Source organism: Paenibacillus sp. FSL H8-0537, assembly GCF_038051995.1.
GTDB lineage: Bacteria > Bacillota > Bacilli > Paenibacillales > Paenibacillaceae > Pristimantibacillus.
Genome location: NZ_CP150290.1, coordinates 6290001 through 6345257, shown reverse-complemented (window position 1 = coordinate 6345257; position 55257 = coordinate 6290001). Strand labels below are relative to the sequence as shown.

Here is a 55257-nt window from a genome sequence, read left to right as displayed (position 1 = left end):
TCAGCGATGACTTCATCCAGCTGGATATTCAGCAGATTGCACATCGCGGTCATGTAGAACAGGTTGCGTCCAAGATCGGCCTTAAGCACATCGCGGCAGTGCTCGCATAGCTCGCCAGAAAGGTGGCTTTGCAGTGTTTCTTTCGCGCTCTTCAGGTTCGGTTCATCGGAATAGTGCTGCTTGCGGGCCGCAAGCTCAATGCAGCCGCAGTCGGTCACAGCTTTCGTTACCGCACGATTGACGGACGTTCCAGCCTGCCCAAACTTTGACATTACATCCAGCAGGCTCCGATGCCTTAGCAGTAACTCGGATACTTGCTGTTGAAATTGATCCAATGTTGGTGCGCTCATCGGTTACACCTCTTTCATCAACTTTAGCAACTTCTGATCTTGTTTCCATTATAAGCTTACTTGGTCCGCATTTCAAAATGAAAAATCATTCACCTTTGACGGTTAGAGTGTTCCCAATTGGAACATAATTGTAATGGAGGTGGATGAATATGGTAAGACGTATCATTCAATTAATTGGAATAATGTTAGGTGCAATGGCAGGACGCGAGCTTCACAGCATGACCAGTTTATCGGGATTATGGGCTGAGCCATCTATTGGGATGCTTGAGCATTCCGGCACTTATTACATGAATGTCGGAATCGGCGCATTGTGCGGGGTCATTCTCGCGACCTTGGCAGCAAATCCGCTCATTCGTTTAATGCAGCGTGGGGCTGAGCAGACTTCGGCCATGCCGGTCAAGGATTTGCTTGCTGGTGCAGCAGGATTGTTCGTAGGGCTGCTGCTGTCGGTGCTGCTGTATCCGGCGGTGTCGGACATTGGAGGCATAGGTGTGATGCTGCCGGCCATTATGGCACTGTTCTTTGGCTATCTGGGCGTGCGGATTTCCTGGAACAAGCGGGATGAGCTGACAGAAAAGCTCATTGAGTTGTGGAACCAGCGCAAAGCGGCTCCCGCAATTGATGAGACGAGCGGCTTCGAGGAGCATAAGATTTTGGATACGAGCGTTATTATTGATGGGCGGATCGCCGACATTTGCAAAACCGGCTTTATCGAGGGAACGCTGGTCATTCCCGAATTCGTGCTGGAGGAGCTGCAGCATATTGCCGATTCTTCGGACTTGCTCAAGCGCAACCGCGGCCGCCGGGGGCTGGATATTTTGAACAAAATCCAGAAAGAGCTTGATGTGCGTGTGCTTATCTATGAAGGAGATTTTGAGGAAATCAGCGAGGTGGACAGCAAGCTGGTGAAGCTGGCTAAGGCACTGCATGGCAAAGTGGTGACGAATGATTTTAACCTGAACAAGGTGTGCGAGCTGCAAGGTGTGTCCGTCTTGAACATTAATGATTTGGCGAATGCCGTGAAGCCCGTAGTTTTGCCAGGTGAAGAAATTATTGTGCAGGTCATTAAAGACGGCAAGGAGCATGGACAAGGTGTCGCTTATCTCGATGATGGCACGATGATCGTTGTGGAGGGTGGACGCGAATACATCGGCACGACGATGGAAGTGCTTGTAACGAGCGTGCTGCAAACGTCTGCGGGACGGATGATTTTCGCCAAGCCGAAGCTGTTGGAAAAAGCACAGTAAAAAAGGTATGATAGAGGGGATACAATACCGGCACAGAGATTTGAGGGGAATACGACATGGGGGCAAAATGGGGAGTTGTCGTCGTCGCGGCAGGACGCGGTTCGCGAATGGGGACAAAAGAAAGCAAGCAGTACCTGGAAATGCAGGGCAAGCCGATTGTTGTACATACGCTTGAGCTGTTCGCTTCGCTCGATAACCTTGTAGAAATAATCGTCGTTGTCGGCGCTGATGATGTGGGGCGAGTAGAAGAGCTGGTCAGCCGCTATGGCATCGCCAAGGTGAAGGCGGTTGTCGCAGGCGGCAGCGAAAGGCAGCATTCGGTTTACAGCGGCATTCAGGCGCTTTCGCCTGCTATAGAGTGGGTCATGGTGCATGATGGCGTGCGGCCGCTAGTGACGGCAGCTGCGGTCGGCACCTGCTGCTCCGTGGCGGAGCGTGTGGGTGCAGCCGTGCTGGCCGTGCCTGTGAAGGATACGATTAAACAGGTGGGCGATAACGGCTTGATCGTTTCGACGCCTGACCGCCGAAGCTTGTGGGCGATTCAAACGCCGCAGGCTTTTCGTCGTGAACTGCTTGTGCGTGCGCATGAGCAGGCCCAAGAAGAGGGGTTTCTGGGGACGGACGACGCGATGGTTGTCGAGCGAATGGGTGTACCGGTTGCCGTAGCGGAAGGCGATTATACAAATATAAAAATTACGACGCCTGAGGATTTGCCATGGGCGGAGTTTTTGCTCGCGAAGCGGGAGAGAGGGGAAGGCTGACTATGATTCGTGTAGGACAAGGCTTTGACGTTCACCAACTGGTAGAAGGCAGGCCGTGCATTATCGGCGGTGTAACTATTCCATATGAAAAAGGGCTGCTAGGGCATTCCGATGCTGACGTGCTGCTGCATGCGATTAGCGATGCGATATTGGGCGCATTGGCGCTTGGCGATATTGGGAAGCATTTTCCCGATACGGACCCTGAGTTCAAGGATGCTGACAGCTTGAAGCTGCTTGTACATATTTGGGGACTCGTCAAGGAGCGCGGCTATAAGCTCGGCAATATTGACTCGACGATAATTGCACAGCGTCCCAAGATGCTGCCATATATTCCGCAGATGGCGGAAATTATCGCAGAAGCCTTGGAGGCGGATGTGTCCCAGGTGAATGTGAAGGCAACGACGACGGAGCAGCTCGGCTTCACTGGGCGCGGCGAAGGAATCGCGGCGCAATCCGTTGTTTGCTTGATTAAAGATGTGATATAATCGCAGTAATTTTTGGGCGCTGGGATGGGAAAAAGACTTCTTCACGTTGTTGGTTTATCTAGGGTGTGTATGCAAACTAGAATCCGGATACTCATGCATAGGTAGCTTTGCCTTCAGAGGCTGGCGACAGCCGTTACGCTTGAAATACAGGAAAGTATATGATTTCGCCATACTTTCTCTATATTTCTCGGAATGAAACGCGCCACGCCGCAAAATGACAGCGAGAGCCGTTTCACCTTGAGGACGGAGGTTCCGTTATTCTGGCTTTTGAGAGGATTTGAGGTCTTGGGCGGACAGGAAATCCGTTATGTCCTTGATTTTCCCGTCAAAATAACGATCGGAAGCACATTAGCGTCTTCTGAGTCCGCGTCCTCTGCCATAACCCGTGTTTCGGCTGTAATAGCGGCAGCTGTGTCCGCCTAAAGCCTATTCATGAAGCTGACTTTCGATACGCAGGCTCCTGCTCATATTTGATGCTATAATCAATCAAGATTATAATGTGGCTTGCCTACGTTTGCATTTATGTCCAAAATAATTTTGCTAAAGATATAGCAAAATTATTTTGTTTAAGGTAACGCGAGGGTTATATTTTAGAAACGTAGCTGTTTTTTTGAAGGAAAGCTTAGCGATAGCTGATTTACTGCACTGATGTAAGAAGTATGGTGAAAAAGTCGTAGTGGAGAGAAAAGGGGTTGCTGGAGAAGCGGAAGCGTTCGCTTTTAGCCCTGAGTTTTAACGGCTCAGCCGTCTTATTCAAGGAAACTCAGGGGTAATGGCGATCGGAAGCAAGCTCTTTTCGCGCAGCGCAGACTCTTTTTCACCTTACTTCTTTATGAATCAGGCTGTACAAAAGCGCAAGGCTGCAAGCGACTAGGGAGGGGCAAGAAAACAATGACACAAGAAATTCGCGTGCGTTATGCACCATCGCCGACGGGGCATCTGCATATTGGCAATGCAAGAACGGCCTTATTCAATTATTTGTATGCCCGCAATTTGGGTGGAAAGTTTATTATCCGCATCGAAGATACGGATGTGAAGCGCAATATTGCCGGCGGAGAAGAAAGCCAGCTCACATATTTGAAATGGCTCGGCATTGACTGGGATGAAAGCATTGACGTTGGCGGCGACTACGGTCCATACCGTCAGACGGAGCGTCTTGATATTTATGAAAAGTATTGGCAGGACCTGCTGGATCGCGGCCTCGCTTACCGCTGCTACTGCACCGAGGAGGAGCTGGAGCGTGAGCGCGAGGAGCAGACGGCTCGGGGCGAAACACCGCGTTATTCCGGACTGCACCGCAATCTGACGGATGAGCAGCGCACAGTATTCGAGGCGGAAGGCCGGGTGCCAAGCATACGTTTCCGCGTGCCGGAAGGCCGCACCTATAAATTTGATGATGTCGTAAAAGGTGAAATCAGCTTTGATACGGCGGAGACGGGCGATTTTGTTATTGTGAAAAAAGATGGCATCCCGACCTACAACTTTGCCGTTGCGCTGGATGACCACCTAATGAAAATTAGCCACGTCCTGCGGGGCGAGGACCATATTTCCAATACGCCGCGTCAATTGATGATTTATGAAGCATTTGGCTGGGAGCCGCCTCGCTTTGGCCATATGACGCTGATCGTTAACGAAAACCGCAAAAAGCTCAGCAAGCGCGATGAGTCGATCATCCAGTTTATTGAGCAATACGATTCGCTAGGTTATTTGCCAGAGGCGATGTTCAATTTTATTACGCTGCTCGGCTGGTCGCCGGAAGGCGAGCAAGAGATCTTTACGCGTGAGCAATTGGTGGAAGTATTCAATGCTGAGCGTCTCAGCAAAAGCCCTGCCGTATTCGATACGCAGAAGCTGAGCTGGATGAACAATGAATATTTGAAAAAAACAGATCTGGCGCGTGTCGTCGAGATGTGTCTGCCACATTTGGTTAAGGCTGGCCGCGTGTCTGAGCAACTGGATGAAGCTGGCCGCGCATGGGTGAGCAATCTCGTTGCCTTGTATCAGGACAAGCTGCGTTATGCAGCGGAAATCGTGCCGCATACGGAGCTGTTCTTCCAAGAGGCTGCCCAGGATGAAGAAGAAGCGACGACGGTTCTTGCAGAAGAGCAGGTGCCGGTCGTGCTTGCTGCCTTCCTCGCACAAGTTGAAGCAACGCCAGCAGAGGCATTTGATGAAGGAAGCGTGAAGGCTTCCATTAAAACGGTGCAAAAAGATACCGGCTTCAAAGGCAAACAGCTGTTTATGCCAATCCGCGCCGCTTTGACCGGCCAGACACATGGCCCGGACTTGAATCAATCCATCGTGCTGCTTGGTCAAGCGAAAGTCATCGCCAGGCTGAACGAGCGATTGGGCCGCTAGGCTGGCTGTACGGGGAGCTTGCCTTGGCGCGAGTATTCGCGCTGGGCGTACTCTTTTTCACCATATGGTTACGCCCGGAAACAATGCCTCTTGTCACATAAGGGTGGATTGGGTATACTAGGGCTACTATTAGGAAGTTTACAGTTAACAAGCTATGAACAGGAAAAGTACGTTTTGCTGGATTTGCAGAGAGGACAACCGTCATTGCATCCAGGCCGGGTTACCCGCGGCTATTGGACAATGTAGCTGCAAGTTGTCTAATTCGGCGGGCGGAAAATTGCACCTGGGAGCTTTGTTCCGAGCCGTAAGGCCGAGCAGCTGTGTTTTTGAATCGAAGGAGGCTTCGTTCGAGGGCAGCAGGTGAGGCGCTTGTGGGGTAGGCGGCAACGTAGGCCTGCGTTAAAGGCTTTGAGATGGATAGCAACTGAGCTATCTGGCAGCCATAGGTTGAAGCGGGCGAAGGCAGACATGCCGAAGCTTGCTGCGAGCGGCGCAGATAGGTGTTCAGGCTGTTCAAGCAGAGTGGGACCGCGATTGAACACACGCCTCTGCAGCATGCAAATGCTGTGGGGGCTTTTTTATATGGACATTCGGCAGCCAGCAAGGCAGGACTAAGAGGGGCAGCGGCCTGCTGGCTTGAGAGGAGAGAAGCTGATGTTTCGCCATATTCGTTCAGATATTGAAGCGGTGTTTGAAAATGATCCGGCCGCCAGAAGCCGTTTTGAGGTCGTCTTCACTTATTCCGGCCTACATGCGATTTGGGCGCATCGGGCGGCGCATTATTTTTTTCGTAACAAATGGTTTACGGTTGCGCGTATCATATCCCAATTCAGTCGTTTTATGACGGGCATCGAAATTCACCCTGGGGCCACTATCGGCGAGCGGCTGTTTATTGACCATGGCATGGGCATTGTCATCGGAGAAACATGCGAGATTGGCAATGATGTCGTCATTTATCAGGGGGTTACGCTTGGCGGTACAGGCAAGGAGAAGGGCAAGCGCCATCCGACCATCGGCAATAATGTTGTCATTGGCTCGGGCTCGAAGGTGCTGGGATCGTTCAAAATTGGCGATAATTCAAATGTAGGCTCGAATGCGGTCGTGCTGCGCGAGGTGCCGGATAATTGTACCGTCGTTGGCAACCCCGGCAGAGTGGTGAAACGGAACGGTGAGCGGGTGAAGGACAGACTGGAGCACAACCAGCTGCCTGACCCAGTCATTGAAATGCTGCGGGATATGCAAAATGAAATTGATCGTTTGAAAACAGAGTTGAAAGAGCTCAGGGAGCCTGTAACTGGAGGGGAATATCGAAAATGACGTTACATCTATATAATACGTTGACCCGCAAGAAGGAAGCTTTTGAATCGCAGGAGCTGGGTAAAGTTAAAATGTACGTATGCGGGCCGACGGTATACGATTATATTCACGTTGGAAATGCAAGGCCGGTTGTTTTCTTCGATGTCGTTCGTCGGTATTTGGAGAGCACAGGCTATGAGGTGAACTATGTCGTCAACTTTACGGACGTGGATGATAAGTTGATCCGTAAAGCGGAGGAGCTGGGATCTACAGTTCCAGAAGTGGCGGAGACATTTATCGCGGCATTCAATGCGGATCTCGAAGCGCTCGCCGTGCATAAGGCAACGCTGAGCCCGCGCGTAACCGAGCATATTACGGAAATTGTCGATTTTATTCAAGGCCTGCTTAACAAAGACATTGCCTATGAGAGTGAAGGCGATATTTATTTCCGCACCGCCAAGTTTGAGGAATACGGCAAGCTGTCGCATCAAAACCTGGAGGAGCTGCAATTCGGAATCCGGATTGAAGTAGGTGACCGCAAGGAGAATCCGCAGGATTTTGTGCTGTGGAAAGGTGCAAAGCCGGGTGAAATTTTCTGGGATACGCCGTGGGGACCGGGCCGCCCGGGCTGGCATATCGAATGCTCGGCAATGGCGCGCAAGTATCTAGGGGACACACTCGATATTCATGGCGGCGGACATGACCTGCAGTTCCCGCATCATGAGTGCGAGGTTGCACAGTCGGAAGCATTGACCGGCAAGCCGCTCGCGAATTATTGGATGCATAATGGCTATATTAACATTGATAATGTGAAAATTTCCAAATCCCTGGGCAATGGTATTTCGGTGCACGAGCTGGTGAAGCAGGTGAAGCCGCAAGCGATTCGTTATTTTATTTTGTCCGGACATTATCGCAGTCCGCTTAACTTCAACGAAGAAGCGCTGAAGCAAGCGGTAAACAGTGTGGAGCGCATCGCAAACAGCGTGTCCAACTTGCGCCATCGCCTGCAAGTGCTGGAGAGCGAGGAGCAGACGGGAGCTGCGGTGTTCGAACTTGATGCCCGCTTGGCGGAAATTATGAGCGTGTTTGAGGCGAAAATGGATGATGACTTTAATACGCCGGATGCGATTACTGCGGTCTTTGATCTGGTTGGCGAAGCGAATCAATACTTGAATCGCGCAGATGTGAGCACCGAGGGCGTGCAGGCTTTTCTGGATGTGCTGGAGCAAATGGACGAGGTGCTTGGTCTAATCCCGCCACAGTCCGCCGAAGCGGATCTGCTAGATGAGGAAATTGAACAGCTGATTGTCGATAGAACAGAAGCGCGCCAGTCGAAAAATTGGGCTAGAGCGGACGAAATTCGCGATTTGCTGACAGAGAAAGGCATCGCTCTTGAGGATACGCCGCAAGGCATCCGTTGGCGCCGTCTATGAGTGAGCCGCATAACAGCGAGGCGTTAGCAAGCGACTTATTGTTTTACACGCCTTCGAAAAAAACAAACCTGCTGAATCCCGTCGTGCTCGCCTACGTTGGCGACAGTGTGTTCGAGCTGCTGGTACGCCAATATTTGGTGTCGCTGCCGAATCATAAGCCGCATCACCTGCACCGGGAAGCGACGGGCATCGTCTCTGCAAAAGCGCAGCGGCGGATTTTGCTGGAGCATTGGCAGCCGCTGTTGACGGAGGAGGAGGCAGATGTAGTGCGGCGCGGACGCAATACGAAATCTGGCGCGCCACCTAAAAATGCTGACCCCGCCGATTACCGTCAAGCTACCGCGCTTGAATGTCTCGTTGGGTATTTATATTATGAAGGCCGCATTCAGCGCTTGCATGAGTTATTCGCCTGTGCGATTGCAGCAAGAGAAGAGGGGGAGGAACGGCAGGCACAGCCAGCCGCTCCTTCCCTCGCAGCCAAGAAAACAAAGGAGGGCGAATAATGACTGAGACTAACCCGCAAGATGAAATTATTGCTGGCAAGCATCCCGTACTGGAGGCGCTTCGTTCCGGGCGTGAAATTAATAAAATTTGGATCGCCGAAGGCGCCCAGAAGAGTATGACGCAGCCGATTACGGCTGAGGCGAAAAAAAGTGGAATTATCGTACAATTTGTCGATAAAAGGAAGCTCGATGGCATGGCCGAGGGCGTTCAGCATCAAGGCGTTATCGCGCAGGCGGCTGCTTTTCGCTACGCCGAGATTGAAGAGATATTAGAAGCAGCACGCAGCCGCAACGAGACGCCTTTTATTTTGCTGCTGGATGAAATTGAGGACCCTCATAATTTGGGTTCCATTCTGCGGACAGCGGAATGCACCGGCGTTCATGGCGTTATCATTCCGAAGCGCCGTGCGGTTGGACTGACAGCAACCGTCTCCAAAACATCGGCGGGAGCAGCGGAATATGTGCCTGTTGCACGCGTGACGAATCTGGCACAAACGATCGATCGGCTGAAGGAAGAAGGCATATGGATAGCGGGTACGGATGTCAGCGCCAAGCAGGAAATATATTCGATGAAATTCGACATGCCGCTCGCTGTCGTCATCGGCAATGAAGGCAAAGGCATTGGTCGTCTCATCAAAGAAAAATGCGATTTTCTGGTGAAGCTTCCGATGAAGGGCCAGCTTAATTCGCTGAATGCCTCCGTTGCTGCGGGCGTGTTCATGTACGAAGTGGTCAGACAGCGCCGGAGCGTTTAGATATGAAACGGCGTGACGATATTTTGCTGGTGGATGGCTACAACATGATTGGGGCCTGGCCCGTGCTGGAAAAGCTGAAAGCCATCGATCTCGAGGAGGCAAGAGATAAGCTGCTTGATATGCTCGCGGATTATCAGGGCTTTACCGGCATGGCGGTCTATATCATTTTCGATGCGCATCAGGTGCCTGGGCTGGGAGCGACCTTCAAGCATCACAAGCTGACAATTGTGTATACGAAGGAGAAGGAAACAGCAGACGAATGCATTGAGCGCATGGTCGTTGAGCTGTATAAAAAAAGACGGCATTTGTACGTCGCTACTTCTGATCTCGTCGAACAGCATGTCGCTTTCGCTCATGGGGCGCTTCGCCTCTCGGCCCGCGAGCTGTTAATTGAAATTGAGCAGAACCGCAAGCAAATTGAGCTTACGCTGATGGAAGAAACGAAACGCCGCCGCAATACGGTGGACAATAGTCTCAGTCTTGAAATTCGCACGCAGCTGGAAAGGCTTAGGCGAGGCAAGAAATGACGGGCTGAAAGGTGGCGGCGGTAAAATATTTTTTGGATGTATCTGTAAATAATTCGACAATTAGAATTAGTTTTGTTATCAGTTCGGGGTCTAAATCGGTTGACGTTGTCAGGTTACATAATGTATACTGGCTCTATATTTGCTGGCTATGAATCTAGCGGCGTACGCCTTGCAGGCCGGAGGGATAGTTTGTGAGCATCGACCTCAAAGAATGGAGTACGCTCGAATATGACTGCAGTACGGACGAGGAAATCGTAGAAGCGAGTCGCAATGGCGACAGTCTGGCGCTCGAATATTTGATTAACAAATATAAGAATTTTGTTCGAGCTAAAGCACGCTCTTATTTTCTTATCGGTGCGGACCGGGAAGATATTGTGCAGGAAGGCATGATCGGACTGTATAAGTCTATTCGCGACTTTAAAGGGGACAAGCTCGCAAGCTTTAAAGCTTTTGCAGAGCTGTGCATTACGCGGCAGATTATAACGGCGATTAAGACGGCCACCAGGCAGAAGCATATCCCGCTCAATTCCTATGTCTCGCTCGATAAGCCGATTTACGATGAAGATTCCGATCGTACTTTGCTTGATGTCATATGCGGGACCCGGGTATCAGACCCGGAAGAGTTGATCATTAACCAGGAAGAGTTTAACGGTCTGGAAGACAAGATGTCCGAGATTTTGAGTGATCTAGAACGCAAGGTGCTCATGCTTTATTTGGATGGAAGGTCCTATCAGGAAATAGCAGTTGATCTGGATCGTCATGTGAAGTCTATTGATAATGCACTACAGCGCGTGAAGCGGAAGCTCGAACGTTATTTGGAAGTCCGGGACATAAGCGGGTAACAGTGTCATCATACTTATAGTTTAAGTGAGAATGCAGAAGCTGTCCTTTTCTCTGTAATTGTAGAAGAGGATGGCTCATTTCCGTTTTAAATCGGAAAATGCTGCCTATACTTGTAGAAACAGGGCGGACCCGATGCCGCCTTGCTTCCAGCTTTTATACAAGCTCGCATTCTATCTTTTACATTGACATCCAGTATGTCGTGTGATAAAGTGTTCGGGTAGGCCTAAATATGAGGTTTTTTTTCGTGTTGGTCTTCATTTCATCTTGAAGTACTGCATGTTTCAGGGTGAACAGGTATTTAGTAGCAGTTCGGGAGGTGTAATTCAATGCGGGTTATTATCACGTTGGCATGCACAAACTGCAAACAGAGAAACTATGCGAGCAGCAAGAACAAACGCAATCACCCCGACCGCATCGAGTTGAAGAAGTTTTGCAAGTTTTGTAACGAGCAGACTCCTCATCGCGAGACGAGATAGTCAAATGGAGGTGTGACCGTGGCATTTTTGGCTAAAGTGAAGCAAAGCTTCGGAACAACGTTTGGTTTCTTTGCTGACAGCTGGGCAGAACTGAAGAAGGTTCGTTGGCCAAACCGTAAAGAGTTGACAAGCTATTCAATCGTTGTCGTTTTGACGATTACGGCTGTGACGATTTACTTTTGGCTTCTTGACATCGGGATCTCGTCTCTAGTTGAACTGATTGTTTAAGAAGGGTCCAAAGGTGAATTGAAATGGAAAAAAGATGGTATGTCGTACACACTTACGCCGGTTATGAGAACAAAGTAAAAGCCAATTTGGAGCGCCGTTTGGAATCAATGGGCATGGAAGACAAAATCTTCCGCGTACTTGTTCCAATGGAAGAAGAAGTGGTTGAGAAGGACGGCAAGAAAAAAACCGTTCAGCGTAAAGTTTATCCAGGCTACGTTCTCGTAGAAATGGTTCAAACTGACGATTCTTGGTATGTTGTTCGCAATACGCCGGGTGTTACAGGATTCGTAGGATCGACAGGATCAGGCTCGAAGCCGATCGCTCTTATGCCAGACGAAGTCGAACAGATTTTGAAGCATATGGGTATGGAGGAACCGAAGCCGAAGATCGAATTCGATCTGAAGGAAACTGTACGGGTCAAGGAAGGTCCGTTCGCGGATTTCGTTGGTACAGTAGAAGAGATTTTGCTGGACAAAGCGAAGCTCAAGGTTCATGTCAACATGTTTGGCAGAGAAACGCCAGTTGAGTTGGATTATACTCAAGTGGAGAAGATCTAGTTCCGGTATTTCTGTAGTACACCAGTTTTCTGGGGTCATGCAGAAACACCAAACTCGTTAGTTGTATGTTGTGGATTACCAGGGTAAGGAGGTGTATAGTCATGGCTAAGAAAGTCATCAAGATGGTCAAACTGCAAGTTCCTGCAGGTAAAGCGAATCCAGCTCCACCTATCGGTCCGGCGCTCGGTCAAGCAGGCGTTAACATTATGGCGTTCTGTAAAGAGTTTAACGCTCGTACAGCAGATCAAGCAGGTTTGATTATTCCGGTTGTTATTTCCGTATTTGAGGATCGTTCATTCACTTTCGAAACTAAAACTCCACCGGCAGCAGTATTGCTCCGCGTAGCAGCAGGTATCGAAAAAGGATCAGGCGAGCCGAACAAGAAGAAAGTAGCTACCGTTAATCGCGCTAAGGTCCGTGAAATCGCGGAACAAAAAATGCCCGACTTGAATGCAGCTTCCGTTGAAGCAGCAATGCTTATGATCGAAGGCACTGCACGCAGCATGGGCGTTACAATCGTTGACTAATTGCGTTTGATCCGTTAGGATAACAAACGAAGGGCTGACTGTTACAAGGATGCCCGACTGTGAGGCTTAGGCTTCACTGTGGGAGGATTTTCCCTAGGAGGATTTTCCGCTATAACCACTTGAGGAGGATATTTACAATGGCTAAACATGGCAAGAAGTATGTAGAAGCTTCCAAGCTGATTGATAGCGAAGCGACTTACGAGTCGTTAGAAGCGATTGAGCTTGTGAAAAAAGCAGCAACAGCTAAATTCGACGAATCCGTTGAAGTTGCTGTACGTCTGGGTGTAGACCCACGTAAACAAGACCAAGCAGTGCGCGGCGTCGTTGTACTTCCGCACGGTACTGGTAAAACTAAGCGCGTCCTCGTATTCGCAAAAGGCGATAAAGCGAAGGAAGCGGAAGCTGCTGGCGCTGATTTTGTCGGCGATGCAGACATGATTAACAAAATCCAACAAGGCTGGTTCGATTTCGACGTTTGCGTAGCAACGCCGGATATGATGGCTGAAGTTGGTAAACTTGGTCGTATTCTCGGTGGTAAGGGCCTCATGCCTAACCCTAAAGCCGGCACAGTAACGTTTGACGTTTCTAAAGCCGTGCAAGAGATTAAAGCCGGTAAAATTGAATACCGTCTGGATAAAGCTGGTCAAATCCACGCTCCAATCGGTAAAGTATCCTTTGATGCTGAAAAGCTTGATGCTAACCTTCGCGCTCTTGTAGAAGCTTTGGTTCGTGCTAAACCAGCTGCAGCTAAAGGTGTATACTTGAAAAACATCGCCGTTTCCTCGACAATGGGCCCTGGCGCTCGCGTCTCCGCTGCTAGCTACCGCTAATAGCAAGGAACGGAACTAAATTCGAACACGCATACCGTAGACAGTAGGTGCCGAAAGGCTTAATTTCCTACCGAGGTGTTATGATAAAGCGTTTGTGTGCGGCCTTGGGTCGTACTAACGAACCATCATGGCCTTCGCTACTTATAGCGGAGGCTTTTCTCATGCATCGCGGCAAGAGATCTGACTCGTCAAATAACGGAATGTACAAATAATACAGGAGGTGTACAGTTTGGCAAACGCAAATATCATCCAAGAGAAACAACAAGCGGTTGAAGTTATTACAGCGAAACTTCGTGATAGCTCCAGCGCAGTCGTTGCCGATTATCGCGGATTGAACGTTGCGCAAGTTACAGAACTTCGCAAACAACTGCGTGAGGCTGGCATCGAGTTTCAAGTTCTGAAAAACTCGCTAGTTCGCCGTGCTACTGAAGCAGCAGGTCTTGCTGAGTTGAATAGCATTCTTACTGGTCCGACAGCTATTGCTTTCGGTAATGAAGATGCAGTTGCTCCAGCAAAAATCCTTAATGATTTTGCTAAAAAGAACGAGGCTTTGAAACTTAAAGGCGGCGTTGTTGAAGGTAAAATTGTTGATATGGATCAAATCAAAGCGCTGGCGGAACTTCCGTCCCGCGATGGATTGCTCTCCATGCTCCTCAGCGTATTGCAAGCCCCAGTGCGCAACTTCGCACTTGCGGTTAAAGCAGTTGGCGAGCAAAAAGAAGCTCAAGCTTAATATTTTTCACACGTATCAAATCTGCTGCTCGTTTAAACTTGCAGCCTAAAAAAAACTAAAACCACTTCTGGAGGTATAACCATGTCTAAAGATCAAATCTTGGAAGCAATTAAAGTTATGACCGTTCTTGAACTGAACGATCTTGTTAAAGCAATCGAAGAAGAATTCGGCGTTACTGCTGCTGCTCCTGTAGCTGCTGTAGGCGGCGGCGCAGCTGTTGAAGCTGAGCAAACTGAATTCACTGTTATCCTTAACAACGCTGGTGCTTCCAAAATCAACGTTATCAAAGTCGTTCGCGAAATCACAGGTCTTGGCCTGAAAGAAGCGAAAGATCTGGTTGATAGCGCTCCTAAAGCAATCAAAGAAAACGTTGCTAAAGAAGAAGCAGAAGCAGTTAAAGCTAAGCTTGAAGAAGCTGGCGCAGCTGTAGAAGTTAAGTAATATCTCTTCTTTAGAAGATAGCGGGCCCCTTGAAACGCTACGTTTCAAGGGGTTCGTTCTATGTTTAAAATATAAGCATTTATAAGTTGCACACTTATAAATGCTTATATTTCATCGCGAAACGGAAGCTTTGCCGCCAGAGGACGGCGGCAGCCGTTTACGCTTGAATCGATGCATATATAAAGGTTCGACTTTATCAGGTCAGGGGGATTCGCATGTCAGACCATTACTATTCGCCAAGCCCCGGCGTGAAAAATGACCGTCGCATTCATGAAGAACAGCTGCGCGGTATAGCTTTGAAATTTATGACGGATGCTGGCGTTTTTTCGAAAACAGGCGTCGATTACGGCACGCGTGTGCTGCTGAATGCACTGGAGCTGAAGGGCGAACGCAGCGTATTGGATGTTGGGTGCGGATACGGGCCGATCGGTCTTACCATTGCACGGCTTGCTCCGGAAAGTCATGTAACAATGATTGATGTGAATGAAAGAGCGGTAGCGCTATCCAAAGAAAATGCGCACAACAACGGCATAAAGAATATAACGGTTTATCAAAGCGACGTGTATGAAGCGGTTCGGCAGTCCGTATTTGATATGATCGTCACTAACCCGCCAATACGGGCCGGGAAAGAGATTGTACATCGTATTTTTGAAGAAGGCTATGAGCTGCTGGCTCCTGGCGGAACGATGTGGATCGTCATTCAGAAAAAGCAGGGCGCCGCATCAGCGGAAGCGAAGCTTGAGTCGTTGTTCAGTGAAGTAATCGAAGTGACGAAAGATAAGGGCTATCGAATTTACAAAGCTGTTAAATGAGTCATTTGATTTCTTGACTTGACTTTCTATATGTGGTAAGATTATAAAATGTCAGCATTAAATTGGGCTAAATCTCTTTAGTCAACTAAAATGTCAAGTGCGAATTTTTAGCGCAAAATGCATATAAAATGTGTAGTTGACGTATAATGTTTACATTTTGGGCAAAATTACTTGATATGGAATCTATACGCTTGCGCTGCGTATGGTTGGCTCGTGGAACATGCTCTTTTTTCGAACTATTCGATAAGGGCTTTTCTTTATTTGAATAAGTAAGCAGTTACGCAGTACGTTTCGTTGCTGTGAGACAGACATGAGGGGTGAGGTTAAGTTGGCAGGACAACTTGTTCAGTATGGTCGGCGCACGCGGAGAAGTTATGCCCGAATCAACGAGGTGCTGGAAGTCCCGAACCTGATTGAAATCCAACAAAAATCGTACGAAAAATTCTTGGAAACGGATTTGATTGAATTATTCCAAGATATTTCGCCGATTCAGGACTTTACGGGCAATCTATCGCTTGAGTTTATCGACTACAGCTTGGGCGAACCGAAATATTCGGTCGATGAATCAAAGGAACGCGATGTGACGTATGCTGCTCCACTACGCGTGAAAGTTCGGCTCTTTAATAAAGAGACTGGCGAAGTGAAGGAACAGGAAGTTTTCATGGGTGACTTCCCGCTGATGACCGAGACCGGCACGTTTATCATTAACGGAGCGGAACGGGTTATTGTCAGCCAATTGGTGCGCTCCCCAAGTGTGTACTTCAGCACGAAGGTTGATAAAAACGGGAAGAAAAACTACACAGCGACCGTTATCCCGAATCGTGGAGCTTGGTTAGAGCTGGAAACGGATGCTAAAGATATTGTCTACGTTCGTATCGACCGCACTCGGAAAATTCCGGTTACGGTACTTTTGCGTTCGTTAGGCTTCGGCACTGACGCGGAAATTTTGGAATTGCTCGGCCATGACGAGTATATTCGCAATACGCTTGATAAAGACAACACGGATTCCACTGAGAAAGCGCTGATTGAAATTTATGAGCGCCTTCGTCCAGGTGAGCCGCCTACGCTTGATAACGCGAAGAGCTTGCTCGTGGCACGCTTCTTTGATCCGAAACGCTATGATCTAGCGAATGTAGGACGTTACAAGATTAATAAAAAGCTTCATATCAAAAACCGTCTGTTCAATCATCGCTTAGCTGAAACGCTTGTCGATCCATCGACGGGTGAAATCATTGCTGAAGCAGGTCAGATGATTGACCGCCGTTTGTTGGATGACATTTTGGAGAAGCTTGAAACAAATGTTGGCTTCAAAACGTATCATGTTGCCAATGGCGTACTTGATGCAGATAGTATTCCACTGCAAGCAATCAGTGTATTCTCGCCACTTGATGAAACTAAAGTCATTAAGGTTATTGCAAACGGGATTATTGATAAAGCAGTGAAGCATGTCACGCCGGCAGATATTATTGCTTCCATTAACTATTTCCTTAACCTACTTCAAGGTGTAGGAAGCACGGATGACATTGACCACTTGGGTAACCGTCGTCTGCGTTCCGTAGGGGAGCTTCTGCAAAACCAATTCCGTATCGGTCTGTCCCGTATGGAAAGAGTAGTGCGTGAACGGATGTCGATCCAGGATGCGAACGCGATTACGCCGCAGGCTTTGATTAACATTCGTCCCGTTATTGCTTCGATTAAAGAGTTCTTCGGATCCTCACAGCTCTCGCAGTTTATGGACCAAACGAATCCGCTTGCTGAACTGACGCACAAACGTCGTCTGTCTGCACTCGGACCCGGCGGTTTGACGCGTGAGCGCGCGGGCTTTGAAGTCCGTGACGTCCATCACTCCCACTATGGGCGGATGTGTCCGATCGAGACGCCAGAGGGACCGAATATCGGTCTGATCAACTCCTTGTCATCTTTTGCCCGCATTAACGAATATGGCTTCATTGAAGCTCCTTATCGTTGGGTAGATGCGAAGACAGGAATTGTAACGGAACAAATTGCTTATTTGACTGCCGATGAGGAAGACAACTATGTAATCGCGCAAGCGAATGCGAAGCTGACTGCAGAAGGCAAGTTCGAAGATAGCAGTGTTATCGTTCGTTATAATAAACAAGCGGATAACATTCTTACGATGCCAAGCGAGCGCGTTGACTACATGGACGTATCTCCTAAGCAGGTTGTATCGGTTGCGACGGCGCTTATTCCGTTCTTGGAGAACGATGACTCCAACCGTGCGCTTATGGGTTCCAACATGCAGCGGCAAGCCGTACCTCTCTTGATCCCGAAAGCGCCGCTTGTCGGTACGGGTATGGAGCATAAGTCGGCTAAAGACTCCGGTGTATGTATTGTCTCCAAATTCGATGGAATTATTGAACGTGTATCTGCCAATGAAATTTGGCTGCGCCGTGTAGAGCAAATTGACGGCAAGTCGGTAACTGGCGATCTCGTTAAACATAAGCTTCACAAGTTTACGCGTTCCAACCAAGGAACATGTATTAACCAGCGTCCTCTTGTTCACAAAGGCGATGTAATCCAAAAAGGCGATATTCTCGCTGATGGACCGTCGACTGAGCAAGGTGAATTGGCACTGGGCCGCAACGTGGTCGTTGCCTTTATGACATGGGAAGGCTACAACTATGAGGATGCAATTCTTCTTAGTGAAAAGCTTGTTAAAGAAGACGTTTATACCTCGATTCACATTGAGGAATATGAGTCGGAAGCCCGTGATACGAAGCTTGGACCAGAAGAAATTACACGCGACATTCCAAATGTCGGCGAAGAAGCACTAAAAAATCTCGACGAGCGCGGTATTATCCGTGTCGGCGCAGAAATTAGTGCAGGCGATATTCTTGTTGGTAAAGTAACACCTAAAGGTGTAACGGAACTGACAGCTGAAGAGCGTCTTCTTCATGCGATTTTCGGTGAAAAAGCTCGTGAAGTAAGGGATACTTCGCTTCGCGTACCTCATGGTACCGATGGAATCGTTGTGGACGTAAAAGTATTTACCCGCGAGAACGGCGATGAGCTGCCTCCTGGTGTAAATCAACTCGTTCGTGCTTATATCGCTCAAAAACGGAAAATTTCCGAGGGTGATAAAATGGCCGGACGTCACGGTAATAAAGGGGTTATTGCCCGCATTATGCCGGAAGAAGATATGCCTTTCCTGCCGGATGGCACACCAGTAGAAGTTGTTCTCAACCCACTGGGCGTACCTTCCCGTATGAACATCGGCCAAGCGCTTGAAGTTCACTTGGGTCTGGCTTGTAAACGTCTTGGCTTGCATGCTGCGACGCCGGTATTTGACGGCGCGCGGGAGAATGACGTTTTTGATGCAATGGAAGAAGCAGGCATGCAGCGTAATGGTAAGACTGTACTTTATGATGGCCGTACGGGTGAAAACTTTGAACGTGAAGTTACCGTTGGTGTCATGTACATGATCAAACTTGCGCACATGGTTGATGATAAAATCCATGCTCGTTCCACAGGTCCTTACTCGCTCGTTACGCAACAGCCATTGGGTGGTAAAGCTCAATTCGGCGGACAGCGTTTCGGTGAGATGGAAGTATGGGCGCTTGAAGCCTATGGTGCTGCTTACACCTTGCAAGAAATTCTTACCGTCAAATCCGATGATGTTGTTGGTCGTGTGAAGACGTATGAGTCGATTGTCAAGGGCGAGAACGTACCAGAGCCGGGCGTACCAGAGTCATTCAAAGTATTGATCAAAGAGCTTCAAAGTTTGGGTATGGATGTTAAAATCCTGACCGAAAATGAAGAAGAGATCGAGCTAAGAGAGTCGGATGACGATGATGACGCAGCAGGAGATAAGCTGAACCTTAATCTAGAAGGCGCTGAAGTCAGCGCTCTTGAATAAAAACCTAGCCGAGCTGCGTGTACGCTACTAGCGAATACGCAGCCGCTAGTATGCATGAAATAGCCATACATGACGAAGGAGGGTTGCTCCTTGTTGGACGTGAACAACTTCGAGTATATGAAAATTGGGCTTGCCTCGCCTGAGAAAATTCGTTCCTGGTCCCGCGGAGAAGTTAAAAAGCCGGAAACGATCAACTATAGGACGTTAAAACCGGAGAAGGAAGGCCTCTTCTGCGAGAAAATTTTTGGTCCTACCAAAGACTGGGAGTGTCACTGCGGCAAGTACAAGCGCGTTCGCTATAAAGGCGTCGTCTGTGATCGCTGTGGCGTTGAAGTAACACGTGCGAAAGTTCGCCGTGAGCGTATGGGACATATTGAGCTTGCAGCTCCTGTATCTCATATCTGGTATTTCAAAGGAATTCCTAGCCGCATGGGCTTGGCACTGGATATGTCGCCTCGTTCGCTTGAGGAGATCATATACTTTGCATCTTATGTTGTAACCGATCCTGGTGATACGCCGCTGGAGAAAAAACAGCTGCTGTCCGAAAAGGAATACCGCAGCTACCGTGAGAAATATGGCTACGGCTTCCACGCTGGAATGGGTGCTGAGGCAGTCAAAAAACTGCTGCAGGACATTGAAGTGGAGAAAGAGCTTGAACAGCTTAAAGAAGAGCTTCGTACGGCTCAGGGCCAACGCCGTAACCGTGCGATCAAGCGTCTTGAAGTCATTGAAGCATTCCGCAACTCCGGCAATGAGCCGGAATGGATGATTCTCGATGTGCTTCCAGTTATCCCTCCTGAGCTTCGCCCAATGGTACAACTGGATGGCGGACGTTTTGCGACATCTGACCTTAATGACCTGTACCGTCGTGTAATCAACCGTAACAACCGTCTGAAGCGTCTGCTTGATCTGGGTGCTCCTGACATTATCGTGCAAAATGAGAAACGTATGCTTCAAGAAGCAGTTGATGCGCTGATTGATAACGGCCGTCGTGGTCGTCCAGTGACTGGACCGGGTAACCGTCCGCTCAAATCGCTCAGCCATATGCTGAAAGGTAAGCAAGGACGTTTCCGTCAAAACTTGCTCGGTAAACGTGTCGATTACTCTGGCCGTTCCGTTATCGTAGTAGGACCTAACCTGAAGATGTTCCAATGCGGACTTCCGAAGGAAATGGCGCTTGAGCTGTTTAAGCCATTCGTTATGAAAGAACTCGTCAACAAAGGACTTGCGCACAATATTAAGAGCGCGAAGCGCAAAGTTGAGCGCGTAAGCCCTGAAGTATGGGATGTTCTTGAAGAAGTAATTAAGGAGCACCCGGTTCTGCTTAACCGTGCCCCGACCCTTCACAGACTCGGTATCCAAGCATTTGAGCCGATTTTGGTTGAAGGTCGCGCCATCAAGCTTCACCCGCTCGTATGTACCGCTTATAACGCGGATTTCGACGGTGACCAAATGGCCGTCCACGTTCCATTGTCTGCAGAAGCACAAGCGGAAGCTCGCTTGCTTATGCTTGCATCGGGCAACATTTTGAACCCTAAAGACGGCAAGCCAGTCGTTACACCTTCCCAGGATATGGTTCTCGGCAGTTATTATCTGACGATGGACAACAAGGAAGCGCTTGGTACGGGTTCGGTGTTTGCAACGGTGAATGAAGCGGTATCGGCGTACCAACGCGGTATTGTTTCGCTGCATGCACGTGTCTTTATTCCGGTGAAAGTTTTGAAAAAGACAGTGTTCACCGAAAAACAACAGCAGTCGTTGATGTCAACGACGGTTGGTAAAGTTATTTTTAACGAAATTTTCCCGGAGGATTTCCCTTATATCAACGAGGCTACGAAAACGAACCTCTTGAACGGAACGCCGGATAAATATTTTGTATACGAAAAAGGCAGTGATTTGAAAAAAATCATTGATGAATTGCCGATAGCAGGCGGTGTTGGTAAAGATTATCTCGGTAATATTATTGCTGAGTGCTTCAGAAACTACCATACGACGCTGACGGCTGTCATCCTTGACCGTATCAAGCAGCTTGGCTTCACTTACTCCACGCGTGCAGGTATTACGATCGCCGTATCGGACGTTATCGTGCCGCCGGAGAAAACAGAGCTTCTTAAGAAGTCAGATGATCAGGTTGCTATCGTTATGAATCAGTACCGTCGTGGTCTGATTACGAACGAGGAGCGTTATGACCGGATTATTAGCATTTGGAGCAAATGTAAAGACGAGCTGACGGAAATCTTGATGAAGTCCATGGATCGTTACAACAATATTATGCTCATGGTTGACTCGAAAGCACGGGGTAATAAATCGCAAATCACCCAACTGGGCGGTATGCGTGGGCTGATGGCCAATCCATCGGGTCGGATTATCGAGTTGCCAATCAAATCGAACTTCCGCGAAGGTCTGACAGTACTCGAGTACTTCATCTCGACGCATGGAGCGCGGAAAGGTCTCGCGGATACAGCTCTTCGTACAGCTGACTCCGGTTACCTGACTCGTAGGCTCGTTGACGTTGCACAGGATGTTATCGTTCGTGAAGAAGACTGCGGAACCGATAAAGGCTTCTCAGTCAGCAAAATTCAAGACGGTAAAGAGGTTATTGAGGATCTTTACGACCGTATTGAAGGCCGCTACGCTTTCGAGACCGTTCGTCATCCGAAGACTGGCGAAGTTATCGTAAGCCGCAACGATCTGATTGATTCCAACAGAGCCGATGCGATTATTGATGCAGGTATTGAAAAACTGCAAATCCGTTCCGTACTCAGCTGCCGCGCTCGTCATGGCGTTTGTAAAACTTGTTATGGCCGCAACCTGGCAACAGGCAAGCATGTTGAGATCGGTGAAGCAGTCGGTATCATTGCTGCTCAATCCATCGGTGAGCCAGGAACACAGCTCACGATGCGTACATTCCATACCGGCGGTGTTGCCGGAGACGATATTACGCAAGGTTTGCCGCGTATTCAGGAGCTTTTCGAGGCGCGTAATCCGAAAGGTCAAGCGATTATCACCGAGCTTGATGGTGTGGTCAAAGAAATTCGTGAAGCGAAGGATCGCCGTGAAATCGAAGTTCAAGGTGAAGCGGAATCCAAAACTTATGCGATCACTTACGGTTCGCGTATCCGTGTTGTAAAAGGTCAGCATCTTGAAGCCGGCGACGAGCTGACAGATGGTTCAATTGACCCTAAAGATATGCTTCGGATTAAAGGTATCCGTGGTGTTCAAAACTATATTTTGCAGGAAGTACAGCGCGTCTACCGGAACCAAGGGGTAGAAATCAATGACAAGCATATTGAAGTCATGGTTAAGCAAATGCTCCGCAAAATCCGTATCGTTGATGCGGGAGAAACGAAGCTTCTGCCAGGCGCATTCGTAGACATTCATGAATATGAGTCTGCCAACCGCGAAGCAATCTTTGCTGATAAAGAGCCAGCAGTAGCGAAACCTGTATTGCTCGGTATTACGAAAGCGTCTCTTGAGACGGATTCGTTCTTGTCGGCAGCTTCTTTCCAAGAAACGACTCGCGTCTTGACTGACGCTGCTATTAAAGGCAAGGTCGATCAGTTGCTTGGTCTGAAGGAAAATGTTATTATCGGTAAGTTGATTCCGGCTGGTACGGGTATGCCGCGTTATCGCAATATCCGTCTGGTAGGTCTTGAGGATGAGCAGGAAACTGTTGTAAACCAAGGCGAACTGGAATCAGAAGCAGTTACCGTTGACTAAGGCTTGAAGCATGCATGCTGCGGCGGCCTCCCCTTGCAAGTGAGGGGAAGCTGCCTGCGTATGCGTATATCGAGATTCTAGCAGCTTTTCAGAAGAGGTAATGACTAACATTTGCGGCTTTTCTGATAAAGCCACTTGACACTCTAGGTGTACAGGTGATACTATATCGAAGTGTGCCTAATTGTGTGATCTTCTACCGCTAAAGGATAGGTGATTCCATGCAGTTTAAAGTTGGCGCGAAACAGACGACGAAGATGCTTGAGCAAGATAAAGCAATCGAAGTCTACATTGCTCAAGATGCAGATCCACGAATGAAAGAGAAGGTACTTCATTTGTGTGAGCGGTCGAGTATCCCGGTCAAATGGGTAGAAACGATGCAAGACCTTGGGAAAACCTGCGGAATTGATGTCGGAGCTGCTATGGCAGCGCTCGTAACCGATGATGAATAAAGGAAAAAAGCATTTTTGCTGGTGCAACTTCAACCTGATGATGGACTGGTAAGAATTTTTATTTGTTCTTTTATGAACCACCTGGATCTGTGGGCTTTAAAATTAGGTGTAATGTCTACCATATTAAATGACATGAATAACGGAAGGGGGTGGCAACATGCCAACAATTAACCAGCTAGTCCGTAAAGGACGCCAAGCTAAAGTCGTTAAATCGAAATCGCCAGCTTTGCAAAAAGGTTTCAACGCCTTGAAACGTGAAGCTACAAACATCAATGCTCCGCAAAAACGCGGTGTGTGCACTCGTGTAGGTACAATGACTCCGAAAAAACCGAACTCTGCACTTCGTAAATACGCGCGTGTCCGTTTGACTAACCGCGTAGAGGTTACAGCTTACATTCCGGGTATCGGACATAACCTGCAAGAGCACAGTGTAGTATTGATCCGTGGCGGACGGGTAAAAGACCTTCCAGGTGTACGTTATCATATCGTTCGCGGCGCTTTGGATACAGCGGGAGTTAACAACCGTAACCAATCTCGTTCGAAATACGGTGCTAAACGTCCTAAAGTTAAGAAATAAGAATTGTTTTACCACTAATGAAATTATCATTCAGGAAAGGGGGACTTTCTCATGCCACGCAAAGGTCCTGTAACAAAACGTGATGTGCTTCCGGATCCGGTTTACAATAGCAAACTGGTAACGAGACTCATCAACCGCATTATGATCGACGGTAAACGCGGAACAGCACAAACGCTGTTGTACGATGCCTTCAAACTGATCCAAGAACGCACGGGTAAAGATCCGATGGAAGTGTTCGAAGCAGCTTTGAAAAATATCATGCCAGTACTTGAGGTTAAAGCACGCCGTGTCGGCGGTGCCAACTATCAAGTGCCGATCGAAGTTAAACCTGAGCGCCGTACATCGCTTGGTCTCCGTTGGCTCGTGAACTACTCACGTAACCGCGGTGAGAAAACGATGGTAGAGCGTTTGGCTGCTGAAATTACTGATGCTTCCAATAACACTGGCGCATCCGTTAAGAAGCGCGAAGATACACACAAAATGGCAGAAGCAAACAGAGCGTTTGCTCACTACCGTTGGTAGGATTCGGCTAACGCTGAATCAACAAATAATCTCATTTAATGAGAGGAGACCAGTTCATGGCTAGAGAGTTCTCCTTGAAAAATACACGGAATATCGGGATTATGGCGCATATCGATGCGGGTAAAACTACTACAACTGAGCGTATCTTGTTCTACACAGGCCGGACTCACAAAATCGGAGAGGTGCATGAAGGCGCCGCTACGATGGACTGGATGGAACAAGAGCAAGAGCGCGGTATTACGATTACGTCTGCCGCGACGACTGCTCAATGGGATGGTCACCGCATCAATATCATCGATACCCCGGGACACGTTGACTTCACAGTAGAAGTTGAACGTTCCCTCCGCGTATTGGACGGGGCAGTTGGCGTTTTCAGTGCAAAAGAAGGCGTTGAGCCTCAGTCCGAAACCGTATGGCGTCAAGCTGACCGTTACGGTGTTCCACGGATTGCTTATATCAACAAAATGGACATTATCGGCGCGGATTTCTTGAATGTTATCAAGGATATGCGTTTACGTCTACAAGCAAATGCTGTTGCGATTCAAATTCCGATTGGTGCTGAGAGTGATTTTGTCGGCGTTATCGATATCGTTGAACGCGTAGCATACAAATACAAAGATGATCTCGGAAAAGACCCTGAGAAAATCGAAATTCCTGCTGAGTATGCCGACCAAGTCGAAGAACTCCGTACGGAATTGATCGAGAAAGTTGCCGAGCTGGACGAAGATTTGACGATGAAATATCTGGAAGGCGAAGAAATTACAATTCCAGAAATTAAAGCAGCGCTTCGTAAAGGCGTTTGTGAAGTTAAAATCTTCCCAGTTATCGTAGGCTCCTCGTACCGCAATAAAGGCGTTCAAATGATGTTGGATGCTGTTGTTGACTACCTTCCATCGCCACTTGATGTACCAGCTATCAAAGGTACTCTTGATGACGGTACTGAGGAAATTCGTCAATCTTCAGATTCAGAACCGTTCTCGGCTCTGGCATTCAAAATCATGACGGACCCTTATGTTGGTAAATTGACGTTCTTCCGTGTGTACTCCGGCGTCCTAAAATCCGGTTCGTATGTTCTGAATGGTACAAAGAACAAACGTGAGCGTATTGGTCGGATTCTGCAAATGCATGCGAACAGCCGTCAAGAAATTTCCGAGGTTTACTCTGGAGATATCGCTGCTGCAGTTGGTTTGAAAGATACCATTACAGGCGATACGCTTTGCGATGAGAAAAAACCGATTATTCTTGAATCTATGAATTTCCCTGATCCAGTTATCTCGGTAGCTATCGAACCAAAAACGAAAGCTGACCAAGACAAACTAGGTATCGCGATTTCCAAGCTTGCGGAAGAAGATCCTACTTTCCGTGCGCATACGGATGAAGAAACAAACCAAACAATTATCTCTGGTATGGGTGAGCTTCACCTTGAGATTCTAGTTGACCGTATGCTTCGTGAATTTAAGGTTGAGACAAACGTTGGTAAGCCTCAAGTTGCTTATCGTGAGACGTTCCGTCAAGCTGCAAAAGTCGAAGGTAAATTCGTTCGTCAATCCGGTGGTAAAGGTCAATATGGCCATTGCTGGATTGAATTCGTTCCACAAGAGCCGGGTGACGGTTTCGTGTTCGAGAACAAGGTTGTGGGTGGATCGATTCCTCGTGAATTTATCGCTCCAATCCAAGCTGGTATCGAAGAGTCGATGAAGAACGGCGTTATCGCTGGCTTCCCGCTCGTTGATGTTAAAGCGATTGTTTTCGACGGATCTTATCATGATGTTGACTCCTCGGAGATGGCGTTTAAAATTGCAGGTTCGATGGCGCTTAAAGCTGCCAAAGAGAAATGTAAGCCAGTTCTGCTTGAGCCAATCATGAAAGTTGAAGTTACTGTTCCTGAAGAGTACATGGGCGATGTTATGGGTATGTTGAACTCCCGTCGTGGTCGTATTGAAGGTATGGATACTCGCGCAGGTGCGCAAATTATCCGTGCTAAGGTGCCTCTCTCCGAGATGTTCGGTTATTCCACAACACTTCGTTCAGGTACACAAGGACGCGGCGTGTTCTCGATGGAGCTTTCTCACTATGAAGAAGTTCCTAAATCGATTTCTGAAGAGATTATTGCTAAACACAAAGGCGAATAATTTTTGCCTTTGTCTAGGCTGGTCTTTTTTACTCCGGTTGGCATTACAGCTTGCTAAGCAAGCAAGTGCTCAGCCACCATATAAAACCTTTTAAATATTGAGGAGGATTAAGTTCAATGGGAAAAGCTAAATTTGAACGTAACAAACCGCACGTTAATATCGGTACTATTGGTCACGTCGATCACGGTAAAACGACTCTGACTGCAGCAATCACTACTGTACTTTCCAAAAAATACGGCGGTGCTGCTATTGCTTTTGACCAAATCGATAAAGCTCCAGAAGAGCGCGAGCGCGGTATCACGATCTCGACAGCTCACGTTGAGTATGAGACGCCAGCTCGTCACTACGCTCACGTTGACTGCCCAGGTCACGCCGACTATGTAAAAAACATGATCACTGGTGCTGCACAAATGGATGGAGCAATCCTGGTAGTTTCCGCAGCTGATGGTCCTATGCCACAAACTCGTGAGCACATCTTGCTGTCCAAGCAAGTTGGCGTTCCTTACATCGTTGTATTCTTGAACAAATGCGACATGGTTGAAGACGAAGAGCTTCTTGAACTGGTTGAGATGGAAGTTCGCGACCTTCTTTCCGAGTATGAGTTCCCAGGCGACGACACTCCAATCATCCGCGGTGCTGCTCGTGAAGCTCTGCAAAACCCAGAAGGTCCTTGGGCTGACAAAATCATCGAGCTCTTCGAGCAAGTTGATACTTACATCCCAACTCCTGAGCGCGATGTTGCGAAACCTTTCCTTATGCCTGTCGAGGACGTTTTCACAATCACTGGCCGTGGTACAGTAGCAACTGGCCGTGTTGAGCGTGGCGTTATCAAAGTAGGCGACGAGATCGAAATTATCGGTCTTGCTGAAGAGTCCCGCAAATCCGTTGTAACTGGCGTTGAAATGTTCCGTAAATTGCTTGACTCCGCTCAAGCAGGCGACAACGTTGGCGCATTGCTTCGTGGTGTAGACCGTAAAGATATTGAGCGTGGACAAGTATTGGCTAAACCGGGTTCGGTTAAACCACACACTAACTTCACTGCACAAATCTACGTTCTGACTAAAGAAGAGGGTGGCCGTCACAAGCCTTTCTTCACTGGATACCGTCCACAGTTCTACTTCCGTACAACTGACGTTACTGGTATCATCAACCTTCCAGAAGGTACTGAAATGGTTATGCCTGGCGACAACATCACAGTTACTGTTGAGCTTATCGCTCCAATCGCGGTTGAAGAGGGAACTCGTTTCTCCATCCGTGAAGGCGGCCGTACTGTAGGCGCTGGCGCTGTAGCAACTATCCAAAAATAATCGCGTGCGGCTTTAAGCCGCGCACGACTTAAACCTCTCACCTCGGTGAGAGGTTTTTTTATTTTCCATGGACAAGTCATTGACGGCGCTGCTGCATCGCCTTTAATATGAGATAAGATGTATACAGCTGCAATAGAAGGAAACCTTATGGGAACTTAGACAAATGCAGCTTATTATGTAGGGGAGGGTTTTAGAGATGATGAAGAAAAATATGTGGGTAGGATTAATGCTAGTACTCGTTTTGGTCATTTCGGCATGTGGGGGCAATAAAGGATCGGGTAATACAGGGGAGCAGGCTTCAACTGCACCAAGCAGTTCTGCTGAAGCAACAGACAGTGGAGCGAAAGAAAATTATAAAATTTCGATTTCACAATATGTCGAACATCCGTCGCTAGACGCTACGAGAGAAGGATTTATAGCGGCCTTGAAGGATGCGGGCTTGGTTGAAGGTCAGAATTTGACCATTGATTTTAATACGGCGCAAGCAGATCAAGCGAACAACCAAACGCTGGCTCAAAAGATCGCCGCCGATAAAAGTGATTTGGCGTTAGGTATTGCTACACCGTCAGCACAAGCACTAGTGAAAGAAGTGACTGATCGTCCTGTGCTTTTTGCAGCTGTTACCGATCCGATTGATTCGAAGCTTGTTACAAATCTTGATGCCCCAGGCGGTCTTGTGTCTGGAGCATCCGATACAAATCCTTCAGCAATTACAGAGCTAATGGATTTTGTAGCTGCTAATTTCCCGAAAGTGAAAAATGTTGGCCTTGTTATTAATGAAGGTGAGCCTAATGCAGTTGTCATGGCAAAAATTGCAGAAGAAGCGCTTGCTAAGCATGACATTAAGCTTGTTCGTGCAGCTGTGAGCAACACATCAGAGGTACAGCAGGCGGCTGCTTCCCTTGTGGGTAAAGTAGACGCACTGTATATTACTTTGGATAATTCAGTAGTGAGCAGTCTGGATACACTAATTAAAACAGCTAATGATAATGATCTTCCGTTTTTTGCGAGTGATCGTGATACGGTTGAGCGCGGCGCTTTTGCAACAATTGGCTTCAAATATTATGACCATGGTTACCAAGTAGGCCAAATGGCTGTGGATATCTTGAAAAATGGCAAAAAGCCGGGCGAAATGAAAGTAACCGTGCCGGACAAGCTGGATCTTATTTTGAACATGAAGGCAGCTAAGGAACAAGGCATTACCGTAACCGATGAGATGAAAAATCAAGTGAAGGATGCTGCTTCCAACATTATTGAATAGTTTGCAACTTAACGGGCATTTTTTTACAATGTAACGGCTATTGTCGCCATTAGACGGCAGTAGCCGTTTAAAATTCCCCCGTTTGCCATGAGGAGGTTCCCAATTGCTTAGTTTATTGAAATCGATGCCTGGTGCAATTGAGCTTGGTTTAATTTATGCTTTGATGGCGCTTGGCGTCTACATTACGTATCGTATATTAGATTTTCCGGATTTGACTGTAGAAGGCAGCTTCACTACGGGTGGCGGCATTGCTATGATTTTGATTACGAATGGTGCATCACCCTGGGTAGCTACTATTGCTGCTTTTGCTGGCGGTGCAGTGGCGGGAGCCATTACCGGGCTTTTGCATACAAAAGGTAAAATAAATGGCCTGCTATCCGGCATTATTATGATGATAGCCCTTTATTCCATTAATCTGCGGATTATGGGCAAGCCTAATGTGTCCGTATATGGCATGGATACGATTTTTACGACTAGCAACGTACTTGTTATTGTCGTTATCGTTGTTATTGTGACCAAGCTGCTCCTCGATTTGTTTCTGCATACCGATTTAGGGCTAAGCCTGCGCGCAACAGGAGATAATGAGCGGATGATTCGAAGCTTTGGCTCCAACACGGAAACTACTAAAATCATCGGTATATCCCTCTCCAACGCGCTCGTTGCTTTATCAGGAGGTTTATTCGCACAGCAGTCCACTGCTGCTGATATTTCCATGGGGATCGGCGTTATCGTCGTCGGTTTGGCTTCCGTTATTATTGGTGAGGCTATTTTTGGAGCTCGTAAAGTTTTTTGGGCTACGCTGGCTGTCGTTCTTGGTTCCATTGTGTATCGAATCATTATTACGATTGCCTACCGGGTAGAGTGGCTCAAAGCTTCTGACTTAAAGCTGATTACTGCGGTAATCGTTATTGTTGCCCTTGTTGTTCCAACCATTCAGAAATCGTTTAAGCAGAAAAAAATGGCCCGCAAACGCTCGGCGGAGCTGCTTACTGATCCTGTACAACGTGGAGGTGGGCAGTAATGCTGAACATTTCAAAGGTGTCCAAGCTTTTTAATCCAGGAACGGTTGATGAAAAGACAGCTTTAATTAACATTAATCTTCATCTGAAGCCGGGCGATTTTGTTACGGTCATTGGAAGTAATGGAGCAGGCAAGTCTACTTTGATGAATATTATATCGGGTGTCATGCGCCCAGATGCCGGCGATGTTGAAATTGCTGGGGATAAAATGACACTGCTTCCCGAGTATAAACGCAGCAAATGGATCGGCAGAGTATTTCAAGATCCAATGGCGGGCACAGCGCCGCGCATGACGATTGAGGAAAATCTGGCTATGGCTTATAAAAGAGGCAAGCCTCGTGGACTAATGCTAGGTGTGACGCCGGCCAAGCGCGCTTTTTTCAAGGAGCAGCTTTCAAGGCTCGGCATTGGGCTTGAGAACCGCTTGGGCGCAAAGGTTGGCCTTCTATCAGGTGGAGAGCGGCAAGCGCTTAGCCTCTTGATGGCGACCTTTACAAAGCCTCAAATATTGCTGCTTGATGAGCACACGGCCGCGCTTGATCCTGCTCGCGCAGAGCTGATTACAGCGCTCACGGATTCGCTTGTACACGAAATGAAGCTGACGACGCTGATGGTGACGCATAATATGGAGCAGGCAATCCGTCTTGGCAACCGGCTTATTATGATGGACAAGGGTCGAATCATTCTTGATGTAAACGAGCAGCGCAAGAAGGATCTGACTGTAGCGCAACTGCTCAACGAATTCGAGCAAATTAGCGGCAAGAAACTGGCCGACGATCGGATTGTGCTAGGTTAACAACAGGAATAGGGTGGATGTTTGATCGGAGCAATACGTGATTAATAAAGCATAGAAGATCGCTTTTCTGTCGGGTCATAGGTGAAAGCTTGCCCATGTACGAACAGAGGTGCGATCTTCTGCTGTTTTAGCGGTTTGCTGCCGTCAGATGAAGGTATTCGGATGCGTTTCTTCTATTATATATAGAAGGTACTGTATTCTTTTTGTTTATGGGGCTGGCAAAATGTCGAAGCTAATAGCATCAGAGGCTCTATATTCCTTCATAAAAGGATGAAAGACCGCTAATTTAATTGAAATTAGCATGAAAGCAAAGTTCTGCTTGCATTTGCCTATTCATTTCGTTATAATAATGTCTGTTGGTCTGTGACGTTGCGATGATGTGAGAGGTTGCCGACACACCCGGCCCCTTTGCCATGGGGCATGTGCCGGGTTTTCTCATGGAGTATGTCCGATAATAAATTGGGCGATAGAAGGAGGGACTTATATGGCAAAGCAAAAGATTCGTATTCGCTTGAAAGCGTACGATCACAGGATTCTTGATCAATCCGCAGAGAAAATTGTGGAAACTGCAAAACGTTCCGGAGCGAGTGTTTCCGGGCCGATTCCGCTTCCAACGGAAAAGCAAATCATCACCATTCTCCGTGCGGTGCACAAGTACAAGGATTCCAGGGAGCAATTCGAAATGCGTACACATAAACGCTTGATCGACATTGTTAACCCTACGCCGCAAACGGTTGATGCGTTGATGCGCCTGGATTTACCATCCGGTGTAGATATCGAAATCAAACTGTAAAAGCAACACCAGTATATGTGATATAGAAGGGAAATGAGGTGTCAACATGAAAGGTATCTTAGGTAAAAAACTTGGAATGACTCAAGTGTTTACTGCTGAAGGTAACGTAATTCCGGTTACGGTTATCGAAGCTGGACCATGTGTCGTTTTGCAGAAGAAAGACCAGGAAACTGATGGTTACGAAGCTGTTCAACTCGGCTATGCCGACAAGAAAGAAAGCAGAACTATTAAGCCGGAAATTGGCCACGCTAAAAAAGCGGGAGCTACTCCTAAGCGCTACGTTCGTGAAATTCGCGGCATTCAATTGGGTGACTACGAAGTAGGTCAAGTGGTTAAAGCTGACCTGTTCGCAGAAGGCGAATTCGTTGACGTAACAGGTATTTCTAAAGGTAAAGGCTTTGCCGGCGTTATTAAACGTTGGGGACAAAGCACGGGTCCTATGTCTCACGGTTCCCGTTACCACCGTGGTCCAGGTTCCATGGGTTCGATTCAAGCGAACCGCGTACCGAAAGGCAAACGCCTTCCAGGTCACATGGGTACTGAAGCTATCACGATCCAAAAGCTTGAAGTTATCCGCGTAGACGCTGAGCGTAACGTGTTGCTAGTTAAAGGTTCTATTCCAGGTCCTAAAAACGGTTTTGTGAAAGTTAAACTTACCGTTAAGAAATAAATTCTTAGAAGAAAGGAGGAACAATAAATGCCTAAAGTAACATTATACAATGTGAGCGGTTCGCAAGTAGGCGAAGTTGAATTGGCAGATAGCGTATTCGGTATCGAGCCTAACAAACACGTTCTACACAGCGCTGTTACGCTTCAGCAAGCTGCTGAGCGTGCAGGAACTCACAAAACTAAAGGACGCTCTGAAGTACGTGGTGGCGGTCGTAAGCCTTGGAAACAAAAAGGAACTGGCCGTGCTCGTCAAGGTAGCATTCGCTCCCCGCAATGGGTTGGCGGCGGTACAGTATTTGGACCGACTCCACGCTCTTACGGATTCAAGCTTCCTAAGAAAGTTCGTCGTTTGGCAATCAAATCGGCTCTATCTTCGAAGGTGATCGCTAACGAAATTATCGTTCTTGATCAATTGTCGTTCTCGGCTCCTAAGACGAAAGAATTCGTAGCGATTCTGAACAATCTGAAAGTGGCTCGTAAAGCGCTTGTTGTTTTGCCTAGCTATGATGACAATGTAGCATTGTCTGCTCGTAACATCCCAGGTGTGAAATTCGTTGCAGCTGACGGCATTAATGTTCTGGATGTACTTGTATATGACAAGCTCATCATCACTAAAGATGCTGTTGAGAAAGTACAGGAGGTGTTTGCGTAATGAAAAACCCTCGCGATATTATTAAACGTCCTGTTATTACAGAACGTACTAGCGAATACATGGTTTCCAAACGTTACGTGTTCGAAGTTGATCTTCGCTCTAACAAAACGGAAATCAAAAACGCTATTGAGCAAATTTTCAAAGTTAAGGTTACTAGCGTTAACACAATGCGTGTGGCTGGTAAGCCTAAACGCTATGGTAAATATAGCGGTTATAGATCCGAATGGAAAAAAGCAATCGTTCAACTGAGCGATGATAGCAAAGAACTTGAGTTCTTTGAAACGTCTGTTTAGAAAAGGAGGAAATTCAAGTGCCAATTAAAAAGTATAAACCGACCTCTCCTGCACGTCGTGGTATGTCGGTCTCGACTTTCGAAGAGATCACAACAGACACACCGGAGAAATCGTTGCTAGCACCACTTTTCAAAAAAGCTGGTCGTAACAACCAAGGTAAAATTACGGTTCGTCATCAAGGCGGCGGACACAAACGTAAATATCGGATTATCGACTTCAAGCGTCTTAAGGATGGAATTGCTGGTAAAGTGGCAACGATCGAATACGATCCGAACCGTACTTCCAACATTGCTCTGATCCACTACGCTGATGGTGAGAAAGCCTACATTATCGCTCCAAAAGGTCTTAAAGTTGGAGATCAAGTAATGTCCGGTCCTACTGCTGATATTAAAGTAGGTAACACTCTTCCACTTGGTAACATTCCTGTTGGTTCGGTTATCCACAACATTGAATTGCAACCAGGTAAAGGCGGACAATTGGTTCGTGCTGCTGGTACTGAAGCTCAGCTTCTTGGTAAAGAAGAAGTTTACGTTTCGATCCGTCTTTCTTCCGGTGAAGTTCGTCGTATTCTGAGAACTTGCCGTGCAACAATCGGTTCTGTTGGTAACGAAGATCACGAACTCGTGAAAATCGGTAAAGCCGGCCGTTCCCGTTGGATGAACAGACGTCCAGAAGTCCGCGGCGTAGTAATGAACCCTAACGATCACCCACACGGTGGTGGTGAAGGTCGCGCTCCTATCGGTCGTAAATCGCCAATGTCTCCTTGGGGCAAACCAACACTTGGTTTCAAAACTCGCAAGAAGAAAAAAGCTTCAAGCCAATATATTATTCGTCGTCGTACGAAGTAATAACTGCTTAAATGAAGCTGCGTGACATAAAGTCACGTTATGTTCCGCGAAGGGAGGACTCCACATGGGTCGCAGTTTGAAAAAAGGACCGTTTGTTGACGGCTACCTGCTCAAAAAAGTCGAGGATTTGAATGAATCAAACAAAAAAGTCGTGATCAAAACTTGGTCCCGCCGCTCGACAATTTTCCCGCAATTTATTGGCCACACTTTCGGCGTTTATGACGGCCGCAAGCACGTACCAGTATGGGTAACGGAAGATATGGTTGGACACAAGCTCGGTGAGTTTGCACCAACTCGTACGTACAAAGGTCATGATGACGATAAGAAAACGGGCAGAAGATAATTTTGCCTATAAGATCTTTATGGATTGAAAGGAGGTTCACACATGTCTGAAGCTAAAGCGCATTTGAGATTCGTACGTATTGCTCCTCGTAAAGCTCAACTCGTTGCGGATTTGATTCGCGGCAAGAAAGTTGGCGAAGCAATCGCGATTCTGCGTCACACGCCTAAATCTGCTTCCCCGATTTTGGAGAAGCTGCTGAACTCTGCTATTGCTAACGCTGAGCATAACTATCAATTGGACGTTAACAAGCTGGTTATTTCCCAGGCTTTCGTTAACCAAGGTCCAACTATGAAACGTTTCCGCCCACGTGCAATGGGACGTGCAAGCAAAATCAACAAAAGAACCAGCCACATCACTTTGGTGGTATCTGAGAAATAAGGAGGGATAACGTGTGGGTCAAAAGGTAAATCCGGTCGGTCTTCGTGTTGGGATTATCCGTGATTGGGAATCCAAATGGTACGCAGGCAAAGACTTCGGCGATCTTCTGATTGAAGACGTAAAAATTCGTGAATACCTAAAGAACAAACTTAAGGATGCGGCAGTATCCCATATCGAAATCGAGCGCGCGGCTAACCGTGTTAACGTGACGATTCAAACTGCTAAGCCGGGTATGGTTATCGGTAAAGGCGGTTCCGAAGTGGAGAACCTGCGCACGGAGCTTGGTAAAATCACTAAAGGCAAAAAAGTTCACATCAATATTTCTGAAATTAAACAAGCAGATATGGATGCTATTCTTGTAGCAGAAAGTATCGCACAACAGCTGGAGCGTCGTGTTTCTTTCCGTCGTGCTTTGAAACAAGCGATCCAACGTTCGATGCGTGCTGGCGCTAAAGGGATCAAAACCGCTGTTAGCGGACGTCTCGGTGGTGCTGAAATTGCTCGTTCAGAAGGCTATAGCGAAGGTACAGTTCCACTTCATACCCTTCGTGCTGATATCGATTATGGTACAGCTGAAGCGCATACGACTTATGGTCGTATCGGTGTAAAAGTTTGGATCTACCGTGGCGAAGTCCTTCCGGTTAAGAAGAAAGCTCCCCAGGAAGGAGGCAACTAATCATGTTGGTACCTAAACGTGTCAAACACCGCAAGCAACAACGCGGACATATGAAAGGTCGCGCTAAAGGCGGTACTGAAGTTTCTTTCGGAGAATACGGTCTTCAAGCGCTTGAGCCGTCATGGATTACGAACCGTCAAATCGAATCGGCTCGTATTGCTATGACTCGTTACATCAAACGTGGTGGTAAAGTATGGATCAAGATTTTCCCTGCTAAGCCAATCACTCAAAAGCCTCTCGAGGTTCGTATGGGTAGCGGTAAAGGTAACGTTGAGAAATGGGTTGCTGTCGTTAAGCCAGGCAAAATTATGTTTGAGCTTGCTGGAGTGCCTGAAGAGGTTGCTCGCGAAGCAATGCGTCTTGCGTCACACAAACTGCCTGTTAAAACGAAGTTCGTGAAACGCGAAGAAGTAGGTGGTGAAGCAAATGAAGGCTAGTGAATTTCGTAACCTAACCTCTGCTGAGATCGAACAAAAGGTAAATGGTTTTAAAGAGGAGCTATTTAACCTTCGTTTCCAATTGGCTACTGGCCAACTGGACAATCCGACACGGATTCGTGACGTACGGAGAGAAATTGCTCGTGCTAAAACCATCTTGCGTGAAAGAGAACTCGGAATCAGCAGCTAAATAGTAGTCCTTAACTAAGGAAAAATTGCCAAGGTTTAAGGAAGGAGGAAGAACATGAGCGAACGTAATGCCCGCAAAGTGTTAGTCGGTAAAGTGGTGAGTGACAAAATGGATAAAACAGTTGTTGTTGCTATTGAAACATATAAAAAACACAGCCTGTACCATAAACGTATCAAATCCACGAAAAAGTTCAAAGCCCATGATGAGAACAACACTGCTAAAATCGGTGATGTTGTAAAAATTATGGAAACTCGTCCGCTTTCGAAAGACAAACGCTTCAGACTCGTGGAGATTGTTGAAGTAGCGATTGTCCTTTAAGTTTGAAAATGTAATCTAGTTTTGTCCGAAAGGAGGACGTTGACATGATTCAACCATTTTCCCGTTTGCGTGTCGCTGACAACTCAGGAGCTAAAGAACTGATGTGTATCCGTGTACTTGGTGGAACTGGTCGTCGCGTAGCGGCTATCGGCGATTTAATCGTTTGTTCCGTTAAACAAGCAACACCAGGCGGCGTTGTCAAAAAAGGTGATGTTGTTAAAGCAGTTATCGTTCGTACAAAGCGTACGGTTCGTCGTAAAGACGGTTCCTACATCGCATTTGACGAAAATGCAGCTGTAATCGTTAAGGAAGACAAGAGCCCACGTGGTACTCGTATTTTTGGACCAGTTGCTCGTGAGCTGCGCGATAAAGATTTCATGAAAATCGTATCGCTTGCACCAGAAGTTATCTAATAAAAGTCCCCAAGGGATTGCAATAGCTTGATCATCAAGCATGCAGGAGGTGTAACTCATGCCAAGATTGAAAAAAATTCTTGAATCGCATAACAATAAATTGCACGTTAAAAAAGATGATACGGTCATCGTCATTTCCGGTAAGGATAAAGGCAAAAAAGGCCGTGTAATCGCTGCATATCCGCGTGAAAACCGCGTACTTGTAGAAGGCGTCAATATGGTTAAAAAGCATACTCGTCCATCGCAGGCTAACCCGCAGGGCGGTATCATCGAGCAAGAAGCGCCGATCCACGTATCGAACGTGATGCACATTGATCCGAAGAGCGGTAAAGTAACTCGCATTGGATATAAAGTGCTTGATAACGGCAAAAAAGTTCGGATCGCAAAACGTTCCGGCGAAGTAATCGACTAACGTTACTGTAGGAAGGAGGACCATGAATCATGGCTGCAAGAATGAAGGATCGTTTTCTTAACGAGATCACTCCTGCTCTGATGCAGAAGTTTAACTATACAACAGTTATGCAAGTGCCTAAAATCGAGAAAGTCGTCATCAATATGGGTGTCGGCGAAGCTGTTGCTAACTCGAAAGTACTTGATGTTGCTGTTGATGAGCTTCGTCAAATCACCGGTCAAAAACCGGTTGTAACTCGCGCGAAGAAGTCCATTGCCGGCTTCAAACTTCGTGAGAACATGCCAATCGGGGTTAAAGTAACACTGCGCGGCGAGCGTATGTATTACTTCCTGGATAAGCTGTTCAACATCTCCCTCCCACGTGTTCGTGACTTCCGCGGCGTATCTTCAAAAGCATTTGACGGTCGCGGTAACTACACACTGGGTTTGAAAGAGCAATTGATCTTCCCGGAGATTGAATACGATAAAGTTGATAAAGTTCGTGGTATGGATATCGTCATCGTGACGACGGCAAAAACGGACGAAGAATCTCGCGAATTGCTCACCCAATTGGGTATGCCGTTTGCGAAGTAATCCACTTTTAGGAGGTGTAATACCCAGTGGCAAAAACTTCGATGAAAGTGAAGCAACAGCGTACACCGAAATTTAAAGTGCGTGCATACACGCGCTGTGAACGTTGTGGCCGTCCGCACTCTGTTTTGCAAAAGTTTAAAGTTTGCCGGATTTGTTTCCGTGAGTTAGCATACAAAGGCCAGATCCCTGGCGTTAAGAAAGCAAGCTGGTAATAAGCCTAGTTCGGGAAGGAGGTTAACACAAATGGTTATGTCTGATCCGATTGCAGATATGCTGACACGCATTCGCAATGCGAACCTTGTTCGTCATGAAACCGTTGAAATGCCCGCTTCGAAAGTGAAGAAGGAAATCGCTGAAATTCTGAAGCGTGAGGGTTTCATCCGCGATGCTGAATATATCGAGGATAACAAGCAAGGGATTATCCGTATTTTCTTGAAATACGGCCCGAGCCAAGAGCGTGTAATCACTGGTCTGAAACGTATTTCTAAACCAGGACTTCGCGTTTATACAAAATCTACTGAGATCCCTCGTGTACTGGGCGGTCTGGGAATTGCTATTATTTCCACGTCCAAAGGGATTATGACTGATAAAGAAGCACGTCAAGGCAAAGCTGGCGGCGAAGTCGTCTGCTACGTTTGGTAATTAACAAGTCACAAAGATTGGAGGTGTAACGATGTCCCGTATTGGTCGCAAGCCAATCCAAGTGCCTAACGGCGTAACAATCAACTTGGAAAACACACTTATTACTGTTAAAGGACCTAAAGGAACGCTTTCCCGTGAATTTCACAAAGATATGAAAGTCAATGTGAGTGAAACTGAGATCGTCATTGAACGTCCTTCTGACAATAAATTGCATCGCTCTTTGCACGGTACTACTCGCAGCATCATCGCTAACATGGTGAGCGGAGTTACTGACGGATTCTCGAAAAATCTTGAACTCGTTGGCGTAGGTTATCGTGCAAGCAAAAATGGTGAGAAAATCGTTCTTAACGTTGGTTACTCTCATCCAGTGGAAATCGCTCCTGAAGGCGGAATCGAATTCGACGTTCCTGCGAACACGAAAATTACTGTTCGCGGAATCGATAAAGAACTCGTTGGCGCATTTGCTGCCAAAATCCGTTCTGTACGTGAGCCTGAACCGTATAAAGGTAAAGGTATCAAGTATGAAGGCGAGCGCATTATTCGCAAAGAAGGTAAAGCTGGTAAGAAGAAATAAGCAGTCTGACATGGCTGCTTAACATAGCGGTATGAGGAATTGGAAAGGAGTGAACCTTGAATGATTACGAAAGGCGATAAAAACAAGGCACGTCTGAAAAGACACTTGCGTGTTCGTAAAAAAATCAATGGAACGGTTGCACGCCCACGTCTGTCTGTGTTTCGTTCCGCTAAGCATATGTATGCTCAATTGATCGATGATGTACAAGGAGTAACACTTGCTGCTGCTTCTACACAAGACAAAGAGCTGACTGAAGCTATCGGCAACGGCGGCAGCGTCGAAGCTGCTCGTAAAGTTGGCGAATTGCTTGCTAAACGCGCTCAAGCGAAAGGTGTAAACCAAGTAGTATTTGATCGTGGTGGTTACTTGTATCACGGAAGAATTCAGGCGCTTGCTGATGCAGCTCGCGAAGCTGGTCTGGAATTCTAATCGACTTTACTTATAAGGAGGTTAAACGACTTGCGTATAGATCCGAATACGTTAGAACTTACTGAAAAAGTTGTCAACATCAACCGTGTTGCCAAAGTTGTTAAAGGCGGACGCCGCTTCAGCTTTAGTGCATTGGTAGTAGTTGGCGACGGCAACGGCTATGTTGGCGCAGGAATCGGTAAAGCAGGCGAAGTACCTGATGCAATCCGCAAAGGTATCGAAGATGCTAAGAAAAACCTGATTCATGTTCCAATCGTTGGTACAACAATTCCTCACCTTGTGCTAGGACATTTCGGCGCTGGAGAAGTTCTCCTGAAGCCGGCATCCGAAGGTACAGGTGTTATCGCTGGTGGCCCAGTTCGTGCAGTTCTTGAACTTGCTGGCGTTGGCGATATTTTGACGAAATCCCTCGGTTCTTCGAACTCCATGAACATGGTTAACGCAACGCTCGAAGGTCTTTCACGTTTGAAACGTGCTGAAGATGTTGCGAAGCTTCGTGGTAAAACTGTCGAAGAGCTGTTAGGTTAAGGAGGGGTATACGATGGCAAAATTGCAAATCACCCTCGTTCGCAGTTTGATCGGCCGTAACGAGAAACAGCGTGCTACTGTAGCATCGCTGGGACTTCGTAAAATCCGTCAAACCGTTGAGTTGAACGATACTGTAGCTATTCGCGGCATGGTTAAACATGTTAGCCACTTGGTTAAAGTCGAAGAAGTATAAGATAGTCATTCATACCAAGAAATAAACAAGGAGGTGCAAGAACGATGAAATTGCATGAACTCGCACCAGCACCAGGTTCCAAGCAAACGCCAAAACGTAAAGGTCGCGGTATTGGTACCGGTAACGGTAAAACAGCTGGACGTGGTCACAAAGGTCAAAATGCTCGCTCCGGCGGCGGTGTTCGTCCTGGTTTCGAGGGTGGTCAAAACCCATTGTACCGTCGTGTACCGAAACGCGGATTTAACAACCGTTTCCGTAAAGAGTATGCCATAATCAACATTGAAGAGCTTAACAGCTTTGCAGCAGGCACCGAAGTCACTCCAGAAGTTCTTCTTGAGCAAGGGATTGTGAAAAATCCACTAGCGGGCATTAAGATTTTGGGTAACGGTGAAATCAACGTCCAACTGACTGTAAAAGCAAGTAAGTTCTCTCAATCTGCGGTAGAGAAAATCCAGGCTGCCGGCGGTAAAACCGAGGTGATCTAATTGTTCAAAACCGTGTCCAACATTTGGAAAGTTGCGGATTTGCGCTCGCGCATTCTATTTACGCTTTTCATCCTGCTCATCTACCGGATTGGTTCTTTCATTCCGGTGCCGGGCATCAATAAAGAAGTGTTTAAACAAGTTGATCGCGCAGGTGCAGATTTGTTCGGCTTGCTTAACACGTTTTCTGGTGGAGCGCTTTTCAAATTCTCTATTTTTGCAATCGGGATTATGCCATATATTACAGCTTCGATTATCGTGCAGCTGTTGTCGATGGATGTTATACCTAAATTCGCAGAGTGGGCGAAGGAAGGCGAGAACGGCAAACGTAAGCTCGCGCAAATTACACGTTACGGCACGGTTATTCTTGGTTTAGTCCAGGGTTTCGCAACAGCAATCGGCTTCAACCGCCAATATGGCAATGAGATGATTCCTGGTGCGACCTTCGTTGATTATTTGGTTGTTGCTATCATCTTGACTGCAGGTACTGCGTTCTTGATGTGGCTAGGCGAGCAAATTACTGAGCGTGGTATTGGTAACGGTATTTCGATCCTGATCTTTGCAGGTATCGCTGCTGGTATACCAGGCCACATCCGTACAATTTGGCAAGATCAATTTATTGGTCAAGAAGCTGCTTTGTTCTGGAATATTGGTAAAATGGTTCTGATCCTAATTGTGATCATTGCCATCATCGTCGGAGTAATCTTTGTTCAGCAAGGGATTCGTAAAATTCCGGTTCAATACGCTAAACGTGTAGTGGGCAGAAAAATGTACGGCGGACAATCGACGCATATCCCAATGAAAGTAAACGGAGCAGGTGTTATTCCGGTTATTTTCGCGGTATCGCTTCTGATGTTCCCGGTTACGATTGCTCAGTTCTGGAATGGATCGGTATGGGCTAACTGGATTATCAATAATATGTATTATGACAAACCGCTTGGTATGGTCTTGTATGTACTGTTGATTATCGGATTCACCTTCTTCTATACCTTCGTTCAAATTAATCCGGTACAAATGGCGGATCAAATGAAAAAGAACGGTGGTTATATCCCAGGTATTCGCCCGGGCAAGCCAACTTCTTCTTATCTGACCCGCGTTATGTCGCGTATTACATTGACGGGCGCGCTTTTCCTAGCGGTTATCTCGATAATGCCAGTGCTCTTCGGATCACTTGCAGGATTGCCGCGTACGGTGCAACTTGGCGGAACTTCGCTTCTAATCGTTATCGGCGTTGCGCTTGATACGATGAAGCAAATCGAAACTCAGTTGATCAAACGCCATTACAAAGGGTTTATCAATAAATAACAATAGGTTCTGTTCGGGCTTCCGTGACGTCGCTTTCGATGGTACGGACCCGCATGAGCCTATTGTGTTTAAAGTGAGGAACACGAATGAACATTTTATTCATGGGCCCTCCGGGAGCCGGTAAAGGAACGCAAGCTGAACGAATCGTTTCCGAGTTTGGTATACCACACATCTCGACAGGCGATGCATTCCGCCTTGCTATGAAAGAAGGCACTGCGCTCGGTCTCAAAGCGAAAGAGTATGTCGATAAAGGACTGCTTGTACCCGATGAGATTACGAACGGTATCGTAAAAGAACGTCTTGCATTAGACGATTGCAATAAAGGGTTTTTGCTGGACGGTTTTCCACGGACATTGCAACAAGCCGAAGCGCTTGATGGCATGCTCAAGGAACTTGACCGAGGCATTAACCATGTCGTTAATTTAAAGGTTGATCGTGGATTTCTCATGGCACGCCTAACTGGAAGACGCATTTGCAAAACATGCGGAACGACGTATCACATTCTGTTCAATCCACCGAAGCAAGAAGGCGTCTGTGATAAAGACGGCGGCGAATTGTATCAGCGCTCGGATGATACGGAGGAGAAGGTTGGAACGCGTCTTGATGAGTACATTTCCAAAACTGCTCCACTTCTTGATTATTACAGTGATAAAGGTCTTCTTCGCGAAGTCGATGGCGAGAAGGAAATTAATGCGGTAACAGCCGACATTACTTCCATCTTGCGAGGTTCGTTGTAATGATTATACGCAAATCCGAATCGGAGCTGCGCTATATGAGAGAAGCTGGCAGAATTGTTGCGGATGCACATCGGTTGATGGCGAGGTCGGTGAAGCCGGGTATTACTACCATTGAGCTTGATCAACTAGCTGAAGACTATATTCGCAGTCAAGGAGCCTTGCCTTCTTTTAAAGGTTACAATGGTTTTCCCGCCAGCATTTGCGCTTCTGTAAATGACGAGCTGGTACATGGTTTTCCAGGACCTCGGAAGTTGAACGAAGGCGATATTATTAGTATTGATATCGGGGCGCAGTACAATGGCTATCATGGCGACTCTGCATGGACCTACGCGGTTGGCGCAGTAACGCCTGAAGTACAGAGGCTGCTGGATGTAGCGGAACAGTCGCTTTATGCGGCAGTGAATCTCATCCGTCCGAATGAGAAGCTATTTACGATATCCCATGCTGTTCAGCAAGTTGTCGAAGCGGCTGGCTTCTCGGTTGTACGTGAGTTTGTTGGTCATGGAATTGGAGCTAAGCTTCATGAGGAACCACAAATTCCGAACTATGGCATGCCAGGTCGCGGACCGAAGCTTGAGCCAGGAATGGTGCTTTGCATCGAACCTATGGTGAACATCGGTGAACGATATGTCCGCACGCTTGAAGACAATTGGACGGTCGTAACGGAAGACGGCTCGATGTGTGCTCATTTTGAGCATACGGTTGCCGTAACGGAGAATGGTTTTGAAATTTTGACGCTTTCGAAGCCACAGGCGGAATGAGCCAGAGATGGATAAATTCGCGCAGGTAGGCCAAATTGTCAAAGTGCTTCGGGGCAAGGATGAAGACAGCTATGCGGTCGTCATATCCATCATTGACGAACGTTTCGTTATGATTGTAGATGGCGATAAGCGGCGCTTTGACTCGCCGAAGAAGAAGAACGTTCTGCATCTCGAGTTACAGCCTGTTATAAGCAGCGAAGTTGTAAACAGCTTGCTTGAATCAGGCAGGGTGACCAATACCAAGTTACGTTATGTTATACAGAAGTTTGCACATGCGAAAGGAGAATGACGGTTGGCTAAGGAAGACATCATTGAGGTCGAAGGTACGGTGATCGAACCGTTGCCGAATGCCACATTCAAGGTGGAGCTGGAGAACGGTCATCAAATTCTCGCACATGTTTCCGGTAAGCTCAGAATGCACTTTATTCGTATTCTGACAGGAGACAAGGTGGTTATACAGTTATCGCCTTATGATTTAACAAAAGGGCGCATCACCTATCGTAAGTAGACCGCATTGCGGTTTGCGAGCGAAAGATTCGGGAGGTAATCACAATGAAGGTTAGACCTTCGGTTAAGCCGATTTGCGAAAAATGCAAAGTCATTCGTCGCAAAGGCAACGTTATGGTGATTTGTGAAAATCCGAAACACAAACAAAAACAAGGATAGAAGGAGGGATAACGGCCTATGGCACGTATAGCTGGTGTAGACTTGCCGCGTGATAAGCGCGTCGAAATCGCTCTGACATACATTTTCGGTGTTGGCAAAGTGACTTCACAAAAAATCTTGAGCACAACTGGCGTTAACGCGGACACTCGTGTTCGTGATTTGACAGAAGATGAGCTTGCGAAAATTCGTGAAGCAATTGACAAATCCGTTAAAGTGGAAGGCGACCTGCGTCGTGAAATTTCGCTTAACATCAAACGTCTGATTGAAATCGGATGTTACCGTGGTGTTCGTCACCGTCGTGGTTTGCCTGTTCGCGGTCAACGCACGAAAACAAATGCGCGTACGCGTAAAGGTCCTCGTCGGACTGTAGCTAACAAAAAGAAATAAGAAGAGGTGAAATAGGATAATGGCAAAACCGAAAAAAGTCGTTCGTACAAAACGTCGTGATCGGAAAAATATTGAGTCTGGCGTCGCTCACATTCGCTCGACTTTCAATAACACGATTGTTACAATTACGGACCCTCACGGCAATGCAATCTCTTGGGCAAGCTCCGGTAACATGGGTTTCAGAGGTTCGCGTAAAAGCACACCTTTCGCAGCTCAAATGGCAGCTGAAACTGCAGCTAAAGCAGCAATGGAACATGGCATGAAAACCGTTGAGGTTATGGTTAAAGGTCCAGGCGCTGGTCGTGAAGCAGCTATTCGTTCGCTTCAAGCAGCAGGTCTAGAAGTTAACCTGATTAAAGACGTTACTCCAGTGCCTCATAACGGATGCCGTCCACCAAAACGTCGTCGCGTATAGTTAGATCCACTGTGGTATCAAATGACAGCAACTTGTGAATAATGGTTGTGAAGGTTTGGCATACTACGAGATTTGACTTAAGATACGGTATGGTAACGGAGCGACGTTTGAAGGAGGGTACTATTAGTGATTGAGATCGAAAAGCCGAAAATCGAGACCGTGGATTTGAACGAGGATGGGACTTACGGACGGTTCATTGTTGAGCCGCTCGAGCGTGGCTACGGCACGACGCTTGGAAATTCGCTTCGCCGAATTTTGTTGTCGTCTTTGCCGGGTGCAGCTGTTACTTCCGTTCAGATCGACGGAGTGCTTCACGAGTTCTCTACAGTTCCAGGAGTGATGGAAGACGTAACTGAAATCATTCTGAACCTGAAGGGCCTCTCGTTGAAAATCCACTCCGATGAAGAGAAGGTTTTGGAAATCGACGCTGAAGGCGAAGGAATCGTTACGGCGGGCGATATTCGTGCTGACAGCGATGTCGAGATTTTGAACCCTGATCTTCACATCGCCACCTTGGCCTCCGGCGCGCGGCTCCATATGCGTGTTTTTGCTAATCGGGGACGCGGATATGTGCAAGCGGACCGTAACAAAAGGGAAGATCAACCGATTGGAGTCATCCCGGTTGATTCGATTTACACGCCAATTACACGTGTAAATTACAGTGTGGAGAATACTCGTGTTGGTCAAGTGACTAACTATGATAAGCTTACGCTGGAAGTTTGGACTGACGGAAGTATTCGTCCGGAAGAGGCTGTAAGCCTCGGCGCTAAAATCTTGACTGAGCATTTGGATCTATTCGTTGGCTTGACTGACGAAGCGAAAGATGCCGAGATTATGGTGGAGAAGGAAGAAGACAAAAAAGAGAAAGTTCTGGAGATGACTATCGAAGAACTCGATCTTTCCGTACGTTCATACAACTGCTTGAAGCGTGCAGGAATCAATACCGTTCAAGAGCTGATTACGAAATCCGAAGAGGACATGATGAAGGTTCGCAACCTGGGCCGCAAGTCGCTTGAGGAAGTTCAAGAGAAGCTGGAAGAACTGGGTCTTGGCCTGCGCATGGAAGAGTAGCATCAATTAGTCTAGACTACAGGCAAGGGAGGGAAAATCAAGATGGCATATCAAAAACTAGGCCGTAACGCTAGCGCGCGGAAAGCATTGTTCCGTGACCTCGTTACTGACCTTTTCCTTTATGAGCGTATTCAAACAACGGAAGCAAAAGCGAAAGAGGTTCGTTCGATCGCTGAAAAGCTAATCACGAAAGCGAAGCAAGGCGACTTGCACGCTCGTCGTCAAGTAGCAGCTTACGTGCGTCGTGAAACAATCGATGGAGAGCAGGATGCAATCCAAAAATTGTTCTCGGAGCTGGGCCCCCGTTACTCGGAGCGTCCGGGCGGATACACGCGGATTTTGAAACTAGGACCTCGCCGTGGCGACGCTGCGCCAATGGTATATTTGGAACTGGTAGACCGCGCGTAACATGAGAAAGGGTGGACCCTCGAGGCCACCTTTTTTTATTTGCTGGCTTTTGTGATTGCAGGGATGTTTGGCTTCGCGTCGGCTGATGATAGTGTGAAGCTTTGGGCGGGGTGGGCGTTCCGTGAAAGGTATGGGCTTACGATCGTTGTTGTTGTCTGATTATTAATAACTAGCGCTTAGCGGTTTAAATCAGACAACAAAGACGAACGCTTCGCTTCTCCAGCTCCAAACCTTTCACTCCACTCCCATCCCCTCTCCAAAGCACATCACTCTACCACCCAGCCTCGCTTCGCCCAGCCCGAGCCTCACAAGCCGCAAATAAACGCGGCCTGAGGGCCAGGAAGGCAGCAGACGTAGTGTTCCCTAATACTTACTCAGGCACACTATGTCTAAAAATTTCCTGCTGCTCAGCTTTGCTTAGAGCGTCAATGGAGGACACCTCCAGTAGTTGCTGCGAAGCAGGAGCTGCCGTGCAGTTTTAATGGATGCAGCAAAGGCTTGAGGGAGCAAGAGGTTGGAAAGCCTTTGAAGGTTTGGGTAGACTCTCGGTTGAGAGTTTGGGATAGAAACCTTTAAAGGTTTGGCTAGAAGCCCTCTCGAGGGTCTGGGAGGAATTCCACATGCGAAATATTGCAGTAAAGGTTAGCTACGATGGGGCGCAGTTTAATGGCTTCCAATCTCAGCTGGAGCCGCATCTCAGAACGGTGCAGCAGGAGATTGAGAAATCGTTAAAGGTACTTACGGGTGAGGAGATTAATATCATTGGCTCGGGCCGGACAGATGCAGGCGTTCATGCTATGGGCCAGGTGTTCAATTTTCATACGAAATCCGTCATACCTGCGGAGAGATGGGCTATTGCGCTGAATACGAGGCTGCCGAAGGATATTGTTATTTTGGAGGCGTTCGAGGTGCCGGAGCATTTTCATTCCCGGCGCTCGGCCAAACGAAAAACGTATCGTTATTCGATAGATCGTGGCAAGTTCCCGGATGTATTCACCCGCGAGTACTGCTTTCATTATCCGATGCGCTTAGATGCAGAGGCTATGGCGAAGGCACTTCCCTATGTGATTGGCGAGCATGATTTTACTTCTTTCACATCTATTCATTCGACAAAGCCGCATCATATAAGAACGATTTATGAGGCATATTTTGAGCAGCAGGGCAGCAAGCTTCATATGTACGTGACCGGCAACGGTTTTTTGTACAATATGGTGCGGGTTATTATGGGTACACTGCTATGGGTGGGGCAAGGCAAGCTGAAGCCGGAAGATATGAAGCGCATATTAGAAGGCAAAAGCAGGTCTTTGGCTGGCCCAACTGCAATGCCTCATGGCCTTACGCTGGTCGAAGTTGAATATCCGGATGAACTAAGAAGTTAATCGTACAAACTGCTTGCTTTAGGCCACTTTATATAGTAATATATAACTTGTGCTTTCTTAGTGGCTATCCCACAGCCCCGACTGAGATCGTCACAAACTTGGCAGCAATAACTGTTATAAATCGAACGGAAACGTTCTTTGATAAAATTAAATTTTAAACGTAAGCGAATGAAGGAGGATCTCCATGCGTACCACCTATATGGCTAAGCCAAATGAAGTTGAACGTAAATGGTACATCATTGATGCGGAAGGTAAAACCCTCGGTCGTCTGGCAAGCGAAGCAGCTAGCTTGATCCGTGGCAAACACAAGCCGCAATTTACACCTCACGTTGATACAGGCGATTTCGTTATCGTAATCAACGCTGAAAAAATCGTTCTGACAGGTAAAAAACTGACAGACAAAATGTACTACCGTCACTCGATGTACTCCGGTGGTTTGAAAGTTACACCGGCTAACGTTATGATCGACAAAAAGCCTGATCGCGTTATCGAATTGGCTGTTCACGGCATGTTGCCAAAAACACGTCAAGGTAACAAAATGAAGCTTAGACTTAAAGCATACGCTGGTTCGGTACATCCGCACCAAGCACAAAATCCTGAAGTTTACGAACTTCGCGGGTAATTAAAGGGGAGGACAGTTTCATGGCTCAAGTGCAATACTATGGAACGGGTCGTCGTAAACACTCTGTTGCACGTGTACGTCTCGTGCCAGGTGAAGGACGAATCATCATTAACAAACGTGATATCAACGAATACTTCGGTTTGGAAACATTGAAACTAATCGTTAAACAACCGCTTAACCTGACAGAAACGCTTACGCAATATGATGTATTGGTTATTGCTAACGGCGGCGGTATGTCCGGCCAAGCAGGCGCTATCCGTCATGGTATCTCCCGCGCTCTACTGAAAGTAGACGCTGAATACCGTCCAGCTCTGAAACGCGCTGGATTCTTGACTCGTGACCCACGTATGAAAGAGCGTAAAAAATACGGTCTTAAAGCGGCTCGTCGCGCGCCACAATTCTCGAAACGTTAATCTATTGTTTTACAGCCCCTGGCCTTCTGGCCGGGGGTTTTTTATTGTTTTTGAAGCTTGTGAAGGGTGATGCCAAGAAGCTGAAATAGGTGGAACGGTTAGGGTCAGACGGGACAAGGGGAAGAAGCGTACTTGGAGCCCGTTTTGTTGGATGATATTCAAACTTTAATTCATTTTGGAGTAAACTAGATATTGAAGATTGTTATTGGACGACGTATAATTAAACTTAAATACAGATCAATATACTTGGAATTGATGCGGAGGGATAAAACGATGAACCTTTTTGAGAAGGAAGCGCTTATTGCCAAGCAGGCTGTAGAGCTTGAAAATGCAACGCCAGAAGAGATTATTGCATTTGCTGTGGCGACATTTCCTAATCTGACTTTTGCTTGCAGCTTCGGTGCAGAGGATGTCGTGCTTGTAGACATGCTGCAGAAGGTTAGCCCGACAACCGATATTTTCTACCTCGATACTGATTTTCATTTTAAAGAAACGTATGAGACTCGCGATCGTATGATCGAGCGCTACCCAGGAATTCCATTCGTAGAAGTGAAGCCGAAAATTACGCCGGAGCAGCAAGCTTCGCAATATGGCGAAGAGCTGTGGAAGTCAGATGCCAATCAATGCTGCAGCATTCGTAAGGTAGAGCCGCTTACCCGGATTCTGTCCCAATACGAAGCATGGATTACAGGTATTCGTCGTGATCAGGCGCCAACACGTGCCAACGCGAAAAAAATCGAATACGATACAAAATTCGGGTTGGTCAAGTTTAACCCGATTGCCCATTGGACATCGGAGGATGTATGGAATTATATCCGCGAAAATGATGTCATTTACAATCCGCTTCATGATCAAAACTATCCGAGCATTGGCTGCGAATATTGTACGCGTCAAGTTATGCCAGGTGAGGACCCACGCGCTGGACGCTGGGCAGGACAAGAAAAAACAGAGTGCGGCTTGCATAAATAATCGTTACTGAAGAAGGCTGGACAGCATGAGAAGCCAGATGAGGAAGATGGCGGAGCAGCCTGTCACCTAATAAGTCTTATCGTGTGATACTGTGAACGTGCAGAAGCACACTCATAAATAACCATCTCGTCCCATATAGATGATAATGAGCGCCGGCCAAGCTGGTGCTGATTATTATTTGATGGAGGACGGGGTGGTTTTTTTGCGCCGATGGGGACGACGCTGGGTCGTTTGGATAACGCTAAAGGGAGCACTGCGCTTGACTGCTGCTGTACTGGCAATTGCACTCGTATGGACGCTGCTTACTTATGGAGATGAACGGACTGCACGGACATGGAAGACGTGGGCAACGCCGTTATCTGGTAAAACGATTGCGCTTGATGCTGGGCATGGGGGAGTGGACGGCGGGGCGGTAAGCAAGCAGGGAGTCGTTGAAAAAGATTTGAATATGGCGATTGCGCTATATTTGCGCGATTATTTGCAGCAGGCGGGAGCGCTTGTCGTGATGACGCGCGAAGGGGATTATGATCTCGCAGCTCCAGATACGAAAACCTACAGCAGGCGGAAAACGGAGGATCTGCATAAGCGTGTGAATGTCATAAAGGAGAGCCAGCCGCATTTGGTCGTCAGCATACACATGAACAGTATTCCATCAGCCAAATGGTCAGGAGCGCAAACCTTTTACAATCCGGCTAATCATCGCGGCAGCAAGCTGCTTGCTGCTGCTATTCAAAACGAGATTAAACGCAATTTAGAAAATACGAGCCGCGTCGCAGCAACGGAAAATTCCGTCTATTTGCTCAAAGCTATTACGGATGTGCCCACCGCCTTAATTGAAGTCGGTTTTCTATCTAATCCAGGAGAAGCAGCCAGACTGGCCGATTCGGAATACCAGCGGAAGGTCGCGGCTTCCATTTATCAAGGACTGCTGAGATACGCTGCTGGAGAAAAATGATGCTTTCGGCAGAGGACACGCCACAAGGATGAAACCGTTTCGACACGTTACAGCCATGAATGTTGCTGCTTAACTATGCTATAATCATTATTAATAAGCAGTAATCGCATACATAAAGGTGGGGACGTATCCTATGTTAACACGTGAGCAAGCTTTGGAAGCCGTTGAAGCAGTAACGGCGCAATATACGGCGGGCGAGGTATCCGTCCGCGATGTGATGGTGAAGGACCGTCAAGTTTCACTGACGGTCCTGATTGCCAGCGAGGAGGCGAAGCCCTCGCTGGAAGCCGCGCTGCGCGAAGCGTTGGCGCGGCTGGGCGCCGAAACCGTGCATTGCCGGTTTCGTGCGCTAGAGCCCGCAGCTGCGGCGGATGCATCCGCGCAGCGCGGGGCGCCAAGCGGCGGCGGCGAAGCCTCCGCTGCCGCAGGCGCAGGCGCCGCCGGCCCCGTGCAAGGCCACGGGGCCGGGCTGGCGAGCCCGCTGCTGGATGCCCGCAGCGGGGTGCAGTTCATTGCCGTCGCCAGCGGCAAGGGCGGCGTCGGCAAATCCACAGTGACCGTGAACCTCGCGGTCGCTCTCGCTCGCAAGGGCAAGCGCGTCGGCATTATCGACGCCGACATTTACGGCTTCAGCGTGCCCGATATGATGGGCATTGAAGAGCGCCCGCAGGTCGTGAACGAGCGGGTCATCCCGATTGAAAAATTCGGGGTGAAAGTGATGTCGATGGGCTTTTTTGTCGAGGATAACAGCCCAATCGTATGGCGCGGCCCGATGCTGGGCAAAATGCTGCGCAACTTTTTTGACGAAATCGAATGGGGTCAGCTTGATTATTTGCTGCTTGATCTGCCGCCGGGAACAGGCGATGTGGCGCTGGACGTTCATCAGATCATCCCGCAAAGCAAAGAAATCATCGTCACGACGCCGCACGCTACAGCTGCTTTCGTTGCTGCTCGCGCAGGAGCAATGGCTATTAAGACCGAACATGAAATCATCGGTATCGTTGAAAATATGGCGTATTACAAATGCAGCAAATGCGGCGAGCCGGAATACATTTTTGGCCGCGGCGGTGGCGGAAGGCTAGCGGAGTCGCTTCATGCCGAGCTGCTGTCCCAAATACCGCTTGGTGCGCCGGATAATCATCCATCAGAGCCAGACTTCTCGCCATCCGTATACAAGGCAGAGAGCGAGACCGGTCAGCTTTATTTGGAGCTTGCGGACAAAGTGCTGCAAAAATGCGAATAGCTCGCGTTCCTTCAACTGAATAACGAAATGAAAGAAAGCCCCATGCATATGAATGAAGCATCAGTCAGGCAACTGGCCTAACTGCATTCATAGCGGGGGCTTTCTTTTTTACTAGGACGGCGCCAACCGTTTCACCTTGAAATATAGGAAAGTGTATGATTTCTCCATCCTTTCTCTATATTTCTCGGACTGAAACGCGCCGCGCCGCCAAAAGACGGCGCCAACCGTTTCACCTTGTTCACAAGCTACATCGTACTATCCTGCTGTCCGTCTCCCGAGCCAGAATCCTCCTGATCGCCGCCGCTATCTTCACCGGAGCCTTGTTGCTCCTCTCCAGAGCCTTGCTTGTCGACCTTCTCGTTAGGCTTTGGTTTCAGTTCTTCCTGTACGGCTTTCTTCATTAGATCGAGCACTTCAAGCTTGAAAAGCGGATTTTGCATCGACTCCTGCATAATGGACATGACTTGTTTTTTGTACTGCGTGCTTTGCAGCACCTCCAAAATCATCCGATCCATCTCCGGATTTTTCATTACCTTGATTAACTGCTCCTGATACGACGGATCTTTAAGCAGCTGCTGGTGGATTTCCTTGTTCTGCTTATTGACGGCTTTGGCAAATTCCCCGGCGAAACGAACGTCGGTCATCAGCGTTTTGATTACCTTGTCATATTCCGGTGCGACCAGCACATCCTTTACCGCCAAACGGACTTGCTCTTGATCCTGCACAGACAAAAGCTTGGACGTATTTCCGTTATAGCCCGACATTTGCTGTGCCGATTCCTGGAGCGCTTTTTGAGCATCCTCCGTTTTGAGTATATCAATGACCATCGATTTCATGTCTTTGTACGTGACTTGCTGGCTGCTTCCCGATGATTCTGATCCACAACTGGTCAAGACAAAAGACGTTGCAATGAGAAGCATAATTACCGTCATACGAATGCGCATGATTCGTGTTCTCCCTTCGTGGCAGCATTCCTGTATTGATGGGAGTAGTATGTGCCAAAGTTCCAGCCATTATCATGGGGAAAGGTTAGCTTTTTAATGTGAACGTGGTAAAATAAAGGATGTTGGACAGGGTGTGCTTGAAAAATTTAGGGGGATGTCAAACGTGAATATCAGAAAATGGTTTTTTCTTTTTTGGAGCTGTATGGCAGTCGGTGGTTTGGCTACAGCGATATGCGGAATAACGATGCAGTGGACGGATCCAGAGTTTGGTTTTATGGGACTGGATGCCTCAGGATTCAATTTTGCCATGATGGCGCTTGTTGGCCTTATGTTTGGGGCATTTAGCCAGATGGGCTTTTTCGCTTATTTGACTTTAAATTATATCGCGCTTAGCGTGTTTCGCAAAAGCTATCTCTGGAATACGCTGCAAGGCTATTCCACCGTGTTTGCAGCATTAGCTTTAGGCTATTTGCTGTTTGAGCAGCGGACGAATGGCTGGTTCTTCTGGCTTCTGCCGCTTCTGCTTATGGTGTTCTCCCTTGCTGTTTCTTATGTAAAGGTGAAGCAGACGAAAGCTGTAGCTTTTGTGCCGACCGCGTTTCTGATGTTCACTGTTACGTTCATTGAAGCTTATCCGGCTTTAAAAGGGGAAACCAATACTGCAGCCATCATCTTTATGATTGTGCCGCTGTTCGTATGTAATGCGTACCAAATATTGATGCTGCCGCGGATTTTGAAAAGCGAAGCGACCGAATCTGCATCATCTGCAAAGCCGGTCGCTTAATGTAGGAACTATTTTTAAGCCTGCATGGCTTAATGCTTCACTGCTGCGTTCAATTGGCTTGTACCGGTGGAGGATAGGGTGGATTTGTCTTGTACGTCTTTGCCCTCGGTTTCCGTCTGTGTAATTAGCTCCGTCACCGTCACGAAGTCATAGCCCTTGGAGCGCAGCTGGTCGATAATAACAGGCAGTGCTTCATGAGTTTGCTTCACGGAATCGCTGGCATGCATCAATATTATATCGCCAGGATGAGCGCGGCTCACTACCCTGCTAATGATTTTATCCGTTCCGATGTTCATCCAGTCTAGGGAGTCGGTGTCCCATTGAATGACTTTATAGTTCATTTCGGTCGCAATACGGAGTACCCTTTTGTCAAAATCGCCATTCGGCATCCGAATCAAATTAGGCTGTTTGCCAGTCGTATCGGAAATAATCGAATGAGCAGTAGAAATTTGCGTGCGGATTTCGTCGTCGCTCAGCTTGCTGTAATAATCATGCTTGTGGCCGTGGCTTCCGATCTCATAACCAGCGTCGGTTATTTTCTTCACAATATCGGAATGCGATTGAATCCAGGGCGACGATAGAAAAAAGGTAGCTTTCGTAATGCCTTTGTCCTTAAGCACTTTCAATATTGGCTCCGCGCGTTTTTCGCCCCAGCTAATATCAAACGTAAGGGCCACGACTTTCTTTTCTGTCGGGACACTGTAGATGGCAGCGGGCTGTTGCGGTGAAAACACCGTAATATTGTCGCGCTCCGCGTAAATGACGCCTACCGAGAATACGAGTGCAAGTACAATTAGACTGTAGTGCTTGATTTTACGACCGTTCATTACATAAAAAAAGTTCATCTTAGGCGGGCTCTCCTCTCTAATGGAAGCTTGTTCTAGTACAATCTATGCTCATAGCGCCAAGTTATTCATGCTTGTTCAATTTAAAATGGGCAGAGGAGGGCATCATTTGTTCAAGCCTCGGGAAATTCTCGATCACTTTCGCTCGATGAGCGGCTATATTGCCTTTGGGTGTATCCTATTTTTTGCCGGTATTGTTGTAGGTGGAAGCAATACGGCGATTAGCGACATGATGGATCAACAGCTGGAGGCGATAGCAGAGCTGGCACAGCAGCTCGATCAGTCAGATAATCCGACGATGAGCTATATATTGTTCATTTTTTTCAACAATGCCATTAAATCACTCTTCATTATGTATCTCGGTGCGTTCCTTGGATTAGTTCCGCTGTTCTTCCTCGTCTTTAATGGAATGATTATTGGTTATTTGCTGAACCGGACAGCTGAGCTGCAGGGAGCGGGCACTGTAATGGAAATGATTTTTAAAGGCTTGCTGCCGCACGGCATTATTGAAATTCCGGCAATTATTATTGCTGGTGCATATGGCATGCGATTTGGCGTCCTCGTTTTAAAACTGATGAAATCGACGGTTAGCCCAAATGGGCAGGTCGATAAGAGCGGTTTGGAAATTTTATTTTTTATGAAAAAAACCATCCCAGTCGCTGTTGTGCTTACGATTTCTCTGCTAGTGG

Annotated in this window: 70 protein-coding genes and 1 other annotated feature (2 of these 71 running past the window's edge); of the genes, 67 read left to right on the top strand and 3 right to left on the bottom strand. The window is 47.5% G+C overall.

Features of this window, described 5'->3' with window-relative positions; all coding sequences use genetic code 11:
- On the bottom strand, positions 1 to 350 hold the 5' portion of the coding sequence (locus tag MHB80_RS26920; RefSeq protein WP_341279803.1) for a DUF1573 domain-containing protein. 46 nt of this gene lie to the left of the window's left edge; only the first 350 of its 396 coding nucleotides appear in the window; its start codon is at positions 348 to 350; its stop codon lies beyond the left edge, outside the window.
- A gap of 149 nt (positions 351 to 499) precedes the next feature.
- Between MHB80_RS26920 and MHB80_RS26915 the strand changes: the two genes are divergently transcribed.
- The 65 genes from MHB80_RS26915 (at position 500) to MHB80_RS26595 (ending at position 51995) form a co-directional block, all read left to right on the top strand.
- On the top strand, positions 500 to 1597 hold the full coding sequence (locus MHB80_RS26915; RefSeq protein ID WP_341279802.1) for a PIN/TRAM domain-containing protein: 1098 nt from the start codon (positions 500 to 502) through the stop codon (positions 1595 to 1597).
- Positions 1598 to 1653: 56 nt separating this feature from the next.
- Positions 1654 to 2358: a 2-C-methyl-D-erythritol 4-phosphate cytidylyltransferase gene (ispD, locus tag MHB80_RS26910; RefSeq protein ID WP_341279801.1), complete on the top strand. Its 705-nt coding sequence runs from the start codon at positions 1654 to 1656 to the stop codon at positions 2356 to 2358.
- A gap of 2 nt (positions 2359 to 2360) precedes the next feature.
- The gene (ispF, locus tag MHB80_RS26905) at positions 2361 to 2843 is read left to right on the top strand and encodes a 2-C-methyl-D-erythritol 2,4-cyclodiphosphate synthase (RefSeq protein ID WP_341279800.1); all 483 of its coding nucleotides are present in this window, start codon (positions 2361 to 2363) and stop codon (positions 2841 to 2843) included.
- 891 nt (positions 2844 to 3734) lie between these two features.
- A complete protein-coding gene (gene gltX, locus MHB80_RS26900; protein WP_341279799.1) occupies positions 3735 to 5201 on the top strand; it encodes a glutamate--tRNA ligase in 1467 nt (488 codons plus the stop codon).
- 654 nt (positions 5202 to 5855) lie between these two features.
- Positions 5856 to 6518 carry a serine O-acetyltransferase gene (cysE, locus tag MHB80_RS26895; RefSeq protein WP_341279798.1) on the top strand — a complete coding sequence of 221 codons (663 nt, stop codon included), beginning with the start codon at positions 5856 to 5858 and terminating at the stop codon, positions 6516 to 6518.
- Positions 6515 to 7930: a cysteine--tRNA ligase gene (cysS, locus tag MHB80_RS26890; RefSeq protein ID WP_341279797.1), complete on the top strand. Its 1416-nt coding sequence runs from the start codon at positions 6515 to 6517 to the stop codon at positions 7928 to 7930. Before cysE ends, cysS begins: the two co-directional genes overlap by 4 nt.
- Positions 7927 to 8433 carry a ribonuclease III domain-containing protein gene (locus MHB80_RS26885; RefSeq protein ID WP_341279796.1) on the top strand — a complete coding sequence of 169 codons (507 nt, stop codon included), beginning with the start codon at positions 7927 to 7929 and terminating at the stop codon, positions 8431 to 8433. The genes cysS and MHB80_RS26885 overlap by 4 nt, the downstream gene beginning before the upstream one ends.
- Positions 8433 to 9188, top strand: a complete 756-nt coding sequence (gene rlmB / locus MHB80_RS26880) for a 23S rRNA (guanosine(2251)-2'-O)-methyltransferase RlmB (protein ID WP_341279795.1) — start codon at positions 8433 to 8435, stop codon at positions 9186 to 9188. The genes MHB80_RS26885 and rlmB overlap by 1 nt, the downstream gene beginning before the upstream one ends.
- A 2-nt stretch (positions 9189 to 9190) precedes the next feature.
- On the top strand, positions 9191 to 9715 hold the full coding sequence (locus MHB80_RS26875; protein WP_341279794.1) for an NYN domain-containing protein: 525 nt from the start codon (positions 9191 to 9193) through the stop codon (positions 9713 to 9715).
- 191 nt (positions 9716 to 9906) lie between these two features.
- Positions 9907 to 10557: an RNA polymerase sporulation sigma factor SigH gene (gene sigH / locus MHB80_RS26870; protein ID WP_341279793.1), complete on the top strand. Its 651-nt coding sequence runs from the start codon at positions 9907 to 9909 to the stop codon at positions 10555 to 10557.
- A gap of 327 nt (positions 10558 to 10884) precedes the next feature.
- Positions 10885 to 11034 carry a 50S ribosomal protein L33 gene (rpmG, locus tag MHB80_RS26865; RefSeq protein WP_015847242.1) on the top strand — a complete coding sequence of 50 codons (150 nt, stop codon included), beginning with the start codon at positions 10885 to 10887 and terminating at the stop codon, positions 11032 to 11034.
- Positions 11035 to 11052: 18 nt separating this feature from the next.
- Positions 11053 to 11262 carry a preprotein translocase subunit SecE gene (gene secE / locus MHB80_RS26860; protein WP_046234208.1) on the top strand — a complete coding sequence of 70 codons (210 nt, stop codon included), beginning with the start codon at positions 11053 to 11055 and terminating at the stop codon, positions 11260 to 11262.
- A gap of 23 nt (positions 11263 to 11285) precedes the next feature.
- A complete protein-coding gene (nusG, locus tag MHB80_RS26855; RefSeq protein WP_046234209.1) occupies positions 11286 to 11819 on the top strand; it encodes a transcription termination/antitermination protein NusG in 534 nt (177 codons plus the stop codon).
- 101 nt (positions 11820 to 11920) lie between these two features.
- On the top strand, positions 11921 to 12346 hold the full coding sequence (gene rplK, locus MHB80_RS26850; protein ID WP_046234210.1) for a 50S ribosomal protein L11: 426 nt from the start codon (positions 11921 to 11923) through the stop codon (positions 12344 to 12346).
- Positions 12347 to 12483: 137 nt separating this feature from the next.
- Positions 12484 to 13176, top strand: coding sequence for a 50S ribosomal protein L1 (rplA, locus tag MHB80_RS26845; protein WP_341279792.1), 693 nt, complete (start codon positions 12484 to 12486; stop codon positions 13174 to 13176).
- Between the two features lie 16 nt (positions 13177 to 13192).
- Positions 13193 to 13345, top strand: a sequence feature (ribosomal protein L10 leader region).
- 60 nt (positions 13346 to 13405) lie between these two features.
- On the top strand, positions 13406 to 13909 hold the full coding sequence (gene rplJ, locus MHB80_RS26840; protein ID WP_341279791.1) for a 50S ribosomal protein L10: 504 nt from the start codon (positions 13406 to 13408) through the stop codon (positions 13907 to 13909).
- Positions 13910 to 13990: 81 nt separating this feature from the next.
- Positions 13991 to 14350 carry a 50S ribosomal protein L7/L12 gene (rplL, locus tag MHB80_RS26835; protein WP_046234213.1) on the top strand — a complete coding sequence of 120 codons (360 nt, stop codon included), beginning with the start codon at positions 13991 to 13993 and terminating at the stop codon, positions 14348 to 14350.
- 215 nt (positions 14351 to 14565) lie between these two features.
- Positions 14566 to 15162: a class I SAM-dependent methyltransferase gene (locus MHB80_RS26830; RefSeq protein WP_338553296.1), complete on the top strand. Its 597-nt coding sequence runs from the start codon at positions 14566 to 14568 to the stop codon at positions 15160 to 15162.
- Positions 15163 to 15472: 310 nt separating this feature from the next.
- Positions 15473 to 19039, top strand: a complete 3567-nt coding sequence (rpoB, locus tag MHB80_RS26825; protein WP_341279790.1) for a DNA-directed RNA polymerase subunit beta — start codon at positions 15473 to 15475, stop codon at positions 19037 to 19039.
- A 90-nt stretch (positions 19040 to 19129) separates the two neighbouring features.
- Complete coding sequence (gene rpoC, locus MHB80_RS26820) at positions 19130 to 22759, top strand: DNA-directed RNA polymerase subunit beta' (RefSeq protein WP_341279789.1); 3630 nt, start codon at positions 19130 to 19132, stop codon at positions 22757 to 22759.
- A 218-nt stretch (positions 22760 to 22977) separates the two neighbouring features.
- A complete protein-coding gene (locus tag MHB80_RS26815; protein ID WP_341279788.1) occupies positions 22978 to 23208 on the top strand; it encodes a ribosomal L7Ae/L30e/S12e/Gadd45 family protein in 231 nt (76 codons plus the stop codon).
- A gap of 157 nt (positions 23209 to 23365) precedes the next feature.
- Positions 23366 to 23785 carry a 30S ribosomal protein S12 gene (rpsL, locus tag MHB80_RS26810; RefSeq protein ID WP_341279787.1) on the top strand — a complete coding sequence of 140 codons (420 nt, stop codon included), beginning with the start codon at positions 23366 to 23368 and terminating at the stop codon, positions 23783 to 23785.
- Between the two features lie 51 nt (positions 23786 to 23836).
- Positions 23837 to 24307 carry a 30S ribosomal protein S7 gene (gene rpsG, locus MHB80_RS26805; protein WP_046234219.1) on the top strand — a complete coding sequence of 157 codons (471 nt, stop codon included), beginning with the start codon at positions 23837 to 23839 and terminating at the stop codon, positions 24305 to 24307.
- A gap of 56 nt (positions 24308 to 24363) precedes the next feature.
- Entirely contained in the window at positions 24364 to 26439 is a 2076-nt protein-coding gene (gene fusA, locus MHB80_RS26800) for an elongation factor G (RefSeq protein ID WP_341279786.1), read from the top strand.
- Positions 26440 to 26555: 116 nt separating this feature from the next.
- Positions 26556 to 27746: an elongation factor Tu gene (gene tuf, locus MHB80_RS26795; protein ID WP_046234221.1), complete on the top strand. Its 1191-nt coding sequence runs from the start codon at positions 26556 to 26558 to the stop codon at positions 27744 to 27746.
- Between the two features lie 199 nt (positions 27747 to 27945).
- Complete coding sequence (locus MHB80_RS26790) at positions 27946 to 29007, top strand: ABC transporter substrate-binding protein (protein WP_341283088.1); 1062 nt, start codon at positions 27946 to 27948, stop codon at positions 29005 to 29007.
- Positions 29008 to 29131: 124 nt separating this feature from the next.
- Complete coding sequence (locus MHB80_RS26785; RefSeq protein ID WP_341283087.1) at positions 29132 to 30028, top strand: ABC transporter permease; 897 nt, start codon at positions 29132 to 29134, stop codon at positions 30026 to 30028.
- The gene (locus MHB80_RS26780; RefSeq protein WP_341279785.1) at positions 30028 to 30822 is read left to right on the top strand and encodes an ATP-binding cassette domain-containing protein; all 795 of its coding nucleotides are present in this window, start codon (positions 30028 to 30030) and stop codon (positions 30820 to 30822) included. The genes MHB80_RS26785 and MHB80_RS26780 overlap by 1 nt, the downstream gene beginning before the upstream one ends.
- Positions 30823 to 31306: 484 nt before the next feature.
- Entirely contained in the window at positions 31307 to 31615 is a 309-nt protein-coding gene (gene rpsJ / locus MHB80_RS26775) for a 30S ribosomal protein S10 (RefSeq protein WP_046234225.1), read from the top strand.
- A gap of 46 nt (positions 31616 to 31661) precedes the next feature.
- Positions 31662 to 32285 (top strand): 50S ribosomal protein L3, encoded by a 624-nt coding sequence (gene rplC / locus MHB80_RS26770; protein ID WP_341279784.1) that lies wholly within the window; start codon positions 31662 to 31664, stop codon positions 32283 to 32285.
- A 27-nt stretch (positions 32286 to 32312) separates the two neighbouring features.
- A complete protein-coding gene (rplD, locus tag MHB80_RS26765; RefSeq protein WP_341279783.1) occupies positions 32313 to 32936 on the top strand; it encodes a 50S ribosomal protein L4 in 624 nt (207 codons plus the stop codon).
- Entirely contained in the window at positions 32936 to 33229 is a 294-nt protein-coding gene (rplW, locus tag MHB80_RS26760) for a 50S ribosomal protein L23 (RefSeq protein WP_046234228.1), read from the top strand. Before rplD ends, rplW begins: the two co-directional genes overlap by 1 nt.
- 17 nt (positions 33230 to 33246) lie before the next feature.
- Positions 33247 to 34077 (top strand): 50S ribosomal protein L2, encoded by an 831-nt coding sequence (rplB, locus tag MHB80_RS26755; protein ID WP_341279782.1) that lies wholly within the window; start codon positions 33247 to 33249, stop codon positions 34075 to 34077.
- Positions 34078 to 34141: 64 nt separating this feature from the next.
- Positions 34142 to 34420, top strand: a complete 279-nt coding sequence (gene rpsS, locus MHB80_RS26750; protein ID WP_338553285.1) for a 30S ribosomal protein S19 — start codon at positions 34142 to 34144, stop codon at positions 34418 to 34420.
- A gap of 42 nt (positions 34421 to 34462) precedes the next feature.
- Positions 34463 to 34798, top strand: coding sequence for a 50S ribosomal protein L22 (gene rplV / locus MHB80_RS26745; protein WP_046234231.1), 336 nt, complete (start codon positions 34463 to 34465; stop codon positions 34796 to 34798).
- Positions 34799 to 34811: 13 nt separating this feature from the next.
- The gene (rpsC, locus tag MHB80_RS26740; protein WP_046234232.1) at positions 34812 to 35474 is read left to right on the top strand and encodes a 30S ribosomal protein S3; all 663 of its coding nucleotides are present in this window, start codon (positions 34812 to 34814) and stop codon (positions 35472 to 35474) included.
- A gap of 2 nt (positions 35475 to 35476) precedes the next feature.
- Positions 35477 to 35911, top strand: coding sequence for a 50S ribosomal protein L16 (gene rplP, locus MHB80_RS26735; protein ID WP_046234233.1), 435 nt, complete (start codon positions 35477 to 35479; stop codon positions 35909 to 35911).
- Entirely contained in the window at positions 35901 to 36101 is a 201-nt protein-coding gene (rpmC, locus tag MHB80_RS26730; RefSeq protein ID WP_046234234.1) for a 50S ribosomal protein L29, read from the top strand. Before rplP ends, rpmC begins: the two co-directional genes overlap by 11 nt.
- 54 nt (positions 36102 to 36155) lie before the next feature.
- Positions 36156 to 36419 carry a 30S ribosomal protein S17 gene (gene rpsQ, locus MHB80_RS26725; RefSeq protein WP_341279781.1) on the top strand — a complete coding sequence of 88 codons (264 nt, stop codon included), beginning with the start codon at positions 36156 to 36158 and terminating at the stop codon, positions 36417 to 36419.
- A 44-nt stretch (positions 36420 to 36463) separates the two neighbouring features.
- The gene (gene rplN, locus MHB80_RS26720) at positions 36464 to 36832 is read left to right on the top strand and encodes a 50S ribosomal protein L14 (protein ID WP_046234236.1); all 369 of its coding nucleotides are present in this window, start codon (positions 36464 to 36466) and stop codon (positions 36830 to 36832) included.
- A 58-nt stretch (positions 36833 to 36890) separates the two neighbouring features.
- A complete protein-coding gene (gene rplX / locus MHB80_RS26715) occupies positions 36891 to 37244 on the top strand; it encodes a 50S ribosomal protein L24 (protein ID WP_074905002.1) in 354 nt (117 codons plus the stop codon).
- Between the two features lie 29 nt (positions 37245 to 37273).
- Positions 37274 to 37816: a 50S ribosomal protein L5 gene (gene rplE, locus MHB80_RS26710; protein WP_341279780.1), complete on the top strand. Its 543-nt coding sequence runs from the start codon at positions 37274 to 37276 to the stop codon at positions 37814 to 37816.
- A gap of 26 nt (positions 37817 to 37842) precedes the next feature.
- Positions 37843 to 38028, top strand: a complete 186-nt coding sequence (locus MHB80_RS26705; RefSeq protein WP_006037933.1) for a type Z 30S ribosomal protein S14 — start codon at positions 37843 to 37845, stop codon at positions 38026 to 38028.
- A gap of 31 nt (positions 38029 to 38059) precedes the next feature.
- Entirely contained in the window at positions 38060 to 38458 is a 399-nt protein-coding gene (rpsH, locus tag MHB80_RS26700) for a 30S ribosomal protein S8 (protein ID WP_341279779.1), read from the top strand.
- Positions 38459 to 38489: 31 nt separating this feature from the next.
- A complete protein-coding gene (gene rplF, locus MHB80_RS26695; RefSeq protein ID WP_341279778.1) occupies positions 38490 to 39032 on the top strand; it encodes a 50S ribosomal protein L6 in 543 nt (180 codons plus the stop codon).
- A gap of 60 nt (positions 39033 to 39092) precedes the next feature.
- Positions 39093 to 39461, top strand: a complete 369-nt coding sequence (rplR, locus tag MHB80_RS26690) for a 50S ribosomal protein L18 (RefSeq protein ID WP_046234240.1) — start codon at positions 39093 to 39095, stop codon at positions 39459 to 39461.
- 30 nt (positions 39462 to 39491) lie between these two features.
- On the top strand, positions 39492 to 39989 hold the full coding sequence (gene rpsE, locus MHB80_RS26685; RefSeq protein ID WP_046234241.1) for a 30S ribosomal protein S5: 498 nt from the start codon (positions 39492 to 39494) through the stop codon (positions 39987 to 39989).
- Between the two features lie 13 nt (positions 39990 to 40002).
- The gene (rpmD, locus tag MHB80_RS26680; RefSeq protein WP_046234242.1) at positions 40003 to 40182 is read left to right on the top strand and encodes a 50S ribosomal protein L30; all 180 of its coding nucleotides are present in this window, start codon (positions 40003 to 40005) and stop codon (positions 40180 to 40182) included.
- 44 nt (positions 40183 to 40226) lie between these two features.
- Complete coding sequence (gene rplO / locus MHB80_RS26675; RefSeq protein WP_046234243.1) at positions 40227 to 40667, top strand: 50S ribosomal protein L15; 441 nt, start codon at positions 40227 to 40229, stop codon at positions 40665 to 40667.
- On the top strand, positions 40668 to 41969 hold the full coding sequence (gene secY / locus MHB80_RS26670; RefSeq protein ID WP_341279777.1) for a preprotein translocase subunit SecY: 1302 nt from the start codon (positions 40668 to 40670) through the stop codon (positions 41967 to 41969). It abuts the gene before it with no gap.
- A gap of 86 nt (positions 41970 to 42055) precedes the next feature.
- Entirely contained in the window at positions 42056 to 42706 is a 651-nt protein-coding gene (locus MHB80_RS26665) for an adenylate kinase (RefSeq protein ID WP_046234245.1), read from the top strand.
- Positions 42706 to 43467, top strand: coding sequence for a type I methionyl aminopeptidase (map, locus tag MHB80_RS26660; protein ID WP_341279776.1), 762 nt, complete (start codon positions 42706 to 42708; stop codon positions 43465 to 43467). The genes MHB80_RS26665 and map overlap by 1 nt, the downstream gene beginning before the upstream one ends.
- A 7-nt stretch (positions 43468 to 43474) precedes the next feature.
- Entirely contained in the window at positions 43475 to 43756 is a 282-nt protein-coding gene (locus MHB80_RS26655; protein WP_341279775.1) for a KOW domain-containing RNA-binding protein, read from the top strand.
- A 3-nt stretch (positions 43757 to 43759) separates the two neighbouring features.
- Positions 43760 to 43975 (top strand): translation initiation factor IF-1, encoded by a 216-nt coding sequence (infA, locus tag MHB80_RS26650; RefSeq protein WP_046234248.1) that lies wholly within the window; start codon positions 43760 to 43762, stop codon positions 43973 to 43975.
- Between the two features lie 44 nt (positions 43976 to 44019).
- A complete protein-coding gene (gene rpmJ, locus MHB80_RS26645) occupies positions 44020 to 44133 on the top strand; it encodes a 50S ribosomal protein L36 (RefSeq protein WP_003333770.1) in 114 nt (37 codons plus the stop codon).
- Between the two features lie 18 nt (positions 44134 to 44151).
- Complete coding sequence (rpsM, locus tag MHB80_RS26640; protein ID WP_341279774.1) at positions 44152 to 44520, top strand: 30S ribosomal protein S13; 369 nt, start codon at positions 44152 to 44154, stop codon at positions 44518 to 44520.
- Positions 44521 to 44539: 19 nt separating this feature from the next.
- Positions 44540 to 44935: a 30S ribosomal protein S11 gene (gene rpsK, locus MHB80_RS26635; protein ID WP_046234250.1), complete on the top strand. Its 396-nt coding sequence runs from the start codon at positions 44540 to 44542 to the stop codon at positions 44933 to 44935.
- Between the two features lie 126 nt (positions 44936 to 45061).
- The gene (locus MHB80_RS26630) at positions 45062 to 46006 is read left to right on the top strand and encodes a DNA-directed RNA polymerase subunit alpha (RefSeq protein ID WP_046234251.1); all 945 of its coding nucleotides are present in this window, start codon (positions 45062 to 45064) and stop codon (positions 46004 to 46006) included.
- A gap of 42 nt (positions 46007 to 46048) precedes the next feature.
- A complete protein-coding gene (gene rplQ, locus MHB80_RS26625) occupies positions 46049 to 46414 on the top strand; it encodes a 50S ribosomal protein L17 (protein ID WP_046234252.1) in 366 nt (121 codons plus the stop codon).
- 620 nt (positions 46415 to 47034) lie between these two features.
- Positions 47035 to 47793, top strand: coding sequence for a tRNA pseudouridine(38-40) synthase TruA (truA, locus tag MHB80_RS26620; RefSeq protein WP_341279773.1), 759 nt, complete (start codon positions 47035 to 47037; stop codon positions 47791 to 47793).
- A 184-nt stretch (positions 47794 to 47977) separates the two neighbouring features.
- Positions 47978 to 48415, top strand: a complete 438-nt coding sequence (rplM, locus tag MHB80_RS26615; protein WP_046234254.1) for a 50S ribosomal protein L13 — start codon at positions 47978 to 47980, stop codon at positions 48413 to 48415.
- A gap of 20 nt (positions 48416 to 48435) precedes the next feature.
- A complete protein-coding gene (gene rpsI / locus MHB80_RS26610; protein WP_046234255.1) occupies positions 48436 to 48828 on the top strand; it encodes a 30S ribosomal protein S9 in 393 nt (130 codons plus the stop codon).
- Between the two features lie 273 nt (positions 48829 to 49101).
- Positions 49102 to 49797, top strand: a complete 696-nt coding sequence (locus MHB80_RS26605; RefSeq protein ID WP_341279772.1) for a phosphoadenylyl-sulfate reductase — start codon at positions 49102 to 49104, stop codon at positions 49795 to 49797.
- A gap of 145 nt (positions 49798 to 49942) precedes the next feature.
- Positions 49943 to 50752, top strand: a complete 810-nt coding sequence (gene cwlD / locus MHB80_RS26600; protein WP_341279771.1) for an N-acetylmuramoyl-L-alanine amidase CwlD — start codon at positions 49943 to 49945, stop codon at positions 50750 to 50752.
- A gap of 133 nt (positions 50753 to 50885) precedes the next feature.
- Positions 50886 to 51995 carry an Mrp/NBP35 family ATP-binding protein gene (locus MHB80_RS26595; protein WP_341279770.1) on the top strand — a complete coding sequence of 370 codons (1110 nt, stop codon included), beginning with the start codon at positions 50886 to 50888 and terminating at the stop codon, positions 51993 to 51995.
- A 245-nt stretch (positions 51996 to 52240) separates the two neighbouring features.
- Here the strand turns inward: MHB80_RS26595 and gerD are convergent, their stop codons facing one another.
- A complete protein-coding gene (gene gerD, locus MHB80_RS26590; protein ID WP_341279769.1) occupies positions 52241 to 52939 on the bottom strand; it encodes a spore germination lipoprotein GerD in 699 nt (232 codons plus the stop codon).
- 163 nt (positions 52940 to 53102) lie between these two features.
- Between gerD and MHB80_RS26585 the strand changes: the two genes are divergently transcribed.
- Positions 53103 to 53723 carry a KinB-signaling pathway activation protein gene (locus tag MHB80_RS26585; protein WP_341279768.1) on the top strand — a complete coding sequence of 207 codons (621 nt, stop codon included), beginning with the start codon at positions 53103 to 53105 and terminating at the stop codon, positions 53721 to 53723.
- 29 nt (positions 53724 to 53752) lie between these two features.
- Here MHB80_RS26585 and pdaB read toward each other — a convergent pair whose 3' ends face one another.
- Positions 53753 to 54568, bottom strand: coding sequence for a polysaccharide deacetylase family sporulation protein PdaB (gene pdaB / locus MHB80_RS26580; protein ID WP_341279767.1), 816 nt, complete (start codon positions 54566 to 54568; stop codon positions 53753 to 53755).
- A gap of 109 nt (positions 54569 to 54677) precedes the next feature.
- Between pdaB and MHB80_RS26575 the strand changes: the two genes are divergently transcribed.
- Positions 54678 to 55257, top strand: the 5' portion of a protein-coding gene (locus MHB80_RS26575) for a stage II sporulation protein M (RefSeq protein WP_341279766.1). Its footprint extends 47 nt past the window's final position; the window shows 580 of its 627 coding nt (coding positions 1-580); its start codon is at positions 54678 to 54680; its stop codon lies beyond the right edge, outside the window.

Excerpts from the sequence above, each read along its gene's own strand:
- MHB80_RS26780 (WP_341279785.1), top strand. The coding sequence starts at position 30,028 with ATGCTGAACATTTCAAAGGTGTCCAAGCTTTTTAATCCAGGAACGGTT.
- rpmG (WP_015847242.1), top strand. The coding sequence starts at position 10,885 with ATGCGGGTTATTATCACGTTGGCATGCACAAACTGCAAACAGAGAAAC.
- rplA (WP_341279792.1), top strand. The coding sequence starts at position 12,484 with ATGGCTAAACATGGCAAGAAGTATGTAGAAGCTTCCAAGCTGATTGAT.
- ispD (WP_341279801.1), top strand. The coding sequence starts at position 1,654 with ATGGGGGCAAAATGGGGAGTTGTCGTCGTCGCGGCAGGACGCGGTTCG.
- tuf (WP_046234221.1), top strand. The coding sequence starts at position 26,556 with ATGGGAAAAGCTAAATTTGAACGTAACAAACCGCACGTTAATATCGGT.
- rplV (WP_046234231.1), top strand. The coding sequence starts at position 34,463 with ATGTCTGAAGCTAAAGCGCATTTGAGATTCGTACGTATTGCTCCTCGT.
- gerD (WP_341279769.1), bottom strand. The coding sequence starts at position 52,939 with ATGCGCATTCGTATGACGGTAATTATGCTTCTCATTGCAACGTCTTTT.
- pdaB (WP_341279767.1), bottom strand. The coding sequence starts at position 54,568 with ATGAACTTTTTTTATGTAATGAACGGTCGTAAAATCAAGCACTACAGT.
- MHB80_RS26665 (WP_046234245.1), top strand. The coding sequence starts at position 42,056 with ATGAACATTTTATTCATGGGCCCTCCGGGAGCCGGTAAAGGAACGCAA.
- rplD (WP_341279783.1), top strand. The coding sequence starts at position 32,313 with ATGCCTAAAGTAACATTATACAATGTGAGCGGTTCGCAAGTAGGCGAA.
- MHB80_RS26875 (WP_341279794.1), top strand. The coding sequence starts at position 9,191 with ATGAAACGGCGTGACGATATTTTGCTGGTGGATGGCTACAACATGATT.
- rplO (WP_046234243.1), top strand. The coding sequence starts at position 40,227 with ATGAAATTGCATGAACTCGCACCAGCACCAGGTTCCAAGCAAACGCCA.
- MHB80_RS26785 (WP_341283087.1), top strand. The coding sequence starts at position 29,132 with ATGCCTGGTGCAATTGAGCTTGGTTTAATTTATGCTTTGATGGCGCTT.
- cwlD (WP_341279771.1), top strand. The coding sequence starts at position 49,943 with ATGAGCGCCGGCCAAGCTGGTGCTGATTATTATTTGATGGAGGACGGG.
- rpsG (WP_046234219.1), top strand. The coding sequence starts at position 23,837 with ATGCCACGCAAAGGTCCTGTAACAAAACGTGATGTGCTTCCGGATCCG.
- rpsJ (WP_046234225.1), top strand. The coding sequence starts at position 31,307 with ATGGCAAAGCAAAAGATTCGTATTCGCTTGAAAGCGTACGATCACAGG.
- cysS (WP_341279797.1), top strand. The coding sequence starts at position 6,515 with ATGACGTTACATCTATATAATACGTTGACCCGCAAGAAGGAAGCTTTT.
- rpsS (WP_338553285.1), top strand. The coding sequence starts at position 34,142 with ATGGGTCGCAGTTTGAAAAAAGGACCGTTTGTTGACGGCTACCTGCTC.
- rpsI (WP_046234255.1), top strand. The coding sequence starts at position 48,436 with ATGGCTCAAGTGCAATACTATGGAACGGGTCGTCGTAAACACTCTGTT.
- rplX (WP_074905002.1), top strand. The coding sequence starts at position 36,891 with ATGCCAAGATTGAAAAAAATTCTTGAATCGCATAACAATAAATTGCAC.
- rplN (WP_046234236.1), top strand. The coding sequence starts at position 36,464 with ATGATTCAACCATTTTCCCGTTTGCGTGTCGCTGACAACTCAGGAGCT.
- fusA (WP_341279786.1), top strand. The coding sequence starts at position 24,364 with ATGGCTAGAGAGTTCTCCTTGAAAAATACACGGAATATCGGGATTATG.
- MHB80_RS26605 (WP_341279772.1), top strand. The coding sequence starts at position 49,102 with ATGAACCTTTTTGAGAAGGAAGCGCTTATTGCCAAGCAGGCTGTAGAG.
- cysE (WP_341279798.1), top strand. The coding sequence starts at position 5,856 with ATGTTTCGCCATATTCGTTCAGATATTGAAGCGGTGTTTGAAAATGAT.
- map (WP_341279776.1), top strand. The coding sequence starts at position 42,706 with ATGATTATACGCAAATCCGAATCGGAGCTGCGCTATATGAGAGAAGCT.
- nusG (WP_046234209.1), top strand. The coding sequence starts at position 11,286 with ATGGAAAAAAGATGGTATGTCGTACACACTTACGCCGGTTATGAGAAC.
- rpoB (WP_341279790.1), top strand. The coding sequence starts at position 15,473 with ATGAGGGGTGAGGTTAAGTTGGCAGGACAACTTGTTCAGTATGGTCGG.
- rplP (WP_046234233.1), top strand. The coding sequence starts at position 35,477 with ATGTTGGTACCTAAACGTGTCAAACACCGCAAGCAACAACGCGGACAT.
- MHB80_RS26655 (WP_341279775.1), top strand. The coding sequence starts at position 43,475 with ATGGATAAATTCGCGCAGGTAGGCCAAATTGTCAAAGTGCTTCGGGGC.
- MHB80_RS26915 (WP_341279802.1), top strand. The coding sequence starts at position 500 with ATGGTAAGACGTATCATTCAATTAATTGGAATAATGTTAGGTGCAATG.
- rplF (WP_341279778.1), top strand. The coding sequence starts at position 38,490 with ATGTCCCGTATTGGTCGCAAGCCAATCCAAGTGCCTAACGGCGTAACA.
- truA (WP_341279773.1), top strand. The coding sequence starts at position 47,035 with ATGCGAAATATTGCAGTAAAGGTTAGCTACGATGGGGCGCAGTTTAAT.
- rpsL (WP_341279787.1), top strand. The coding sequence starts at position 23,366 with ATGCCAACAATTAACCAGCTAGTCCGTAAAGGACGCCAAGCTAAAGTC.
- rplC (WP_341279784.1), top strand. The coding sequence starts at position 31,662 with ATGAAAGGTATCTTAGGTAAAAAACTTGGAATGACTCAAGTGTTTACT.
- rplW (WP_046234228.1), top strand. The coding sequence starts at position 32,936 with ATGAAAAACCCTCGCGATATTATTAAACGTCCTGTTATTACAGAACGT.
- rplM (WP_046234254.1), top strand. The coding sequence starts at position 47,978 with ATGCGTACCACCTATATGGCTAAGCCAAATGAAGTTGAACGTAAATGG.
- rlmB (WP_341279795.1), top strand. The coding sequence starts at position 8,433 with ATGACTGAGACTAACCCGCAAGATGAAATTATTGCTGGCAAGCATCCC.
- MHB80_RS26830 (WP_338553296.1), top strand. The coding sequence starts at position 14,566 with ATGTCAGACCATTACTATTCGCCAAGCCCCGGCGTGAAAAATGACCGT.
- MHB80_RS26815 (WP_341279788.1), top strand. The coding sequence starts at position 22,978 with ATGCAGTTTAAAGTTGGCGCGAAACAGACGACGAAGATGCTTGAGCAA.
- rpsK (WP_046234250.1), top strand. The coding sequence starts at position 44,540 with ATGGCAAAACCGAAAAAAGTCGTTCGTACAAAACGTCGTGATCGGAAA.
- ispF (WP_341279800.1), top strand. The coding sequence starts at position 2,361 with ATGATTCGTGTAGGACAAGGCTTTGACGTTCACCAACTGGTAGAAGGC.
- rplQ (WP_046234252.1), top strand. The coding sequence starts at position 46,049 with ATGGCATATCAAAAACTAGGCCGTAACGCTAGCGCGCGGAAAGCATTG.
- rpsM (WP_341279774.1), top strand. The coding sequence starts at position 44,152 with ATGGCACGTATAGCTGGTGTAGACTTGCCGCGTGATAAGCGCGTCGAA.
- MHB80_RS26790 (WP_341283088.1), top strand. The coding sequence starts at position 27,946 with ATGAAGAAAAATATGTGGGTAGGATTAATGCTAGTACTCGTTTTGGTC.
- gltX (WP_341279799.1), top strand. The coding sequence starts at position 3,735 with ATGACACAAGAAATTCGCGTGCGTTATGCACCATCGCCGACGGGGCAT.
- rpmC (WP_046234234.1), top strand. The coding sequence starts at position 35,901 with ATGAAGGCTAGTGAATTTCGTAACCTAACCTCTGCTGAGATCGAACAA.
- MHB80_RS26595 (WP_341279770.1), top strand. The coding sequence starts at position 50,886 with ATGTTAACACGTGAGCAAGCTTTGGAAGCCGTTGAAGCAGTAACGGCG.
- rpmJ (WP_003333770.1), top strand. The coding sequence starts at position 44,020 with ATGAAGGTTAGACCTTCGGTTAAGCCGATTTGCGAAAAATGCAAAGTC.
- rplL (WP_046234213.1), top strand. The coding sequence starts at position 13,991 with ATGTCTAAAGATCAAATCTTGGAAGCAATTAAAGTTATGACCGTTCTT.
- rplR (WP_046234240.1), top strand. The coding sequence starts at position 39,093 with ATGATTACGAAAGGCGATAAAAACAAGGCACGTCTGAAAAGACACTTG.
- rpsQ (WP_341279781.1), top strand. The coding sequence starts at position 36,156 with ATGAGCGAACGTAATGCCCGCAAAGTGTTAGTCGGTAAAGTGGTGAGT.
- MHB80_RS26885 (WP_341279796.1), top strand. The coding sequence starts at position 7,927 with ATGAGTGAGCCGCATAACAGCGAGGCGTTAGCAAGCGACTTATTGTTT.
- rpmD (WP_046234242.1), top strand. The coding sequence starts at position 40,003 with ATGGCAAAATTGCAAATCACCCTCGTTCGCAGTTTGATCGGCCGTAAC.
- rplE (WP_341279780.1), top strand. The coding sequence starts at position 37,274 with ATGGCTGCAAGAATGAAGGATCGTTTTCTTAACGAGATCACTCCTGCT.
- rpsH (WP_341279779.1), top strand. The coding sequence starts at position 38,060 with ATGGTTATGTCTGATCCGATTGCAGATATGCTGACACGCATTCGCAAT.
- rplK (WP_046234210.1), top strand. The coding sequence starts at position 11,921 with ATGGCTAAGAAAGTCATCAAGATGGTCAAACTGCAAGTTCCTGCAGGT.